Source organism: Cellulomonas sp. GbtcB1, from assembly GCF_019091725.1.
Classification (GTDB): domain Bacteria; phylum Actinomycetota; class Actinomycetes; order Actinomycetales; family Cellulomonadaceae; genus Cellulomonas.
Map to the genome: position 1 here is coordinate 1 of NZ_JAGXJG010000014.1, position 56292 is coordinate 56292.

Sequence of the window (56292 nt, forward strand, 5' to 3'; positions counted from 1 at the left end):
CTCCGATCCGACTTCGGGGTGGCCGGGGCGCGGCCGACGGCAGCGGAGGTGCCGGGCGCCGCTCCGGTCGACCCCGGGTTCGCCCGGCCCACGACGTGGCGACCCGCGCACGAGCGTCCCGCCGGCCCCGGTCCGGTGGCACCGGCGACGACGGAGCCGCCCGGGTCGGCCCCGGCGGTCGGCCTGCCGCCGCGCGGCCCGCGCGGTCCGGTGGGTCCGGTCGGCCCGGTCGGACCCGGTCGCCCCGGCGGCGCCGTCCCGCCCGGCGCGGGTGCGCCGTACCCGCCCGCGCCCGGCGCCCCGGTCCCGCCCGAGCGGCCCTTCGACGTCGCCCGGCTGTTCGTGCTCGCGGGCGCCGGCCTGGTCGCCGCGGCGGCGCTCGTGTTCGCGTTCTTCTTCCTCGCCGACGCCCCGGGCCCGCGCGTCGCCGTGATGCTCGTCGCCACGGCCGCCGCCGTCGCGGGCACGCTCGCGCTGCGACGGAGCGGGCTCGGGTCGTCGGCGGAGGCGGTCGGCGGGCTGGTCGCGGCGCTCGCGGTCGTCGACGCCTGGATGATCGCGCTGCTGGTCGACGGGCCGGTGCGGTGGCTCGCCCTGGCGTCCTTGCTGCTCGCCGTCGGCCTCGGGCTGCCCGCGGCGGGTCTCGCCGTCCGGGTGCGTGCGTGGACCGTCGCCGTGCTCGTGCTGCCCGCCGTGCCGCTGTGCGTCGGCGCCGCGGTGGCGAGCGCCTGGGGCTGGCACCTCGCGCTGCTCGCCGCCGCCCTGGTGACGCTGGTGCGCGCCGGGTACCGCCGGGCCGTCGCGGCGCGGTTCGGCACCGACGGCGCCGTCGTCGACGCGCTGCTCGCCCTCGGCGCGCTGCTGCTGGTCGGCGCCGCGCTGCTCGCCGCGGTCGCCCTGCCGGAGCCGGTGCCCGGGTGGGAGACCGGCGGGTTCGCACTGGCCCTGCTGCTGTCGGCCGTCGTCACCCGCCTGCAGGCCGCCGCCGAGCGGCCGGCGTGGGGCGCGGCCGCCGCGTGGGAGTGGGTCGCCGGGGGCCTCGCCGTGCTGTCCGCCGGCGTCGCCGTCGCGTCCGTCCTGCCCGCGCCGCTGGGCACGGTCCCGCTCGCCGCCGCCGCCGCGTGGGCGCTCCTGGTGCTGGTCCCGCGCCTGCTGCCCGGCGACCGCGCCGCCGACCGGTCGTACCGCGCGCAGGTGGCCGGCGGCTGGACGGCCCTCGTGCTGGCCACGGGGCCCGGGACCGCGGTGGGCGTGCTCGAGGCGCTGGGCCTGCTCGGCGCGGTGGGAGCGGACGGGGGCGGAGCGCCCGCGGGCAGCGCCGGCTGGGCGCTCGACCCCGGTGCGTTCGCGCCGACGTCGTTCGGGGTGGGGGCCGGGCCGGTGCTCGCCGCAGTGGTGCTCGCGGGGGCGCTGGCCGCGGTCGGACGGGTGCCGCTCGCGCCGGTCGCCGAGTCGGTGCCGGTCGCGGTGCCGGTCGCGCCGGGGTCGGCCTCGGGCGTCGCCGCGCCGGCGAGCCGGCCCCTGCCGCCCGCCCACCCCCTGCCGCCCGCCCACCCCCAGCGCCCGGCCGCCCCGGCCCGCGCCACGGTGCTGCGGCAGCACGCCGCGGTGGTCGTCGGCCGGGCGTGCCTGCCCGTCGGGGTCGTGCTCGCCGCCTGGGTCGCGGTCCCGCTGCTGCGGCCGTGGTCGGTCCCGCTGCTGCTCGCCGAGCTGGCGCTCGCGGCCGCGCTCGTCGAGGTGGCGCGGCGGGTGCCCGCGGCGACGCGGGTCGAGGCGGTGCCCGGCGCCCCGGTGCTCCCGGGGGCGGGGATCCGCCCTGCCGACCGGGACGCCGCGGGTGCACCGCTCGTGCGGCCCGCCCCGCGACCCCCGTGGCGGGGCACCCTCGCCACGGCCGCGTTCGTCCAGCTCGCCTTCCTCGCCCTGCTGACCTGGGTGTCCCGGCCGACCACGGCGGTCGGCGCGGTCGCCGTCGTCGTCCTGCTGCTCCGGGCGCGCGCCCTGCTGCCGCGGGACGTCCGCGCGGTCCTGGTGGGGATCGCGACGGCCTACGCCGGCGCGGTGCTCGCGGCCGTGCTCGCGTGGTCGGGCTGGGACGGGCCCGGCGTGCTCGGCGGGGTCGCGGTCGCGCTGCTCGTCGTCGCGGCGGTGCTCGCCGTGCTGCCGCGGGTGGCCGACAACACCTGGCTCGGGGTGCTGGTCGTCGCGCTGGTCCCCGCGGTGCTCGCGATCGCGGCCGTCGCCGTCGACCGCACCTGGTGGGGAGCCGGCGCGGCGGCCGCGCTGCTGCTGGTCGAGGTGCTGCTGCTCGACACGCGCACGCGACCGGTTCCGGCGTGGGCGCGCGTCACCGCCGCCGCCCTCGTGCTGCCGACGGTCTCGGTGGTCGTCATCTGCGCCGGCGCCGTGCTCCTGCCCGGCTCCGGGTCGCCCGTCCTGCTGCCCGTCGTCGCGGTGCTGGCCTCGGCGGCCGCGGTGGCCGCCCCCGCGATCGGTGACCGCCTGCGCCGGCGCGCACCCGGGACCCCCGGCGACCACGCGCGGCTCGCGGTCGAGCTCGCCGCCGCCGGCACGGGCGCGGTCGCGCTGCTGCTCGGCATCACCCGCACGGCCACCGGGGCGGACACCGTGCTCGTGCTCTGCGCGCTGCTCGGCGCGGGGGCGACGGCCGTGGCGCTGCGGCCGGAGCGGCGGCTCGCGTGGTGGCCGGCCGCGGTGCTGTGGTGCGGCGTCGTCTGGTCCGCCCTGGTCTGGTGGGGCGTCGGGCTCGTCGAGGCGTACACCGCACCGCCGGCGCTGGCCGCGGTCGTGGTCGGCACGCTGCTCGCCCGCCGGGGGGACCGCTGGCGGCCGCTCGTCGCCGCCGGGGTCGCGCTGCTCGTGGCGCCGACGCTGCTGCTCGCCGTCGCGGGCCGGGACGTCGGGGTGCGGGCGGCCGTGCTGCTCGGCGTCGCCGCGCTCGCGGTGCTGGCGGGCGTCCTCCGTCGGCGTCCGGGCGCCGCGGGCTCGCGCGCCTGGGCGGCGCTCACCGAGCCGCTGCTCGTCGGCGGCGCGGCGGCGGCGCTCGCGGGAGCGGTCCGGTCGGCGCACCTCGCGGCGAGCACGCCCGTCGGCGGCGGCGTCGCCAACGCGCGGCTGTTCGGCGCGGCCCTACTGTGGTCGCTCGTCGGCGCGGTGCTGCTCGGCGCGCTGGGGCGGCTGCTCGTCGAGCGCCTCCCGGCGGTGCGGCGCTGGGCGCTCGCCCCGGCGATCGCGGCGTTCACGGTCGGTGCGCTCGTCGCCGTGCGGCCGTCCTGGGCGCTGACCTGGACCGGCTGGGTCGTCGAGCTCGGCCTGCTGGCGCTCGCGGTCGCCGCGGTGCGGTCCGAGGCCTCGCGGGAGCGCGGGCCGCTCGCCACCGACGTCCCGCCCGGCTGGGTGCTCTGGCTGGCGGCGCTCGCGTGGGCGATCGGCGCGTGGAGCCCCCGCGAGCTGCGCGTCGAGGTGTTCGCGCTGCCGCTCGGCCTCGCGCTGACGGCGATGGGCTGGGTGGCGCTGCGCGCGGCGCTCGCGGCCCAGGGCCCGGGCGGGCGCGGGCCCCTCGGTGCGCCGGGGGCCCCCGCCGGCTGGGCCTCGGCGTCGTCGGCCGCCCCCGCCGGCCCGCGTCCTGCGTGGCCCGTCGGCCGGGCGACCTCCGTCGCGACCCTGGCCCCCGGGATCCTGGCGACCCTCGGGCCGTCGATGCTCGCGATCTGGACCGACCCGATGACCTGGCGCGCGATCCTCGTCGTCGTCCTGGCGCTCGGGTTCATGCTCGAGGGGGCACGGGAGATGCTGCGCGCGCCGCTCGTCCTCGGCGCGGGCGCGTTGCCGGTCGCGGTGCTCAGCGTGTTCGCCGCGCAGCTCGGCCGGACGATCTCCGCCGGGCCGTGGCTGCTGACCCTGCTGGCGGCGGGCGGGCTGCTGCTCGTGCTCGGCGTGTTCGCGGAGCGGCGCCGGACGGCGGTGGCGGAGGGCCGGTCGACGGCGGGCGGCGTGCTGCGCTGACGCGCGAGCGGCGCTGCCGCGCGTGCTGCGCTGACGCGCGAGCGGCGCTGACGCGCGTGCTGCGCTGACGCGCGAGCGGCGCTGAGGGGTTGCGTGCGGCTCCCGGGCAGCGCGCTGCTGAGACGAGCCACCCGCCCACGTCGTGCGCACGTGCGTCGAGTGGATAACGGACACGTCGAGTGCCTATCCAGCGGATAGGCACTCGACGTGTTTGATGCTCACTCGCGGAGGCGCGGAGGCGCGGAGGCGCGGAGGCGCGGAGGCGCGGAGGCCGCCGCGGGTGGCGTGCGCTCAGCGCCGGGCGTCGCCCCGCGGCGCGGTGTCGGCGTCCAGCGCCGCCGCCCCGTCGGCCCCGGCGTCGGCGTCGCCGAGGCGCGTCGTCGCGGCGCCGGCCTCGGGTCCGCCGCCCACGGCGCCCGCTCCCGCCCCGGGCGCGCCGTCGAGCGTCGCACCCGAACCCGCCTCGCCCTCGACCCCGGTGCCCGCCCCGGCGCCGTGCCCGCCGGCGCCCGAGGCCCCCGCGCGCAGCACCCGCAGCGACCCGAGCACGGCCACGACGGCCAGCACGGCCGCGCCCACGACGACGAGGTACCCGCCGTGCGAGCCCTGCCGGTCGATGAGCAGCCCCGCGATCCACGACCCGACCGACACCCCCACGCCGAGCGAGGTTCCGACCCAGGTCAGCCCCTCGGTCAGCCGCTCGCGGGGCACCAGGTCCTGCACGAGCCCGTTCCCGTTGATCAGCGTCGGCGCGATCGCGAACCCGGCGACGAACATGACGACCGCGAGCATCGCCATCGAGTCGACGAGGACGAACAGCGACGCCCCCAGGGCGAGCGCGACCATGCCGATCGCGAACCGGCGCCACAGCGGCGTCGTCCAGTGCCGGGCGCCGTAGAGCAGGCCCGAGATCATCGACCCGCAGGCGAACACCGCGAGGATCACCCCCGCGAGCCCGGGCCGGCCGGACTCCTCGGCGAACGCCACGGTGCTGACGTCGGTGCCGCCGAAGATCGCGCCCATCGCGACGAACACGACCGCCAGCACGATCATGCCGCCCGAGCGCATCACGGAACGGCGGCGCACGGGGGTTCCGTCGGGGGCGGTGACGACCTGGCGCGGGTGCGGCGGCGGCTGGGTCGCGCGCTGCCCGAGGAACCAGAACCCGCCCAGCACCATCCCGACGACCGGCACGATCAGGCCGGCCGACGGCGTGACGGCGGTGGCGAGGGTCGTCGCGAGGATCGGGCCGACGACGAACACCAGCTCGTCCAGCGCCGACTCCAGCGAGTACGCGGTGTGCAGGGCGCGCGGGTCGTCGACGACGTGGGACCAGCGGGCGCGGACCAGCGCGCCGAACGACCCGACGGTCGCGCCGACGACCACCGCGGTCGCGTACAGCGACCAGACCGGCGCGTCGGCGAGCGCGCACGCCACCAGCCCGACGAGCGCGGTGGCGGACACCGCGACCGCCGGCCGCATGACCCGCGCCTGCCCGTGCAGGTCGACGAGGCGCGCGAGCTGCGGCGAGCAGATCGCCTGCGCCAGCACGTACGCCGCGGACACGCTGCCGGCGAGGCCGTACGAGTCGTACAGCGCCTCGATCATCAGCACGATGCCGATGCCGACCATGGACATCGGGAGCCGGGCGATCACCCCGGCGGAGGAGAACGCCAGCGCCCCCGGACGGGAGAGCACGTCGCGGTAGGGCCCCAGCACGCGGTCAGTGTCGCACCCCGCACCGACACGTCGCTCGCGCATTCCGGCGCCCCGTGCGGATACTCGGGGCATGACGACGCGCGTGACGGACGTGACCGACCAGCAGCGGTTCGAGATCACCGACGCCGAGGGCACCGTCCTCGGCGTCGCGGAGTACCAGCGGCGCCCCGGCGTCGTCGTGTTCACGCACACCGAGGTCGACCCGCGGCAGGAGGGCCACGGCATCGGGTCGACGCTGGTCCGCGAGGCGCTCGACGCCGTGCGCGCCGCGGGCGACCGGATCGAGCCGCGGTGCCCGTTCGTGCGCGCCTACGTCGAGGAGCACCCCGAGTACCGCGACCTCGTGGTCGACCCGGTCGGCTGAGCCCGGGCCGGCGGCCCGACCCGGCGGCGCGGTCAGCCGTGCAGCAGCGCCCCCACCGGCGTCGCGTCGAGGTCCCGCAGCAGCGCCGCGACGTCCTCGACCACGTCGGCGGCCCCGGCGTCCCGGAGCTCGGCCTCCGAGGTGCCGCCGGACAGCACGCCGACGCACGGCACGCCCGCCCGCACCGCCGCCTCGACGTCCCACACCGAGTCGCCCACGAACACCGCGCGCTCGGCCGGCACCCCGGCCAGGTCGAGCGCGGCGTGCACCAGGTCGGGCTCGGGCTTCGCCTCGTCGACGTCCTCGGCGCCGGTGATCTGCACGAGGTCGTCGACGTCGAGCGTCGCCCGGAGCTTCTCGAGCTCCTCCGGCGCCGCGGACGTCGACAGCACGACGCGCACGCCGCGGTCGGCCAGCGAGCGGATCAGGTCGCGCGCGCCGTCGAACGGCCGCAGCAGGTCCTCGAGCTCGGCGTACCGCGCGGTGTGCCGCTCCTTCGCCTCGTCCCCGAGCCGGTCGGCGTCGTCGCCCAGCAGCTCGCCGATCAGCCGGCCGGACCCCATCCCGATCCGCCGGTGCACGCGCCAGGCGTCCACCGGGTGGCCGACCTCCCCGAAGGCACGGACCCAGGCGTGCACGTGCAGGAAGTTGGAGTCGACGAGCGTGCCGTCGATGTCGAGCAGGACGGCGGTGGGTGCGTCGGTGCCGGTCATGCCTCCGGTCTAGCGGCTGGTCGTCCGGCCCGCGACCGGGGAGCGCCCGCCGCGCGGCCGCCCGGGGCGCGGGCTAGCGTGCGGCGGTGCCCCGTCCGAGCCGCCCCGCCCCCGCCCCGCGCTCCTGGGTGCTGGTCCCGGCGGTCGCCGCGCCCGTCGCGATGATCGGCGGCTGGCTGCTCGCCGAGGCCCTGGCGCCCGGGTTCGACCCGGTGTCCCGCACGATCAGCGAGCTCGCCACCGCCGCGGTACCGCGCCCGGGCGTGATGACCGCGGGCCTCCTGGTCACGGGGCTCGCCCACGTCGCGACGACCGCGGGGCTGCGCGGTGTGCCGCGGTCGGGCCGCCTCGTGCTCGCGCTCGGCGGCGTGGGGACGGCCGCCGTCGGCCTGCTGCCGCTGGACCGCGTCCCGTCGGCGCACGGGGTCGCCGCGGCCGTGGCGTTCGGGGCGCTGGCGCTGTGGCCCGCGGTGTCCGCGCGCCGGTCCGGGCCGTGGCCGCTGCGGGCGGCGGTGGCCGTCCCGGCGACGGCCACGCTGCTGGCGCTGCTGGGCTGGTTCGTCGTCGAGCAGGCCCGTGGCGGGGGCGTCGTGGGCCTGGCCGAGCGCGCGGTGGCGGGCGCGGAGTCGCTGGCGCCCCTGGCCGTGGTGCTCGCGCTGCGGGTGTCGCGCCGCCGCGCCGGGTCGTTGCCGAGGCCCGGCGCGGCGGGCGGTCTCAGGGGTTGAGGTACGAGCCCGGGTCCTGGTCGGACGGGCTGGCGTCCGGCATGGACCGGGCGACCTCCTCGTCCGAGACCTCCTCGTCGCGGATCTCGTCCACGTCCGGCTCGGTCAGGGCGTCGGGGGAGTCCTCGGGGAACGGTGTGACGTCCTCGCTCATCACTGCTCCTTCGCTGCGGTGGAGCGCCCCACGCTAGGCGCGTCCCCGCCGGTCCGCGCGTCGAGGACGGCACCCCGCGCACGACGGCGCCGCACCCGGGTGGGTGCGGCGCCGTCGGGGCGGCGGGGCCGGTCAGCCGCCGAGCGCGTCCGACACGACGTCCTTCGCGGCCTCCTGCACCTGCGTCAGGTGCTCGGGGCCCACGAACGACTCGGCGTAGATCTTGTAGACGTTCTCGGTGCCGGACGGCCGCGCGGCGAACCACGCGTTCTCGGTCGTCACCTTGAGGCCGCCGATCGCCGCGTCGTTGCCCGGCGCGGAGGTGAGCTTGGCGGTGATGTCCTCGCCCGCGAGCGTCGTGGCGGTCACCTGCTCCGGCGACAGCTTCCCGAGCGTGGCCTTCTGCTCGAGGGTCGCCGGCGCGTCCACCCGGGCGTACCAGGACTCGCCGAACCGGCCGACGAGCTCGGCGTGGTGCTGCGACGGGGACTTGCCGGTCGTCGCGAGGATCTCCGAGGCGAGCAGCGCCAGGATGATCCCGTCCTTGTCCGTGGTCCACACCGTGCCGTCCTTGCGCAGGAACGACGCCCCGGCCGACTCTTCGCCGCCGAAGCCGACCGACCCGTCGAGCAGGCCGGGGACGAACCACTTGAAGCCGACCGGCACCTCCAGCAGCCGGCGGCCCAGGTCGGCCGCGACCCGGTCGATCAGCGACGACGACACCAGGGTCTTGCCGATGGCGGCGTCCGCCGGCCAGCCCCGGCGCGCGCCGGAGTACAGGTACCGGATCGCCACCGCGAGGTAGTGGTTCGGGTTCATCAGGCCGGCGTCGGGCGTGACGATGCCGTGCCGGTCGGAGTCCGCGTCGTTGCCCGTCGCGACGTCGAACGGCGAGTCGCCCTGCATGGCGTTCACCAGGGATGCCATCGCCGACGGCGACGAGCAGTCCATCCGGATCTTGCCGTCCCAGTCGAGGGTCATGAACGACCACTGCGGGTCGACCCGCGGGTTCACGACCGTGAGGTCCAGGCCGTACCGCTCCGAGATCGCACCCCAGTACTCGACGGACGCGCCGCCGAGCGGGTCCGCGCCGATCCGCACGCCGGCCGACCGGATCGCGTCCAGGTCGAGCACGTGGGTCAGGTCGTCGACGTACGCGCCGAGGAAGTCGTGCTTGCGGGTGGTGTCGGCGGCGAGCGCGGCGTCCACGCCCACGCGCGGCACCCGGTCGACACCGCTCGCGAGCAGCTCGTTGGCGCGGTCCGCGATCCACTTCGTGGCCTCGGAACCCGCCGGCCCGCCGTGCGGCGGGTTGTACTTGAACCCGCCGTCCCGGGGCGGGTTGTGCGACGGGGTGACGACGATGCCGTCCGCCAGGCCGGGGCCGGACGCGCGCACGCCCTCGGACGTCGCGGCGCCGTTGTGCAGCAGGATCGCGTGCGACACGGCGGGGGTCGGGGTCCAGGAGTCGCGGGCGTCGACGCGCACCTCGACGCCGGCCGCCGCCAGCACCTCCAGCGCCGTCCGCCACGCCGGCTCCGACAGGCCGTGGGTGTCGCGGCCGATGAACAGTGGGCCGTCGGTGCCCTGGCTGCGGCGGTACTCGACGATCGCGGCGGTGATCGCGACGATGTGAGCCTCGTTGAAGGCGCCGTCGAGGCTCGAGCCGCGGTGGCCGCTGGTGCCGAACACCACGCGCTGCGCGGGATCCTCCAGGTCGGGGCGGCGGTCGTGGTACGCGGCGAGCATCGCCTCGACGTCCACGAGGTCGGAGGGCTGGGCAGGGGTTCCGGCGCGCGGGTCCATGGCCCGATCCTGCCACCGACGACCCCCGCGCGGCTGGTCGAGCGCGCGACGCGTCGAGCCCGTCCGGGGAGCCGACCGGCCCGGTAGCCTGGTGCGCATGGCCTCTTCCTCCGTCGACTTCGTGCTGCGCCCCTTCGAGGGCCTCCCCGGCGAGCCCGACTGGGTCGCCCTGCGCGAGCTCGTCCCCGCCGCCACCGCGACCGCCCGCACCAACGCCGAGCACGGCGCGCGCGACATCACGGTCACGACCGTGCTGCCCGACGGCTGGGCCGCGCTGCACCGCGCCGACGGCGTCGTGCTGCTCGCCCTGCAGGTCGTGGGCGGCTCCGGCGACGCGAGCCGCGACCTCGCCGCCGCGCTGCTGGAGGCGCTCGACTCCGAGCCCGGCACCGCCGTGCAGAGCTCCGGCCTCGCGGGCCCCGGCCCGCGGCTGCAGGACGTGCTCGACACCACTGTCCCGTTCGAGGTGACGGTCGAGGAGAGCTTCGCCTACTGGGTCGCCGCCGACACCGAGATGACGCCCGACCTGAAGGCCGCCATCGAGGAGGCCGACGCGGGCGTCGTCGACACCAAGAAGCTCGCGGCCGTGGACGCCGCCTACTGGGTCCGCATGGGCGCCCGCGAGTACCTGCGCTGGGCGCAGCCGCACGACGAGCAGCAGGTCATCGACGGCCTCGCCCGCCTGCACGGCCGTCGCGAGTCCGGCTTCGACGGCGCCAAGTTCATCGGCTACTTCCGGTCCAACGGCCTGGTCGTCCCGGTGTGGGAGCTGGCCCGCGGCAGCGAGGCCGAGGACATCGAGCCGGCCGTGACCGCGTTCGCGCCGAAGTTCACCGCCGCGCTCACCGACACCGAGCCGCTCGACGCGAACGCCCGCCGCGCCCGCGCCGGCATCGTCGCCCGGCAGGTCACGCTCCGCTGAGCCACCCGCAGGCCGCCCCGACGCACCGCCCCGGTGCGCCGCGGGCGGCCTGCGGCGTCCCCGGGACCGGGCGCCGCGGCGGACCCGCTGGTGACGGCCCCGCGCCGCCCGTGTGACCGTCGTGTGCAGCGTCCGCGTGTCCGGGCCCCGACGGCGCGCGCGGCCCGGCCGGATCGATAGGCTGACCCGCGTGACGGGCGAGGCGGAGGACAGGACCGAGGAGCGATCGGTCGCCGACCGCCCTGCCCGGGCGGAGGAGCCGGCCCCGCGCAAGCCCCGGCGGTCCCAGCCGCAGCAGCCCGCGCCGCTCGAGACGCCCACGACGACCGCCCGCACCGGCCGGTCCCGCCAGCGCGTCGCGGTGGTCATCCCCGCCAAGGACGAGTCCCGCCGGATCGCCGCCACCGTCCGCTCGGCCCGGGCGATCCCGAACGTCGACCTGGTCCTCGTCGTCGACGACGGCTCGGAGGACAACACCCAGCACGTCGCCCGCGAGGCCGGCGCCGTCGTCGTCCGGCACTCGCACAACCGCGGCAAGGCCGCCGCGATGGAGACCGGCGCCGCCGTCGTCGCCATGCGCGACGCCCCGGACCGCCCGCCGCGCCTGCTCCTGTTCATCGACGGCGACCTCGGGGACACCGCCGTCAACACCGCCCCGCTCGTCCCGCCGGTGCTCGAGGGCACCGCCGACGTGTCGATCGCGCTGCTGCCGCCCCAGCCGGGCGCCGGCGGGCGCGGCATCGTCGTGGGCGCCGCCCGGCGCGCGATCCAGTCGCTGACCGGCTGGACCCCGACGCAGCCGCTGTCCGGCATGCGGTGCCTGACCCGCGAGGCCTTCGAGGCCGCGACGCCGCTCGCCCGCGGCTGGGGCGTCGAGACCGGCATGACGATCGACCTGCTGCGCAAGGGGTTCGTCGCCGTCGAGGTCCCGTGCGACCTGCGGCACCGCCCCTCGGGCAGCGACCTGCGCGGCCAGATGCACCGCGCCGCGCAGTACCGCGACGTGCAGCTCGCGGTGGCGGCGCGCCGGCTGCGCTCCATCGGCGCGGCCCCGCGCAAGAAGGGCTGACCCCCGGCTCGGGAGCGTGTCAGCCCTCGGGTGCCGGGGGTGCAGCGGCCTCGGCGTAGTGCGCCAGGACCGCCCGGTGGACCGCAGCCCCGTTGCGGAGGGTCGAGCCCTCGGCCTCGACGCGGCGGGTGATCTCCTCGCGGAACGCGTCCCACTCGGGATCGGGCAGCGACTCGGTGAACTCGTCCTCGACCGAGACCACGGCCTCGACCACCTCGTCGATGTGCTCCTGGGTCAGGCCACGGCGCTCCAGCGCGATCTGCACCCAGACGGACAGGAGAGCCGGGACCTCGCTGCCGACCTCGGGGTCGACCGACACCTCGACAGGGAACCAGTCGAGGAGGAAGTGCACCGCCGCGGTGGGGCTCCACGCGAGCGGACCGGCGAACAGGAGTCGTTCGCCGTATCCGATGAAGATCCTGGCGAACTGGCGGACTGTCGGTTCGTCGAGCCTGGACCAGGGGCACCGGCGGGCGACGAGCTCGTCGACCATCCACGCGCGCTCCGCCGCGGACAGCGACGGACGCGGTTCGACGAGCCGTGGAGCGCCCTGGACGAGCCAGCGCACGAACGCCCGCGCCTCGGTGTACTCGCCGTCGTCGCGCGCCGGCCAGAGCTCGTCGGTCTGGCGCAGCGCATCGGCCACCTCGGCGAGCACGGCGTCGATGTCGTCGCGAGCGGCGTCCTCGGGAGGGGGAGTGGACTCGCCGGGCACCTCGACGACGAGCTCCTCGACGACGAGGCCGTCCAGCACCACCGCCTTGACCACCACGCTGTGGGGAACGGGTTCGGCGTACGCGAGGACGTAGAGCCGTTCCGAGTCCCAGGCGTCCGACCAGCGGCGGGTGGACACCGGTCGAGGCGGACCGCCGCTGTCGGCTGAGGCGGCGGCGGGGAGCGCAGCCCGCGCCTCGTCGCCCCACGGTGGGACCGCGATCGCGGCGAGCGCAGCCAGCGCAGCGCGAGCACGGTCCGGTCGGGACCGCTGCGCGCGGGCGATCTCGCGCACGAGGTCCCCCTCGGCGTCCGTGGCGACGGTGTCCCGGGTCGACCAGGCCAGCCCGAGCCAGGAGCTCGCCACCAGCTTGACGATCAGCCGGTCCGTGCCGGTCAGGCGCGGCGCCTCGCGCAGCGCGACCGCGAGCGGTGTGACGGCGTGGGCGCCGCCGCGGGTCGAGGTGCGACCGCGGTCGGGCTTCCGGCGTTTCTTCGGGCTCATGCCGCCACGCAACCACGGGGACCGCCGCCTAGGCCACCCTCGGCCGGTCGTCCTGTGGACGACGCCGTCTAGGCTGGTCGCAGCCGACCCTGCACCGGCGCGGGGTCGCCGGTCTCGGGAGTGTGGACATGGCACACGGCGACATCACGCACATCGACATCCCGGTCGACGACGTCGACCGGGCGAAGGGCTTCTACGGCGCCCTGTTCGGGTGGCAGATCCAGGAGTACCCGGGCTACGAGGGCTACCCGATGTGGCAGGCCCCGAACAAGATCAGCGGCGGCGGGCTCGCGCCGAGGGACGAGAACTTCGACCGGCCGCGGTCCTACGTCGAGGTCGACTCGATCGACGACACGCTGCGCCAGGTGACCGAGCTCGGCGGGCGGGTCGTGCGCCCGAAGGCGGAGATCAGCGAGACGAGCTGGTGGGCGGTGTTCATCGACACCGAGGGCAACGAGATCGGGCTCTACGAGGGGACGACGGACACCGACGGGACGGAGTGACGTCCCGCGACGGGTGACCATGGGCCCACCTGCACGCCGACGCGCCCCCTACAGTCCCCCTCGTCGATCGGAGCGAGGGAGACGCGATGGCTGTCGTCCGCTACGCGCTCTACCGCGCGTACGAGGCGGACCGGGTCGAGGCCAGCAACGCCATGATGGCGCTGCTGGCGGGTGCCCAGCTCGCCTCACACCTGCTCAAGCTCACCGAAGGCTCGAGCCGTCTGCTGCCGGAGGTGTTCCCGAGCGTTGCGCACATCCGTCGGTTCAACCTGACGAGCGAGGCGGCGAACGAGATCCTCTCGTCCGCCGAGACACATCTCGGGGCGATGGGCGTCCCCTACGCCCTCGCCATCCACGAGGACTACCTCAAGAGCGCGCTCTCCCTTCTCGAGCGCGGAGGTGTCGTGCGCCGCGGGACCGCGGAGCGCAGCAGACTCGCGACGCAGCACCGCCTGATCGCCGAAGCGTCGGGGACGTCCTTCGACGTCACCAGCCTGGCGCAGCTCGAGACGCTGAGGCACATGCGGAACTGCCTGATCCACGCCGGGGGGAGGGCGTCCTCGGCTCTCGTCTCACAGGTCGCGACGTGGCCGGACGGGACTGAGGCCGCGTGGTCGAAGCTCTCGGCGAGCAGTCCCGCTCACCTTGCCGTCGGCGACCCCGTGGAGTTCGCGCACGGCGAGATGATCCTCGCTCTGGCTGTCACGAAAGTGCTGGATCGCGAGGTCAACGGGATGCTGCAGGGCTGCCTGCCGCGTGATCTGTGGTGCGACATCCTCGTCGAAGAGCTCAGGGACTCCAACCGGACGTCGCCGCGCGCTCCCGACGCGCTCCGGAAAGCGCGGGGCATCGCACGACACCACTACGGTCCGCTCGGCCTGACCGAGGCGGAACTGTGGTCGGCGCTGAACCGGGCCAGCTAGAACAGAGCGAGAGGGCCGCCCCGCTCGGGACGGCCCTCTCCAAGGAAAAGCGGGGCTCTACTGCTTGAGCTACGGCCTGATGAGCAGACCGCCGGGGCTTGCACCCGGATCTCCGCGCCTCTGTGGAACGTCTGGTTACGAGCCAGCAGGACCGAGTCCCGTTCCGTGTGGCCCACGATACCGAACGAGGGGGCGCGGTGCCAGGAGCGAGTGCCGTCGCGGGCCCCGGCTGTGTCTGGAGCATGATGAAGGGCCCGCCACCTGCGCTGACGCGGTGGCGGGCCCTTCGACCTGCGGAGGATGGGGGATTCGAACCCCCGAGGGCGTGAACCCAACACGCTTTCCAAGCGTGCGCCATAGGCCACTAGGCGAATCCTCCCGGCCGTAAGAGGGTACCCGAGCCGGAGCCGTGCTCGGTAACCGGGCCGGTCGCGCCACGCCGGCGCCGTCCCGGCGCGGCTGTCGGCCCCGTGTGGTGGGCTGTCCCGCGTGCGCCTGACCGGTCCCGCCCTGCCCGTGCGCCGCGTGCGCGCCGATGACCGCGAGCCCGTCGACGCGGGCGCGTGGTTCACCCGCGTGCCCGCCGTGGCGCAGGTGCTGCGCGACGGCTGGGACCTCGGCCCGGCGACGGTGCTGGTGGGGGAGAACGGCGCGGGGAAGTCGACGCTCGTCGAGGCGCTGGCCATGGCCTTCGGCACGGGCGCCGAGGGCGGGTCGACGGGTGCGCGGAGCGAGACGCGGCCGTCGGAGTCGGGGCTGTGGCGGCACCTGCTGCTGGAACGCGGGGCCGGCGGGTCGCGGCGCGGCTTCTTCCTGCAAGCAGAGACGATGCACGGCTTCTACACCTACCTCGAGGAGAACCCGCGGTTCGGCGGACCGCCCGAGCCCGTGTTCCACGAGATGTCCCACGGGGAGTCGTTCCTGGAGATCGCCGTGTCGCGGATGCGCGGGCGCGGGCTGTACCTGCTGGACGAGCCGGAGTCGGCGCTGTCGTTCACCGGCTGCCTGGCGCTGCTCGCGCACGTGCGCGGGCTGCTGGCGGACGGCGCGCAGGTGGTGCTCTCGACGCACTCGCCGCTGCTCGCGGCTCTCCCCGGGGCGCGCGTGCTCGAGGTCGGGGAGTGGGGGCTGCGGGAGACGGCGTGGGAGGACGCGGACCTCGTGCAGTCCTGGCGCGGGTTCCTGGCGGCGCCGGAGCGCTACCTGCGCCGCCTGGACGACTGACAGGCGTGCACCGCGCGGTCGTCCGGGGTCAGGCGCCGCCGTCGAGCGCCAGCAGGTGCTCGACCTGCGGCACCAGGACCCGCTGCAGCAGCACGAGGTTGACCGTCGGCTCGGCGACGACGGCCAGCGCGAACCGGTCACCCACCGGCGTGGCGACCACGGCCCCGTCGTCGGTCCGGACGGTGCAGGTCGCCAGGCCGGTGAGCGACGCCCCCGCGGCCGTGTGGTGCGCCATCTCGACGCAGGCGACGACGAGGGCGGCGAGCCGGTCGCGGTCCTCCTCGGGGCCGTCGTCGCTGAACGGCGTCCCGTCCCGCTGCACGAGGAGGACGCGACGGATCCCGTCGACGGCGTGCCGCAGCGTGGCGGCGACCTGCAGGCCGTTCTGGCGGATGATCATGCCGCGGCGTCCTCCTCGTGCGGTCGGTCGGTGGTGCTCAGAGGTCCAGGTCGCGCTCGAGGTTGAGCAGCTGCCGGCGGGCCATCGCGAGGTTCGCGCGGCTGCGGTCGAGCACGAGGTACAGGAACAGGCCCTGGCCGTGGGCGCTCTGCAGCAGGCGGATCAGGTGCAGCTGGCTGGTCAGCGTGATGAGGATGTCCTCGATGCCGTCGGACAGGCCGAGCGAGGCCAGCGTGCGGAACTTGGCGCGCACGACGTCGGTGTTGCCGGCCGCCGCCAGGTCGAGGTCGACGCCGCCGCCGGCGGAACCGAGGAGCATCCCGGAGTCGAAGTCGACGAGCGCGACGGCGGTCGCACCCTCGATGGACATGGCGGCGGTGAGGGTCTGGTCGACGGTGGCCACGCAGGTGCCTTTCGCAGGGGCGGACGGGGCCGCCGGGAGGTCGGGGAGCGCGGACGCGAGTCGTGGGACGTCTGGCCGCACTCAGCCGTATCGACAGGTCAGCGGGCTCCCTGCACCCCGGGCGCGGGTGATCCGGTGCCCCGATCGGGCGTCGACCGGGGGTCGGGCGGGTCGGGACGCGGCGGGAGCGGGGGCCGGTCTGCGTTAGGCTGGGGTCAGACCCCTCGTGCGGCGTCATCTCGCTGAACCCCCCCAGGGCCGGAAGGCAGCAAGGGCAGGTGAGCTCTGGCGGGTGTGCGGGGGGTCCTTGCATGCCCGGACTCGGCCCGGCGCGGCCGCGCGCGGCCCGCGGGTCGCCCGGAGGTCGTCCGTCCCGGGTCGGACCCGGCACCCGGCCTCCGCCCCCGGTCGCAGCCGACGCCCCGCGAGGACGCGACCGCGGTCCGACGCGACCGGCCCCGGCGCGGCGGGACGCTGGCGACATGAGCACGACGACGACCCCCGGCCCCCGGCTGTCCGCCCGCGGCCTCGTGAAGCAGTTCGGCACGACGACGGCGCTCGCCGGCGTCGACCTGGACGTCGCCCCCGGCGAGTCGGTCGCGGTGATGGGCCCGTCCGGATCGGGCAAGTCCACCCTGCTGCACTGCCTCGCCGGCATCCTCGTCCCCGACTCGGGCACGGTGGCGCTGTCGGGGCGCGGGCTGCACGACCTCGACGAGCGCGAGCGCTCGCTGGTGCGCCGGCGGCAGTACGGGTTCGTGTTCCAGTTCGGCCAGCTGCTCGCGGAGCTGCCGGCGGTCGAGAACGTGGCCCTGGCGCCGATGCTGCTCGGCACGCCCCGCCGGGAGGCCACGGAGCTGGCGGGCCGGTGGCTCGCGTCGCTGGGCCTCGCGGGGATGGAGGGCCGGCGCCCCGGGGAGCTGTCCGGCGGCCAGGCGCAGCGGGTGGCCGTCGCCCGCGCCCTGATCACCGGGCCCGAGGTGGTGTTCGCCGACGAGCCGACCGGTGCCCTCGACCAGGCGACGGGCCACGAGGTGATGCGGGTGCTGACGGAGACGACCCGGCTCGCGGGCGCGTCGCTGGTCGTGGTCACGCACGACGCGGGCGTGGCGGCGTGGTGCGGGCGGCGCGTCGAGGTGCGCGACGGCCGGGTGGTGGCGGACGAGCGCCGCGCCCCGCAGGGGAGCACCCGGTGAGCGCCGTCCTCGCCCTCGCGCCCCGGCTGCGCCGCGCCGGTGGCCGGGACAGCAGGCTGACGACGGCGCTCGCGGTGGCGGCGTTCGCCGTCATGACGGCCCTGACCCTGTCCGTGGTCGGCGGGCTGCTCGGCTTCGCGGGCCGCGCGGGCGACCCCGCCGACGCCTTCCAGCGCGAGTACGGCGACTCGTACGTCGTCTTCGCGTGGACGGCCGTCGTGCTGCTGGTCGTGCCGCTGCTCACGCTCGGCGGGTCGGCGGCCCGGCTGGGGGTGGCGCGGCGGGACGCGCGTCTGGCCACGCTGCGGCTGCTCGGCGTGACGCCCCGCGAGGTGGTCGCGCTGACCGTCGTCGAGACCGCCTGGCAGGGGCTGGCGGGCGCGGTGGCCGGGGCGGCGGGGTACGTCGCGCTGCTGCCGGTGTGGACGCGGGTGCCGTTCCAGGGGTCGACGTTCTCCGCGGGGGAGCTGTGGGTGGGCTGGGCCGTGCTCGCGGCCGCGTGCCTCGTGGTGCCGCTGCTGGCCGTCGTGAGCGGCGTCGTCTCGCTGCGCCGGGTCGTCGTGTCGCCGCTCGGGGTCGCCCGGCGCCAGACCCCGCCGGGGATGCGGGCCGTGCGCGCGGTGCTGGCGCTGGCCGCGATGGGTCTGTTCATGGTCGTGACCCTGGTGCTCGGGCAGCTCGGCGCCTTCGCGGTGGCGTTCGCCATCGGGTCGCTGGCGCTCGGGTTCGCCGCGCTCAACCTCGTCGGGCCGTTGGCGCTCGGGCTGGTCGGCCGGCTGCGGGTGCGCCGGGCCCGGACGCCTGCGCAGCTGCTCGCGGCGCGCCGGCTGGTCGACGACCCGCGGGCGTCCTGGCGGGTGGTGGGCGGGCTGGGGCTGGCGGGGTTCGTCGCCGGGGCGCTCGCGGTGGTGCCGCTGCTCGCGTCGGGGTCGGCGGGCGACGGCGCGTCCGCCGCCGAGGTCGCCGAGATGCGGACCTTCACCGGCGACCTCATGCGCGGGGCGCTGCTCACGTTGGCGATCACGTTCCTGGTGGCGGCGGCCTCGGCGGGGATCACCCAGGCGGCGACGGTGCTGGACCGGCGCCGGGAGTACGCGCTCCAGGTGCTCGCGGGCACGCCGGTGGCGCTGCTGGACTCGGTGCGGCGCCGGGAGGTGCTGGTGCCGATGCTGCTCGTGGCCGTGGGGTCGGCGGCGACGGCCGTGGTCATGCTGTCGCCGCTGTTCGGGGTCGCGGGCGTGACCGACCCGAGCGGGCTGCTGCTGCTCGTGACGTGCCTCACGGCCGGGTGCCTGCTGGTGCTCGCCGCGACGGAGACCAGTCGGCCGCTGCTGCGCTCCGTCCTGGCGGAGACGCAGGTCAGGCCGGACTGAGCCTGGTCCCGGGTGCCGCACCGGCGCCCGGGCGCCGTCGCCCGTGCAGGTGACGTCACCCGTCTCGACGCGCGCGTGCGAGGGTCCCCGGTGATCCTGGTACTCCACGTCGAGGAGGTTCGTCGATGGGTGACCATCTCGAGCAGGCGACCGCGCCTGCCCTCGGCGTCGCGCCCGGAGCCGGGCTGCGCCCCCGGGAGCAGGCGCTCCCCGCGGGGGCCGTGCTCGGCGACCGGTACACGCTCGGCGAGCGTCTCGGACGTGGCGGCATGGCCGAGGTCTACCTCGCGCACGACCGGGTGCTGGCCCGGGACGTGGCCGTGAAGGTGTTCCACCCGTCGGCCGGCGGCCCGGACGACGAGGAGCGGCACGGCGCCGAGATGCGGCTGCTCGCCCGCCTCGGCCACCCGGGCCTGGTGATGATGCTCGACGCCGGCACCACCGAGCTGCCCGGCGGCGAGGTGCAGGACTTCCTCGTCATGGAGCTCGTGCGCGGGCCGTCGCTGGCCGCCCGGCTCGCGGAGGGCCCGCTGTCGGCCGAGGACGCGGCGCTGGTCGGCGTGCACGTCGCCGAGGCGCTGGCGTACATCCACGACGAGGGCGTCGTGCACCGCGACGTGAAGCCCGGCAACATCCTGCTGCCCCCGGCCGGCCGGTCCGGTGCGGGCGGCTCGTGGACCAAGCTGACGGACTTCGGCATCGCCCGCGTGCGCGCCGACGAGACCGCGACCGCGACCCAGGAGCTCCTCGGGACGCCGTCCTACCTCAGCCCGGAGCAGGCGACCGGCGGTCGCCTCACGGCGGCGTCGGACGTGTACGCGCTCGGGCTGGTGCTGGTCGAGTGCCTCACCGCCGAGCGTGCGTTCCCCGGGGACGCGCTGACGTCCGCGGTGGCGCGGCTGCACCGGCCGGTGCCGCTGCCCGAGCGGTTCGGGCCGCGGTGGGCGGAGCTCATCGGCTCGATGACCGCGCTCGACCCGCTGGACCGGCTCACCGCGGCGGGCGCGGCCGAGGAGCTGCGGGCGCTGCTGCGTCCGGGCGCGCTCGGCGTCGGCCCGGTGGCGGGGGACATCGGCGCCGCGGCGGTGCCGCTGGGCACCGTCTCGCTGCCCGGCGCGGGCGGGCCGGCCGAGCCCGGGGCGCTCGAGGAGCACCCGAGCGGGCCGCTGCCCGACGGGCCCCTCGACGCGGGACTCGACGCCCGGCTCGACGCGGACCTCGACGCACCCACGCTCGGCGTCGACCCCCGGCTGCTCGTCGGGCTGCGGCCGGAGCCGGCAGCGGGCGGCCCGGTGGACCCGGCGGAGCGCGGCGCGGCGGACCCGGCCGGCCAGGCGGAGGCCGAGGACGCCGGCGCCACCGCGCGCCGGGGCCGACGCGGCGCGGTCGTCGGGACCGCGGTGCTCGGCGTGGCAGCCGCGCTGGTGGTCGCGGGAAGCGTCCTCGCCCCCGACGCGCCCGCCGCGGACCCGGCGGCGACGACCCAGGAGCCCGCCGGGGTGTCGCAGGGTCCGTCGGCACGGCCGGACGACGCCACGACGACACCGGCGGGCGAGGAGCAGGCGGCGGACGTCGGCGGCTCGGAGGCGGGCACCGTGACCGTCGCGACGGGCGCGGGTGCGGCGTCGACGACCGCGGGCGGCGCGGCGGGCGGCGCGGACGCGGGCGGCGCGGACGCGGGCGGCACGGCGGGACCCGGGGACGGCGTCGTGGTGACCGACGGCGTGCTGGCCGACCCGGTCACGACCGGCCCCGGCGCGACGGACCCGGGCGCGGGCGATCCCGGCCCCGCGGACCCCGGCTCCGCTGACGGCCCGGCCGCCGGCGAGGCCCCCGGGGTGACGGAGGGCGGGCCCGGCCCGGCGGCGAACGCGAACGAGCAGGCGCACCGGAACGCGGCCGAGCGGGCCGAGCGGGAGCGGGCCGCCGCGGGCGGCTGACCCGCCGCGGCGCGCGGACGGCGGCCGGTGCGGCACCGTCCGTCGCACGCTGAGACGCGTCCGCGCCCGTTGCGCCCGCGGGGCTACCGTGCCCGGGCGGGGCCCGGAGCCGCCGGGCCCACCGGCGAGGAGGCGACACGTGCGGCGACGGCTGCAGACCTGGTCCGAGCTCAGGCCCCTGCTGCGGATGCGTCCGCTCGAGCTGGACCCGGTGGCCCGCCGGCTGTCCCGGGCGTACACGGTGCGGGACCTGCGGACGATCGCCCGGGCCCGGACCCCGCGGTCGATCTTCGACTACGTGGACGGCGCCGCCGAGGCCGAGGTGTCGCTGCGCCGCGCCCGCCGCACGCTCCGGGACGTGGAGTTCCGGCCGTCGGTGCTCCGCGACGTCGGCGAGGTCGACCTGTCGACGACGGTCCTGGCCCGGCCCGCCGCGGCGCCGTTCCTGTACGCCCCGACCGGCTTCACGCGGATGATGCAGCACGAGGGCGAGCGGGCCGTGGCCCGGTCCGCGGCGCGCACCGGCATCCCCTACACGCTGTCGACGATGGGGACGACGTCGATCGAGGACCTCGCAGCGGCCGCGCCGGACGGGCGGAACTGGTTCGGCCTGTACGTGTGGAAGGACCGCGGCGCCTCGACCGAGCTGATGGCGCGCGCGAAGGCCGCCGGCTACGAGGCGCTGGTCATCACCGTCGACGTCCCGGTGGGCGGCGCGCGGCTGCGCGACAACCGGAACGGGTTCAGCATCCCGCCGGCGCTGTCGGTGAGGACCGTCGTCGACGGCGCGCTGCACCCCTCGTGGTGGCTGAACTTCCTCACCACCGAGCCGCTGCGGTTCGCGACGCTCGACTCCTGGCAGGGGACGATCGAGGAGCTCGCGGGGCACATGTTCGACCCGACGGTCGAGCTCGCCGACCTCGCGTGGGTGCGGGAGCAGTGGGACGGGCCGCTCGTGGTGAAGGGCGTGCAGACCGTCGCCGACGCCGAGCGCGTGGTCGGTGCGGGCGCCGACGCCGTCGTGCTGTCGAACCACGGCGGGCGGCAGCTCGACCGGGCGCCGGTGCCGCTGACCCTCGTCCCCGGCACGGTGCAGGCGGTCGGCGACCGGGCCGAGGTGTACGTCGACACCGGCTTCTCGAACGGCGCCGACGTGGTCGCCGCGGTGGCGCACGGTGCGCGCGCCGTCATGCTCGGCCGCGCCTACCTGTACGGCCTCATGGCCGGCGGCGAGCGCGGCGTCGACCGGGTCGGCGAGATCCTGACCACCGAGATCGCCCGGACCCTGCGCCTGCTCGGCGTGCGGTCCCTCGCCGAGCTCACCCCCGAGCACGTGAGGCTGCCGTGACCGAGACCCGCACGCCCGTCGACCCCGGCCCCGCCGGCCCGGGCCCGTCCGCCCCCGCCGCCGCGCCGGACGCCGCCGCGCTCGCGGCCGTCGTCGCCGACCTCCGCGCCGCGCTGCCCGCCGAGGCGCTGGTCACGGACCCCGACGCGCTGCGCGGCCGGTCCCAGGACGGCTCCGCGACCCCGCCCACGGGGGAGCCGGTCGCCCTGGTGCAGCCGTCGACCACCGCCGAGGTGTCCGCCGTGCTCCGCGCCGCGCACGCCCACGGGGTCCCCGTCGTGCCGCAGGGCGCGCTCAGCGGGCTCGCCGGTGGTGCCAACGCCGTCCCGGGCGCGATCCTGCTGTCGACGGCCCGGATGACCGAGATCCGCCGGATCGACCCGGTCGACCAGGTCGCCGTCGTCCAGCCGGGCGTGGTCACGAAGGACCTGGTCGACGCGGTCGCCGCCCGCGGCCTGTTCTACCCGCCGGACCCGGCGTCGTACGCGCAGAGCACCGTCGGCGGGAACATCGCGACCAACGCGGGCGGGATGCGCTGCGTGAAGTACGGGGTCACGCGGGACTTCGTGCGCTCGCTCGAGGTCGTGCTGGCCGACGGGGAGGTCGTCCGGACGTCGCCGGAGACCGTGAAGGCCGTGGCGGGGCTCGACCTCACGGGCCTGGTCGTCGGGTCGGAGGGGACGCTCGCGGTCGTCACCGAGGCGACGCTCGGCCTGCTGCCGGCGCCCGGCCCGGACCGCGGCGTGTGCGCGACCTTCGCCACCGTCGCCGACGCGCTGGAGGTGGCGAACGCGATCATCGCGAGCCCGCACCGCCCGTCGACGCTGGAGCTGCTGGACGGCGTGGTGCTGGCGTCGCTCGTCGCGTACGACCCGGAGGCGGGGCTGCCCGCGGGCGCCGAGGCGATGCTGCTGGCGATCACCGACGAGGCGGTCGGCGGCGTCGAGGACGTCGCGGCCTACGAGGCGATCGCCCGGGAGCACGGCGCCCTGACGGTGGACGTCGCGCACGACGAGCAGCGGCTGCACGCGCTGCTGCGCGCCCGGCGGGCGTTCAACCCGGCGATGCGGGCGGTCCGCGGCGGCAGCATCAACGAGGACGTCGCGGTGCCGCGCACCCGGCTGCCCGAGCTGCTGGAGCGGCTGGGCGACGTCTCCGCGCAGGTCGGGCTGCCCATCGGCACCGGCGGGCACGTCGGCGACGGCAACCTGCACCCGGTCATCGCGTTCGACCCGGCCGACCCGGCGCAGGTCGCCGCGGCCGCGGAGGCGCACGCGCGGATCCTCGGCCTGGCGGTCGAGCTCGGCGGCACGGTCACGGGCGAGCACGGCATCGGCACCGAGAAGCGGTCCGCCCTCCCGACCGAGCTGGGCGACCGGGTCCTGGCGATCCAGCGCGGCATCAAGCAGGTCCTGGACCCGCGGAACATCCTCAACCCGGGCAAGAAGCTCTAGAACCCGACGAGGTCGAGGGTTTCCCCGAGATCGCCGGGCGGAAACCCTCGACCTCGCCGGGAACCCTCGACCTCGCGGACCGGGGTGCGACGCGCGTCAGCGGCGCAGGACCTTGCGGGCCAGGAAGTTGCCCAGGAACTGGGCGAGCTGGACCATGATCACGATCACCGCGACGGCGGTCCACGTGACCACGTCGTTGAACCGCTGGTACCCGTAGACGATCGCGAAGTCGCCGAGGCCGCCGGCGCCGATCGCGCCCGCGACCGCCGTCATGTCGACGATGCCGACGAACAGGAACGTGAAGCCCAGGATGAGCGGGCCGAGCGTCTCGGGGACGATCACGGTCGCGATGATCCGCAGCGGCCCGGCGCCCATCGCCCGCGCCGCCTCGACGACGCCCGGGTCGAGCGCGACGAGGTTCTGCTCGACGATCCGGGAGGTCGCGAACGTCGCCATGATCGCGAGCGCCGGGATCGCGGCCTCGACGCCGTAGGACGCCCCGGTGAGCGCCTGGGTCAGCGGCCGGACCGCGGTGATGAAGATGATGAACGGGATCGGCCGGACGATGTTGACCAGCACGTTGAGCACGACGAACACCGGCCGGTTGGCCAGGATGTTGCCGGCCCGGGTCACGTAGAGCGCGATGCCGAGCACGAGGCCGGCGAGCCCGCCGATCGCCAAGGCGGCGATCGCCATCTGCAGGGTCTCGCCGAGCGCCTGCCAGAGCTCGGGCCACAGGGAGACGCCGTTGGAGTTCACGCGCCCACCTCCTCGTCGGTCGGGCCGGCGTGGTCGCCGTCGGGGGCGTGCTCGATGACCTCGGTGTGCGCACGCAGGTCGGCGAGGAACGCGTCGATCGCGGCGTCCGGACCCTCGAGCGCGAACGTGAGGGAGCCGAGCGGGCGGGAGTTCACCTCGGTGATGCCGCCGAACACCACGTGCCCGTCGATCCCGTGGGCGCGCAGGCGCTCGGTGACGATGATCCCGGCGGTCGCCTCGCTCTCCCGGATGGCGATCGTGACGATCCGGCCGGCGTGCCGCTCGCGCAGCCGGGCGACGACGTCCGGCCGCGGCCGGTCGTGCAGGGCGGCGCCGATGAACCGGCGGGTGATCGGCTGCGTGGGCTCCGCGAACACGCGGTAGACGTCGCCCTCCTCGACCACCTTGCCGTGCTCCATGACCGCGACCTTGTTGCACAGGTAGGAGACGACCGACATCTCGTGCGTGATGACGACGATCGTGACGCCGAGCTCGCGGTTGACCCGGCGGAGCAGGTCGAGCACGTCCTTGGTGGTCTCGGGGTCGAGGGCGCTGGTGGCCTCGTCCGCGAGCAGCAGGGCCGGCGACGTCGCGAGCGCGCGGGCGATGCCGACGCGCTGCTTCTGCCCGCCGGACAGCTGGTCGGGGTACTGCTTGGCCTTGTCGGACAGCCCGACGAACTCGAGCAGCTCGGCGACGCGGGCCTCGCGCTTCGCCTTCGGCCACTTCGCGACCCGCAGCGGGTACGCCACGTTCGCGGCGACCGTGCGCGACTTCAGCAGGTTGAACTGCTGGAAGATGAAGCCGATCCCGGCGCGGGCGGGGCGCAGGCCGCGCTCCTTGAGCCCCGTGAGCTCGGTGCCGTCGACCACCACCTGCCCGGACGTCGGGGCCTCGAGCGCGTTGATCAGCCGGACCAGCGTGCTCTTGCCGGCGCCGGAGTAGCCGATCACGCCGAACACGTCGCCGCGCTCGATGTCGAGCGTGACGCCGTCGACGGCGCGCACGGGACCTGAGGACCCGTCGAACACCTTCGTCACGTCACGCAGGGAGACCATCGCGGTCATCGGGTCACCGTCCTGGGTGGGGGTCGCCCGCGGGGTGCGGGTGGCGGGTGCCGGCGTCGCGCCGGCGGGCGGTCGTGCGCCGGGCGACCCGCGGGCCGCCCGGCGCACCGTGTGCGTCAGCCCGCGGCGCGGACCTGGTCCTCGAGCTCCGTGAGGCTGGCCTGCAGCTCCTCGGGGCTGAGGTCCTGCTCGACCGCGGTGCCCTGGTTCTCCTCCAGGAGCTGGCCGATGACCTCGTCGCGGTGGTAGATCTCGATCAGGTCCGCGTACACCGGGTTGTCGGCGTCCTCGGCCCGCGCGACCCAGATGTTCACGTACGGGCGGGCCGTGTCCGTGTCCTCGAGGTCGGAGTAGATCGCCGTGGTCGGGTCGATGCCCGCGTCGGCGGCGAAGTTGTTGTTGACGACCGCGGCGTCCAGGTCCTGCAGCTGGATCGCGGTCTGGTTGGCGTCGACGGGGACGACCTTCACACGGGACGCCGCCTGGTCGATCTCGGCGGGGGTCGACAGCGCGTTGCCGCCGTCCTTCAGCGAGATGAGCCCGGCCGACTGCAGCACGAGCAGCGCGCGCGCCTGGTTGGTCGGGTCGTTCGGGATGGCGACCTCGCCGCCGTCCGGGATCTCGTCCGGCGACGCGTAGCCCTTGGTCGTGTACAGGCCGAGCTGGTAGATGACGGTCGCGCCGATGGGCGCGAGGTCGTCGTCCGCGCTGACGTTGTAGTTCGCGAGGAACAGGAGGTGCTGGAACTGGTTGAGCTCCAGCTGGCCCTCGCTGAGCACGGTGTTCGGCTGCTGGTAGTCGGTGAAGTTCACCAGCTCGACGTCGATGCCCTCCTCGGCCGCCAGGTCGGTGAACGTGGTCCAGTAGGCCTTCGACTTGTCGGTCACGCCGACGCGCACGGTCACCGGGTTGTCCGGGTCCGCGGTCGTCGGGGCGGCCGCGGGCTCGCCGCCGGAGCAGGCGGCCAGGGCGCCCACGGCGAGGGCGGCGAGGGCGGCGGTCAGTCTGCGCTTCATGGTGGTGCTGCCTTCCGGTGGATCTGAGCGTGGGGCTCGGCTCGGGGCGAGCCCCGTGCGGGCCGGTGGCCGGGCCCGCGGGGCGGTGGCGTGCGGCCAGGCCGCGGCGCCGGAGTCTCGGCCGACCGGCGGGGGGCCCGGGCCGGACGGCGGGCCGTCGGGGATCGGGGCCGGGAGGAGGTGTCCGGTCGGGCCGGTCGGCTCGCTCAGGAGCGTCGGGCCGGGCGGGACGTCCGCCGCGGGAGGGCCGTGCTGCGAGGGTGCAGCGTCAGCACATTCGCTGGCGACAGCACATGAGCCCGCAGGACGCCCCGGCCGTGGCGCGCATCGGCTGCGCGCGGCGCTCGGAAGCGGCGTGGGTGCTCACGTGCTCGACTCCTGTCCCTGGGTGGGGGCGGACGCGGGCGACCCTAGCACCCGCCGGGAGCGCCGCGTCCGCGGGTCTCACGGCACCCGGGTGCCGCGCGATCACGGTGCCACCGGGGTCGCGGTCCCGCCACCGAGCGGGGTCGCGGCGCCCCGCACGCGGACGGCGCCGACCCCGTCGCGGGGGCCGGCGCCGTCGGTCGCCCGCGGTGCTCAGGCGTTCTCGCGGACCAGGTCCTCGAGGTCGGCCAGGTCGGACTGGAGCTCGTCGGCCGGCACGTCCTCGACCACGGCGGTGCCGCCGTTCTCCTCCACCAGCTGGTCGGTGACCTCGGGCGAGTGGTAGATGTCGATGAGCTGCTGGAACACCGGGTTGTCGGCGTCCTCCGCCCGGGCCACCCAGAGGTTGAGGTACGGCCGCGCGGTGTCGGTGTCCTCGAGGTCGGAGTAGATCGCGGTGGTCGGGTCGATGCCCGCGTCCGTCGCGAAGTTGTTGTTGATGATCGCGCCGTCCAGGCTCTGCAGCTGCACCGCCGTCTGGTTGGCGTCCACCGGGACGACCTTCACCTTCGACGCGGCCTCGTCGACCTCGGCGGGCGTCGAGAACGCGTTGCCGCCGTCGACCAGCGAGATCAGGCCGGCCGACTGCAGGACCAGCAGCGCGCGGGCCTGGTTCACCACGTCGTTCGGGATGGCGATCTCGGCGCCCTCCGGGACGTCCTCCGGGGAGGCGTAGCCCTTGGTCGTGTAGAGGCCGAGCTGGTAGATCGCCGTCGAGCCGATCGGCTGCAGGTCGTCGTCGGAGTTCACGTTGTAGTTCGCCAGGTACAGCAGGTGCTGGAACTGGTTGAGCTCCAGGTCGCCCGAGCTGAGGATCGGGTTGGGCTGCGTGTAGTCGGTGAAGTTCACCAGCTCGACGTCGATGCCCTCGTCCGCGGCCAGGTCGGTGAACGTCGTCCAGTACTCCTGGGCCTTGTCGGTGACGCCGACGCGGACCGTGACGCGGTTGTCCGCGTCGGCGGTCGCCGTGGCCCCGGCCGAGCTCTCGCCGCCGCCGGACGCGCAGGCGGCGAGCGACGCGGTGGCGGCGATCGCGGCGATCCAGGCGGTCAGTCTGCGCTTCATGGGGGTGTGCCTCTCGGGTGGGCCCGGCGGGGGACGTGCCGGGTCGGGGGTGCTGCGGGGGTCGGGGGGTGGTGCGGGGTGCGCGTCGCCGGGCCGTGGACCGGCGGCCTCGCGGGGGAGGGGCCGGGGGTGGCGCGGGGGCGACGGGGCGCGGGCGCCGGGACGGCGTGGGCCGGGCCGTGGCCCGGGTGGCGGCTCGGTCGGTCGCCGGTACCGCTCGCGGTCAGGCCGTGGCGGTACAGCGACAGGCGACGGCCCGCGCGGCGGCGCACATCGAGGGGCGGCAGGTGGTCGTGGCGTGCTGGCGCATCGGGCTGCCTCCTCCTCGGGCGTCGGGCGGGCCGACGTGGCCCGCGATGACGGCGAACCTAGCCGCGTGTCTCGCTGGATGGAACATCGCGTCCGACATGTGGGATCGGGTGACGCGTGCGTGACGTGTCAGGGGCCGTGTCGACCGCGGCGTGGCCGGGTCCCCGTGCGTCTCGACCGCTCGACGGGCTCCGTCCCCAGGTCCTTCCAGCGGGGTCCCGGGATGTCGGCCGTCCCCTCTAGAGTTCTGGGGTGACGACAGCCCTGTACCGCCGCTACCGGCCCGAGACCTTCGCGGAGGTCGTCGGCCAGGACCACGTCACCGCGCCGCTCCGGCAGGCGCTGCGCTCGGGGCAGACCAACCACGCCTACCTGTTCTCCGGCCCGCGAGGCTGCGGCAAGACGACGTCCGCGCGCATCCTCGCCCGCTGCCTCAACTGCGCGCAGGGCCCGACCGACACCCCCTGCGGCGTGTGCGAGTCCTGCGTCGAGCTGGCCCGCGGCGGCCCCGGCAGCCTCGACGTCGTGGAGATCGACGCGGCCAGCCACGGCGGCGTCGACGACGCTCGCGACCTGCGGGAGCGCGCCACGTTCGCCCCGGCGCGCGACCGGTACAAGGTGTTCATCCTCGACGAGGCGCACATGGTGTCGCCGCAGGGCTTCAACGCGCTGCTCAAGATCGTCGAGGAGCCGCCGGAGCACGTGAAGTTCATCTTCGCGACGACGGAGCCCGACAAGGTCATCGGCACCATCCGGTCCCGCACGCACCACTACCCGTTCCGGCTCGTGCCGCCGGACGTGATGGTCGGCTACCTGGACCAGCTGTGCACCACCGAGGGCGTGACCGTCGGCTCCGGGGTGCTGCCGCTCGTGGTGCGCGCCGGTGGCGGCTCGGTCCGCGACTCGCTCTCCGTGCTCGACCAGCTCATCGCCGGCTCCGGCCCGGACGGGCTGGTCTACGAGGACGCGGTCGCCCTGCTCGGCTACACCCACGCGTCGCTGCTCGACGACCTCGTGGCGGCGGTCGCCGCCCGGGACGGCGCGAGCGCGTTCCGCGTGGTCGAGCGCGTGATCTCGACCGGTCACGAGCCGCGGCGGTTCGTGGAGGACCTGCTCGAGCGGCTGCGGGACCTCATCGTGCTGGCCGCCTCCGGCGACGCCGCGGCGGCGGTGCTGCGCGACGTGCCCGGCGACCAGATGGCGCGGATGCAGCAGCAGGCCGCGCACCTCGGTGCGGCCGAGCTGTCCCGGTCGGCCGACCTCGTGAACGCCGCGCTGTCCGAGATGACGGGCGCCACCTCGCCCCGGCTGCACCTCGAGCTGCTCATGGCGCGCCTGCTCCTGCCCGCGCTCGACGACTCCGCCTCGGGCCTGGGGGCGCGGGTCGACCGGCTGGAGCGCGAGGGCGTGCGCGTCGCGTCGGGTCCCGGGGGTGCGCCGACGGCGTCCGCCGCGCCGCCCGCCGCTGCCGGGGCTCCCGCGTTCGCGCCCGCCGCTCCCGTCGAGCGGGTGGCCGTCGTGACGCCGCCGCCGGCTCCGCTGCCCGAGGCGACGACCGCCGCGTCGACGCCGCGGGGTGCCGCCGACGTCGACGGGGCACCGGTGACCCCGGACGCGGCCCACGGCGCCGGCTTGGTCGACGACGCCGCGGAGTCGACCCCGGCGGCTCCCGCTGCCGAGGCGGGTGCCGTCGACGGCCCGACCGGGGACGGCGACGCCCCGGCGGACGAGCGGCGTCCCGCCGTTCCCGTGCCGGCCGACGAGCGACGCCCGGCGGAGGGTCCGGCGCCGACCGACGAGCGGCGTCCGGCGGACGGTCCCGCGTCGGCCGACGTCTCCGACCGGCCCGCCCCGGCCGTCGCCCCCACGGCCGAGCGCGCGCCGGTCGCGCACGACGTCCCGACCGCCGAGCCGGTGGCCCCGCCGGAGCGCCCAGTCGGAGCCCCCGGGGGCGGCGACACCGAGATGCTCCGCCGCCGCTGGCCCGAGGTCCTCGACACCCTGGCCCGGCTCAAGAAGACCACCTGGGTGCTGATCAGCCAGAACGCGCAGGTCGTCGAGCTCGACGCCACGACCCTCAAGCTCGGCTTCGGCGCCCCCGGGCTCGCGTCGGCGTTCCGGTCCGGCCCGCACGCCGACCTGGTCCAGCAGGCCGTGCGCGAGACGCTCGGGTTCACGGTCAAGGTCGAGCCGGTGCTGTCCGGCGACGGCGGTCCGGCCGCGGGGCGGCCCGGTCCCGCGACTCCCTCGCCCGCGGGTCGGGGAGGCGGCGCGCCGTCGGCGGCGGAGGCCGCGGCGTCCTGGGACGCCGCTCGACCGGCGCCCGTCGCCGCTCCCGTGCCCAGCCCGGTGGAGGCGGCACGCGCGCCGCACGACACCGCTGCGCCGGGTCCGTCCGGCGTCGACACGCCCGCGGACGACGACCCCGACGCGGCGGATCCCTGGTCCTCCGCCACCGTGACGCCCGCGGCGGGAGGTCGGTCCGAGGCCGGGGCCGGGGCCGACGGCCCGTCCGGCGACGGCCCTGATGCCCGCGCGGGGCAGGCCGACCGCGCCGGTGCGTCCGTGGGCCAGACCGACCGGCCCGGTGCGGCTGGGGGCCAGACCGACCGGCCCGTTGCGGGGCAGGCCGACCAGCCCGGTGCGGCCGTGGGCCGGGCCGACCGTCCCGGTGCGGGCGCAGGGCAGGCCGACCTCCCCGTCGACCAGCAGGAGCAGCAGGCGCCGGGACCCGACGCCTCCGTGGCGCCCGGTGGCCCGCCGGCCGCCCCTACCGAGGTGGCGCGTGAGCAGGTGCCGGCCGTCGCGGTGTCCGACGACGGGTGGCCGGTGGTGGCCCCGCTCGGCGGCGCCCGCGCCTCGTCCGGCACCACCACCGCCCGCGTCGACACGCGACCCGAGGGCGGCGACGACCGCGGCACCCCCGCCGGACCGCGTGCGGACGGCGACGAGTGGCCGCGCCGTGACGGCGGCCCGGACGCCGGCCGCGACGCCGTCCAGGGTGCCCCATCTGCTGCTCGGGGGCGCGACGGTGCAGAGAGCCGGGCGGGAGCAGCGGACGAGGCCGGCGCCGACCCGAGGACGGCGGTGCCTGCTCGCGGAGGCGTCGAGGGCCCCGCCGGATCGGGCGGCGCCGCCGTCCGTGAGGAGCGCTCGACCGCGCGCGGAGCTGGGAACGGCCGCCCCGCACCCCGCCCCGCGGCCACCGATCCGAGCGCGCCGCCGCCGTGGGACCCGCACCCCGACGACCCGGGCGCTCCCGAGCCCCCGGACGACGACTGGGCGCGCGACGTCCCGCTTCCCCCCGACCCGGGCCCGGACCCGTACGCGGCGGGGTCCTCCGCGCGCCCGACTGGGGCCGTCTCGCCGTCGTCGGCGCCCACGAGCGGCGCGGACCGGGTCCGCGCCGCAGCCCGGGCCGCCGCAGCGGGCGGGGGCGCTGTCGCGACCGCACCCCGAGTGACCTGGGCCGACGACGAGCCGTCCATGGACGACCCCGACATCGGCTCCAGCAGCCTGTCCGGCATCCCGCTCCTCGCCCAGGCGCTGGGTGCGACGGTCATCGACGAGCCGGTCGACGAGGGCTACTGACCCTCGGCCGGCGAGCCGTTCGAGGGGAACGCCGAGTCGTCCACAGGTGCGGTGGCCGTGCTCCGTCCCCAGGGCGGGCGTCGGCCGCCGGGGTCGTGTCGGTGGGCGTCGGTAGTGTCGATCCATGGCATCTGACCTGCAGGAACACCCCGACGGCGACCCGATCGCCGACGCGGTGCTGCCGGTCTACGGGCCCGACGGGACCTGCCTGACGCACTTCGGCCCGGACTCCGTGGTGGCGGCCGGTGGGGCGCCGCGGACCAGCGAGCAGCGGCAGATCGAGGCGATCGCGACGTGCCCGCCCGGACCCGAGCTCGACGCCTGGCTGCGGGGCCTGGACCCGCGCGTGCTGCCCTCGGCGATCGTGGTCGAGGTGATCGCCGCGCAGACCCGGATCGAGTCCTACCAGCACGCCCGGACCCTGGGCCTGATCGCCGAGCTCGCCTCCCGGGAGGAGATGAGCCCGGAGTGGTCGCCGCTGGCCGGTGCGCCCCCGACGCAGGCGTGCGTGGCCGGCGACGAGCTCGCCATGCGCCTGGGCTGGTCGCGAGTCACGGCGACGAAGACCGTGCACCGGGCGCTGGTGCTGGACGGGATGCTCGGCGCGACCCGGGAAGCCCTGGAGGTCGGGCACCTCGACGCCGGCAAGGCCCAGGTCCTGACGGCCGAGCTGGCGGACCTGTCGTTCCAGGTCGCGCACGCGGTCGAAGACGCGGTGCTGCCCGACGCGCACCAGTGCTCGGTCGCCGAGCTCCGGCAGCGCGTGCAGCGGGAGATCCGGCTGGTCGACCCCGAGGGAGCCGCGAGTCGCCGGGAGCGCGCCCGGTGCACGAGGAAGGTGTCCCACCCGCGTCCGCAGCCGGACGGGATGGCTTCCATGTGGCTGGTCCTGGACGCGGCGGACGCGCTGCGGGTCGACGGGGTCCTCACTCACGCCGCCAAGACCGCCAAGGCCCTCGGCGACGACCGGACCCTGGACCAGCTGCGCGCCGACGGTCTGCGGGACCTGGTGGTGGGCGACGTCCCGGAGTCCGACGGACCGGCGTTCCAGGTCCACCTGTCGCCGGGTCTGCGGGTGCCGCCGGAGCCGCGGCGGTCGTGGAACAGGGCGGCCTTCACCGACCGGGACGGGGTGGTGCTCACCCGCCCGGTGGATTCGATCCCCGTCGCCACCCTGACCCCGCTCGACGGCACCGCGACGCACCCCGCGCCCACCCACGACCACCCGGCCTTGCCGCCCGGCACACCGCCCCACACGACGTCGCCGACCGCACCGCCCCAAGCCACTGCGGCGGGCGCACCACCCGAAGTTGCGCCGCCCGTCGCGCCGACCGAAGCCGCGTCGTCCGACGCGCCGACCGAAGCCGCGTCGCCCGACGCGCCGACCGGCATCGCTGCACCCGCCGTCGCGGTCACCGCCCTCGTGCGTGCGCCGAGCGCCGCCGCGACCGCACCCGCGCGTCGCGGCTGCACCCGCTGCTCGGGCCGCCCCGGCGCCGAGGTCCGGATCACCATCCCCGCGTCCACCTTGCTCGGCCTGGACGACCAGCCCGCGCACCTCGACGGCCACGGGCCCATCGACGCCGTCCAGGCAAGGGCGCTGGCGATCGGCGGGGTCTGGCAGCGCGTCGTCACCGACCCGGTCACCGACCGGGTCCTGGACGTCGGCCGCGAACGCTACCGACCACCCGCCGCGCTCGCCGACCACATCCGCACCCGAGATCGGACCTGCGCCGCACCCGGGTGCAGGGTCCCGGCCTGCGGCTGCGAGCTCGACCACACCCAGGAGTTCCACCCCCGACCGGGTGGCGACCCCGACGCGCCCCTGGGTCGCACCGACGCGGACAACCTCGGACCGGTCTGCCACCGGCACCACCGCCTCAAGACCGACGGCGGCTTCCGGCTGCGGCAGATCGAACCCGGCCTGTTCGAGTGGATAACCCCGACCGGGCACCGATACCTCACCCGTCCCGGCAGCGGGCAGACCCACGACGCCACCGCCGACCCCGACGACGCACCACCCCCGTTCTGACCCAGGGGGTTCGGACCTCCGGGTCGTGACCCGGCCTGCCCTGCCCGTCCGCCTGACCCGTCCGCCTGGCTCGCCCGCCTCGTGCGACCTGCCGCCCGCCCCGGTTCTCCGACCCGGATGCGCGGGCACCGCAGGTTGTCGGCGGCGGGACGTAGGCTGTGCGGCGTGTACGAGGGCGCGGTCCAGGACCTGATCGACGAGCTGGGGCGGCTGCCCGGCGTCGGTCCCAAGAGCGCGCAGCGGATCGCGTTCCACATCCTCGCGGCGGACCCCACGGACGTGCGCCGTCTGGTTGACGCGCTGACCGAGGTGAAGGCCAAGGTCCGGTTCTGCGTGCAGTGCGGCAACGTGGCGGAGGAGGACCTCTGCCGCATCTGCCGCGACCCGCGTCGGTCGCCGGCGGTGCTGTGCGTGGTCGAGGAGCCGAAGGACGTCGTCGCGATCGAGCGCACCCGCGAGTTCCGCGGCAGGTACCACGTGCTCGGCGGGGCCATCAACCCGATCGCGGGCGTGGGGCCGGATGACCTGCGCATCAAGGACCTCATGACCCGGCTGGCCGACGGCACCGTCACCGAGGTGATCCTGGCGACGGACCCGAACGTCGAGGGCGAGGCCACCGCCACCTACCTCGCGCGACTCCTCGTGCCGATGGGTCTGACGATCAGCCGGCTCGCGTCGGGCCTGCCCGTCGGCGGCGACCTGGAGTACGCGGACGAGGTGACGCTCGGCCGGGCGTTCGAGGGTCGGCGCCGCATCAGCGCCTGACGCCGGAGCCCGGGCCCGGGTCGTGCCCGGTGCTGGGCTGCCGACGAGCCCGCTCGGCGAGCGCCCCGCGCGCCGTCCGGTTCGTCCCACCGGTGCTCGCCGTCCCCGCGTGTCGAGCCCGCCGGCGGGCGTGTCGCGATCCGGAGGGGCAGCATGGCCCCCGTGACCGCACCCGAGGACGACCTGCGCGTGGCGACCGACTCGGCCCAGGTGGACGACCTGGCGCTCGACCCGGAGGCCGCCGACCTGCGCGCCGTCGCGGACTCCACGGCGCGGGAGTGCCGCGCATTCCTCACGACGGTCACGGAGGTGGCGTCGGGGAGCAACCCGGACGCCGCGATCCCGCTGCTGCTGCTCGCCGTCTCGGACGTGCTGGCGGTGGGTGCCCGGCTGGGGGCGATCGTCGACGTCGTGCCGACGGACCGGTTCGAGCCGGACGTCGGCCCGGACCCGGACGTCGAGCCGCTGCGCACCGCGCTGGCCGAGGTGCTCGACGGCGTGGACGACTATGCCGAGGTGGTGGACCCCGTCCTGGGCGGCGAGGTCACCACGTCCACGCTGTCGGGGGACCTGGTGGCGGTCGCGGGCGCGCTGCTGCAGGGGCTGCGGCACCACGAGCGCGGCCACGTCCTCGAGGCGCTGTGGTGGTGGCAGTTCTCCTACCTGTCGACCTGGGGCGAGCGCGCGGCGAGCGTGCTGCGCACGCTGCAGACCCTGCTGGCGCACCTGCGCCTCGACGTCGACGACGACGTGGCGGCCGAGGCGGAGTACGACGCGCTGCAGCCCTGACGCGCACGGCGGCGGCGCGGTGCTCGGGCGTCAGGCCACCGTCCACCGGCGGAGGTCGCCCCGGGCCCGGTAGCCGAGCTTCCGCAGCGCCCGGCTCATGTGGTTCTCGACGGTGCGGACGCTCAGGTGCAGCTTCTCGGCGATCTGCCGGTTGCTGAGCCCGTCCCTCCCCAGTGCCGCGACCTCGCGCTCCCGGTCGGACAGCGGCTCCGTGCTGACCGCGCGGTGGTCCGCGGCCGTGCCGTCGTCCAGGCCGAGCAGCTCGCGCGCCGCGGCGGTCAACGTGCTGGTGACGCGCGGATGCACGCGAGGGAGCGCCGCCGCGACGGCCGCCGCGTCCCGGTCGGCGAGCGCGAGCTGCAGGTCGAGGTACGGGTCCAGGAGCGGGAGCACGACGCCGCGACGGGTCGCGCGGACGGCCGCGGCGCGCTCGGCGGTGAGCGGCGGGGGAGCGAACGCCCACGTGACGAGCGCCGGCTGTCGGAGCCCCGCCTCCGCGTAGGACGAGCCTGCGCGCCAGGCGATCTCGGCGCCGGTCGTCCGGTCGCCCTCGGCCACGGCGACCGCGATCGCGCCGACCACGCGGAGCGACCGGATCAGGGGCCGGTACAGCCGCGGCGTCTTCTCCAGCTCGCGGAGGAGCGCGCGTGCCAGGTCGACGTTCCCCGCGCCCACCTGCAGCACGGCCCCGAGGGCCAGGCCGCGGCGGTAGTAGGTCGTCTCGATCGGGCCGGCGGGGCCGAGCCGCAGGGCGGTGCTGAGCACCCGCCAGGCGGCCTCGATCTCGCCGGTGAAGCAGAGGACCTCGGCGAGCACGGTGGCGTGCACCCGGATGCCGAAGGCGTCGTACGCGTCGTAGGCGGCGCTGAGCAGGAGACGCTCGTGCCGCTCGGCCTCGTCGAGCCGGCCGAGGAGGGTGAGGCACTCGCCCCGGAGGGCGATCCGGTAGTGCCGGACCTCGTCGGCGTCGGGGGCCGGCCCGCGGTCGGCGTCGTCGGCGCGGTCGAGGACGGCGAGGGCGAGGTCGGGTCGTCCGGCCTCCAGCAGGGCGGCGGCGGTCAGCGGGCCGGGGGCGCCGCGGAAGGCGGTCGCGGTGACGCGCGGAGGGTCGGCGGCGGCGACGTCCTCGGGTGACCGCCCGTCCCGGATCTCCGTGACCAGCCGCTGCTTGAGGTCCTCGAGGGCGTCGAGCCGGCCGGAGCCGTCGGTCTCGGAGCCCGGCGGAGGACCCCCGGTGCCGGCGTCGTCGCCGCGGCCCTCCGGGGCGTCGTCCCCGCGCCAGGACTCCCACCTGCTGCGGTAGTACCGGTACGTCAGCGCGTCGTCGTCGGTGTCCTCCGGGCCCCGGGTCGTGTCGCGGAACACGGCGGCGATCTGGTCGCGTGCGGGCCGCCGCATGAGCTGCGCCAGGTACGCGGTGGCGGTGCCCAGCCGAGGGTCGGCCGACCACGCAGCGTGCGCGGCCGCCTCGGCCGCGGCCGCGCGCTCGTGCACGACGCCGGTGACCTGCGTGCTCCACCGCAGGACGTCGGCGCTGCCGGCGGCGTCCCGGGCGAGAAGGGCGGTGAGGTCCGGGCGCGGGGGGTCGACGACGGCGACGACGTCACCGACCGCGGCGCGCGCCGTCGCCAGCAGCCGGCGGCGGTGCGGCGGTGCGACCCGGTCCCGGAGCGCCCGGGCCAGTGCCGGCGGTGCGACCACGAGCAGGGCGTCGGCCCCGCCCGCCTCGTTCTCGACCACCCGGCCCTGGTCCGCCAGGTCGTCCAGCAGGGCGGGTGCGACCAGCTGCGCCGCTGCCCCGGGCGCGACGGGACCGACGACGGCGAGGCGCTCGAGCGCGTCCACCCGGGCACCGTCCAGGGTGGCGAGGAACAGCGCCGCGACGGCGTCCGCGGGCACTTCCAGCAGCCGCCCGTCGTCGACGTGCCGGCCCGCCTCGCGGCGCAGCGCCCCGGTGGCGCGCGCCGCCGACAGCAGGGCGACCGCGGCGCCGGGGTTCCCGCCGGACTGCGCGAGGAGGGTGCTGGTGAGCGCGGCGTCCGCCTGCCCGCCGAGCACGGTCGCCACGAGTGCGCTGAGCGCCGCGAGGCCGAGCGGCGGGACCCGGACCTCGGCCGGCGCACGGGCGACGAGCAGCTCGCGCGGTCCGCCGGGCGCGGTGCGCAGCAGGTCGGCCGTGGTCGCGGCGACGAGCCGGCAGCCGGTCCGCACCAGGGCGCGCTGCACGACGCGCAGGGTGCCGGGGTCGAGCCGGTCCACGTCGTCGACGAGCAGGACGCTGCGCGGGGCCGTGAGCTCGTCCGCCAGCCAGGCGGTCAAGCCGGTCTCGTCCGGGACGCGCGGCGGCGCCGAGGGGTGGTCCAGCACCGCCGCGAACGGCGCCGGCCCGCTCGCGCGCAGCAGCACGCCGGGCAGCCGGCGGTCCGACAGGTCGGCGCGCAGGGCCTCGAGCGTCGCGGACTTCCCGATGCCCCGCTCGCCGCGGAGCGCCACGTCGCGTCCGGCCGCCAGCCAGCGCCGCACCGCGATCAGGGCCTCGTCCCGGCCGCCGCCGCTCATCGTGCTCCCACCCCGCTGCACCCCCCGCGGTGCGCGACGCGCCGAACCGGCGCCCGCCCGTGCCCGCCCGGGGCCAGCGTAGGCCCGCGGTTCGCGCGCCGAGGGGGCAGGGGGCACGTCGAGCGAGCACCCGGCGGGTGCTCGCTCGACGTGTCGGGTGCTTGCTCGCGGTGCGCGGTGGCGCGGTGCGCGGGCCGGGGCCCTCGGGGCGGGGTGCGGGGTACGCCGGGTGCGCGGGGTGCTGTGGCGCGGCGCGCCGCCCGCTTCCGCCGCGGGGTCAGGCGACGGTGGTGTCCAGCTGGACGTCGATGTTGCCGCGCGTGGCGTTCGAGTACGGGCACACCTGGTGCGCCTGCTCGACGAGCTTCTCCGCCGTGGCCTGGTCGACGCCGCCGATCTCGACGTGCAGCGCGGCGCTCAGGGTGTAGCCGCCGGTGCCGTTGGGCAGGATGCCGATGTCGGCGACGACGGCGGAGTCGCGGATCGGCGTCTTGGCGGCCGACGCGACGCCCTTGAGCGCGGAGTGGAAGCACGCGGCCCAGCCGGCGGCGAACAGCTGCTCGGGGTTGGTGCCGCCGCCGGGGCCGCCCATCGGGGCCGGGACGGCGAGCGTCAGGTCGAGGACGCCGTCGTCGCTGGTGACCTGGCCTCCCGCGCGGCCCTCGCCGGTCGAGGTGGCGGTGGCGGTGTAGAGCGCGCTCATGGGGACGACCTCCAGGTAGACGAACTAGTACGTCTATGTATGCCACAGATCGGTCGCGCGTGCCAGACTGGCTCACCGGCGAGCACTCCGGCCCGCCCGACCGCCGCGCCGACCCCGAGGAGGAGGACCCCGTGACGCCCCCCGCGACCGCCACCGCGCCCGCCGGCGCGCGCCCCGCCTCGCCGGTCGCCGCCCGCGTCCTCGACGCCGCCGCCCGGCTGTTCTACGCCGACGGCATCCGCGCGGTCAGCGCGGACCGGGTCATCGCGGCGGCCGAGGTCAGCAAGGTGACGTTCTACCGGCACTTCCCGACCAAGGACGCCCTGGTGGTGGCCTGGCTGAGCGCCGTCGCCGCGGCGGAGCGCGCCGCACTGGACGCGGTCCGCGCCGCGCACCCCGACGACGCCGGGGCCGTGCTCCGTGGGTACGCCGAGGGCTTGGGTGCGGAGTCGTGCCGGCCGGGGTTCCGCGGCTGCCCGTTCATCAACGCCGCGGCCGAGTACGCCGACCCCGACCACCCGGTCCGCGCGGTCGTCGCGGAGCACCGGCGGTGGATGGTCGCCGCCGCAGCCGACCTCCTCGCGGACCTCGGGCTGGACGACCCGGTCGGCGCCGCCGAGGAGCTGGTCGTGCTGCGGGACGGCGCGATGGTCGCCGGGTACGTCGGGGGCGCCGAGCGCGCGGCCTCCGTCGCGGCGACCCTCCGGCACGCGGGCGCGGCGGTGGTCGCCGCGCACCGGGCGCCCGGCACCACCCCTCGCACCGCCGCGTGACGGTCTCGGGCCTGGAGCTCACGGTCGGCACCGTGGTGCTCCTGGTGCTGGCCGGGTTCGCCGCCGGGTGGGTCGACGCCGTCGTGGGCGGCGGCGGCCTGGTGCAGCTCCCCGCCCTGCTGCTCGTGCCGGGGATCAGCCCGGTGCAGGCGCTCGCGACGAACAAGCTCGCGGGGATCATGGGCACCTCCGTCAGCGCGGCGACGTACTACCGGCGCGTCCAACCCGGGTTGGGGACCGCGGGGCCGATGGCGCTCGCGGCCCTGGTCGGGGCCGGCGGGGGAGCCGCGCTGGCCTCGCTGCTGCCCGAGGACGTGTTCGTCCCGGTGATCCTCGTCGCGCTGGTGGCGGTCGCGGTCTACACCGTCGCGCGGCCGCAGGTCGGCCGGGCCACCGCGCTGCGCTGGCAGGGGCGCACCCACCTGCTGGTGGCGCTCGGGCTGGGCGCCGGCATCGGGTTCTACGACGGGCTGCTCGGGCCGGGCACGGGGTCGTTCCTCGTGATCGCGCTGGTCGGGGTGCTGGGCTACGCGTTCCTCGAGGCGTCGGCGCAGGCGAAGATCGTCAACGCCGCGACCAATCTCGGCGCGCTGGTCGTGTTCGCGGCGCAGGGCGCGCCGCTGTGGCGGCTCGGCCTGATGGTCGGGGCCGCGAACGTCCTGGGCTCCTACCTGGGCGCGCGCACCGCCGTCGCGCGCGGCAGCGGGTTCGTGCGGGTGGTGTTCCTGGTGGTCGTCGCGGTGCTGATCGTGCGGCTCGGGGCCGAGCTGCTCTGACGGTCCCGCGATGCGGGCGGACCGCGGGTGCGTGCTGCGCCGCGGCCTAGACTTCCGCCGACCCCGGCGGTCGCCGCCCGGCGCCCGCGACCCCGCAGCAGGAAGCTCCCTCCCGTGGCCCTCATCGTGCAGAAGTACGGCGGTTCCTCGGTCGCCGACGCCGACAGCATCAAGCGCGTCGCGAAGCGGATCGCGGAGGCCAAGCGCGCGGGCGACGACGTGGTGGTCGTCGTCTCGGCGATGGGCGACACGACGGACGAACTGATCGACCTCGCGCAGCAGGTGACGCCGCTGCCGCCGCAGCGCGAGATGGACATCCTGCTCACCGCCGGCGAGCGCATCTCGATGTCGCTGCTGGCGATGGCGATCAGCAACCTCGGCGTCGAGGCGCAGTCGTTCACCGGCCAGCAGGCGGGCGTCATCACCGACTCCGTGCACGGGAAGGCGCGCATCATCGACGTGACGCCGAGCCGCATCCAGCAGGCCGTCGACGCGGGTGCGGTCGCGATCGTCGCCGGGTTCCAGGGCGTCACCCAGCACACCAACGACGTGACGACCCTCGGCCGCGGCGGCTCGGACACCACGGCCGTCGCGCTCGCCGCCGCCCTGCACGCCGACGTCTGCGAGATCTACACGGACGTCGACGGCGTGTTCACCGCCGACCCGCGCATCGTGCCGTCGGCCCGCAAGATCGACCGCATCACCTACGACGAGATGCTCGAGATGGCCGCGAGCGGCGCCAAGGTGCTCGTGCTGCGCTGCGTTGAGTACGCGCGGCGGTACGGGGTGCCCGTGCACGTGCGATCGTCGTTCTCGACCCACCCGGGCACGCTGGTGACGGACGCCCCGACCGAAGGAGGAGCCCCGATGGAGCAGCCGATCATCGCCGGCGTCGCGCACGACCGCAGCGAGGCGAAGATCACGATCGTCGACGTCCCGGACGTGCCCGGCAAGGCCGCGCGCATCTTCGAGGTCGTCGCCGGGTCGGGGGTCAACCTCGACATGATCGTGCAGAACGTCTCCGTGGCCTCGACCGGGCGGACGGACATCTCGTTCACGCTGCCCGCCACCGACGGGGCGGCCGCGACCGCGGCGCTGACCCAGCACCAGCCCGACATCGGCTTCACGTCGCTGCAGTACGACGACACGATCGGCAAGCTGTCGCTGATCGGCGCGGGCATGAAGTCGCACCCCGGGGTCTCCGCCCGGCTGTTCGCCGCGCTGTCGGACGCCGGCATCAACATCGAGATGATCTCGACCTCGGAGATCCGCATCTCCGTGGTGACCCGCGCCGACCAGCTCGACGACGCCGTGCGCGCGGTGCACACGGCGTTCGACCTGGACAGCGCCGACGAGCAGGCCGTGGTGTACGGAGGGACCGGACGATGAGCGAGAGCGTGAGCACGGGCGCGGGCCTGCGGGTCGGCGTCGTCGGCGCCACCGGCCAGGTGGGCGCCGTGATGCGCCGGCTGCTGGAGGAGCGCGACTTCCCGGTGGCCGAGATCCGGTACTTCGCCTCCGCGCGGTCGGCCGGGACGACGCTGCCGTGGCGCGGCACCGAGGTCGTCGTCGAGGACGCCGAGACCGCGGACCCGACCGGCCTCGACATCGCGCTGTTCTCCGCCGGCGGTGCGACGTCGAAGGCGCAGGCGCCGCGGTTCGCCGCCGCGGGCGTCACGGTGATCGACAACTCGTCCGCCTGGCGGATGGACCCCGACGTGCCGCTGGTCGTGTCCGAGGTGAACCCGGGCGCGCTCGACGAGGTGCGCAAGGGCATCGTCGCGAACCCGAACTGCACCACGATGGCCGCGATGCCCGTGCTGCGGGTGCTGCACGAGGAGGCCGGCCTGCGCCGGCTCGTCGTGTCGACCTACCAGGCGGTGTCGGGCTCCGGCCTGGCCGGCGCGCGCGAGCTCGACGACCAGGTGCGGGCCGGGGTCGAGCAGGACACGCTCGCGCTGGTGCACGACGGCGGTGCGGTGACGTTCCCGGAGCCGCAGAAGTACGTCGCCCCGATCGCGTTCAACGTCATCCCGCTGGCCGGCAACCTGGTGGACGACGGCAGCCTGGAGACGGACGAGGAGCAGAAGCTCCGCAACGAGTCCCGCAAGATCCTCGGCATCCCCGACCTGCTGGTGTCCGGCACCTGCGTCCGGGTGCCGGTGTACACGGGGCACTCGCTGTCGATCAACGCCGAGTTCGACCGCCCGATCACCCCGGAGCGCGCGTACGAGCTGCTCTCCGGCGCGCCGGGCGTCCAGGTGGCCGACGTCCCGACCCCGCAGCAGGCGGCGGGCGCCGACCCGTCGCTGGTCGGCCGCATCCGGCAGGACCCGGGCGCGCCCGACGGCCGGGGGCTGGCGCTGTTCATCTCGAACGACAACCTGCGCAAGGGCGCGGCGCTCAACGCCGTGCAGGTCGCCGAGCTGCTGGCCGCCCGCCTGGGCGCCGCGACCGCCTGACCCGCGCGCGCGAGGACCCGCCGCACCGGCTCACCACGAGCCGGGCGGCGGGTCCTCCGACGTCCCGGGCCCTCACGCGCCCGCCGGGACCACCACGACCTTGCCGTGCACGCGGCCGGCGTCGGCCTCCGCGTGCAGCGCGGGGAGCTCGGCCAGCGGGACGCGCCGCGCGATCTCGACGCGCAGCTCGCCGGCGTCGACCAGCGCGACGAGCCGCCGCAGCACGTCCGCGTCCGGGTGCACGTACACGGTCACGGCGCGCACGCCGCGCGCCGGGTCCTCCGGGGTCGCGACCCGCGGCGTGGTGGACACGACGACCCCGCCGTCGCGGACCCGGGTGGCCAGCGCCGCGAACCCCTCCTCGGTGACCGGGGCCAGGTTGAGCAGGACGTCCACGGGCTCGGTCACGGCGTCCAGCAGGGACGTCGCGGTGTGGTCGACGACCTCGTCCGCGCCCGCGGCCCGGACGGCCTCGGCGCTGCGCGGGCTGGCGGTCGCGATCACGTGGGCGCCCGCGCGGTGGGCCAGCTGGACGGCGTAGCCGCCGACCGGCCCGCCGGCGCCGTTGATCAGGACCCGCCGACCGGCCTCCAGGTCGGCGGCCTCGAACAGCGCCTGCCAGGCGGTGAGCCCGACCGACGGCAGTCCGGCCGCGTCGGCGAGCGGGATCCGGGTCGGGGCCGGCACCAGCGCCTCGGCGGGGGCGACGACGAACTCGGCCGCCGAGCCGTCGGCCGCCATCGGCAGGAAGCCGACGACCCGGTCGCCGGCCGCCAGGCCCGTCACGCCGGCGCCGACCGCGTCCACCGTGCCGGACACGTCGTAGCCCGGGGTGTGCGGCAGCGTGATCGGGATCGGCAGGAAGCCGCCTCGCATGCCCCCGTCCGCGGGGTTGTACGCCGAGCCGGCGACCCGGACCCGGACCTCGCCGGCGCCGGGGACCGGCAGCTCGACGTCCTCGTGGCGCAGGACGTCCGCCGCGCCGGTCTCGTGGAACCGCACTGCCTTCATGGTGACTCCTCAGTCGTTCCGTGGTGCTTCGGATTCGAAGCGCTATCGAGGACGGTACACAAGCTTCGAATCGGAAGCAAGTGCTTCGAAGACGAACTTCCTGCCATGTCTTGCCTCGGGTCGCGCTCCTGTGGTTCATTAGTGGAGTAACGAACCACTGAACCAGTCGCACGAGAGGAGGCCGACCGTGTTCGACGGCCGCGACCCCATCTACGTGCAGATCGCCGACCAGATCCGCCAGGACGTCCTGCGCGGCGACCTCCAGCCCGAGGAGCAGGTGATGAGCACGACGCAGTACGCCACCACCTTCCGCATCAACCCGGCCACGGCCGCGAAGGCGTTCGCCCAGCTCGTCGACGACGGGATCCTCTACAAGCGCCGCGGCGTCGGGATGTTCGTCGCCCCGGGCGCCCCGGACCGGTTGCGCGCCGAGGGCCGGGAGTCCTTCTTCGCCGAGACGGTCGACCCGGTGGCCGACCACGCCCGCGCGCTGGGCATCCCGCTCGAGGACGTCATCGCCCGCCTGCGGGCGCACGCCGCGCGCACCGCCGGCGACCGGCAGGACGGGGCGGCGTCGTGACCGCCCCGGCCGGGCTCCTCGGGCTCGAGGCGCGCGGGCTGACCGTGCGCTACGGCCGGAAGACCGCCCTCGACGCGGTCGACCTGTCCGTCCCGGCGGGCTCCATCACCGGCCTGCTGGGCCGCAACGGCTCCGGCAAGACGACGCTCGCGTCCGTGGCCGCGGCCTTCCGCCGCCCGACGTCCGGCGCGGTGCTGGTCGGCGGCGAGGACCCCTGGGAGAACGACGACCTCCTGCCGCGGGTGCTGCTGGTCCGGGAGTCGGGCGACGTGATCGACACCGAGACCCTGCGCTCGAACCTCCGGTTCACCGAGGACTGCCGGCCCGCGTTCTCCCGCGAGGTCGCGGAGCGGCTCATGGACCGGTTCGAGCTGGACCCGGGCGCGAAGCCGCAGAAGCTGTCCCGCGGCCAGAAGTCGGCGTTCGGCATCGTCCTCGGCGTCGCCGCCCGCGCGGACCTGACCCTGCTCGACGAGGTGCACCTCGGCCTCGACGCGCCCTCGCGGTACGCGTTCTACGACGCGCTGCTCGAGGACTACGTCGAGCACCCGCGGACGATCGTGCTGTCCAGCCACCTGATCGGCGAGGTCGAGCGGCTGCTCGAGCACGTCGTGGTCCTGGACCACGGGCGGGTCCTCCTGGCGCAGGACGCGGACGCCCTGCGGGTCACCGGCGTCTCGGTGACGGGGCCGGCCCGCGAGGTCGAGCGGTTCGTCGTCGGGCGGACGGTGCTCGGCCGCCAGCAGCTCGGCGGCACCGTGCAGGCCACGGTGCTCGCGACGCTCGCGGACGGCGAGGCCGCGAACGCGAAGGCCGCCGGCCTGGACCTGGGGCCGGTGCCGCTGCAGGACCTGTTCGTGCACCTGACCGCCGACGGCGCCGCGGACGCGGCGCGCGAGCTCGGGAGGGCCCGATGAGCACCACCACCCGCACCCTGTTCCCCGCCCGCCCGGCGACCCGGCAGGGCCCGGTGCTGCGCACGGCGACGTGCCTGCTCGCCTGGTTCGGCCAGGTGGCGCTCTGGTACTGGGCGATCGTGCTCGTCGTGGTCGTCGCGGTGCCCCTGGTCGTCGACGCGGTCGGCGACGTCGGGACCTCGACGATCTGGTTCGCCCGGCAGAGCGGGGTCTGGTTCCCGTTCTCGATCATGATCGGGATCGCCACCACGTACCCGCAGGTGCACGTCGCGAGCGGCATGACCCGGCGCAGCTACGTGCGCGGCGCGCTCGCCGCCGCGGTGCTGCTCGCGGTCGCGTTCGCCGTGCTCATGGCCGGCGGGCTGATGGCCGAGCGCGCCTGGTACGGCGCGATGGGGTGGGAGTGGTCGCTGCAGGACCAGGGCTGGTTCGACCCCGACGTGAGCTTCGGCAGCCTGCTCGTCGCGTACCTGGCGACGTTCGTCGTCGCCTACGTCAGCGGCCTGCTGGTCGGCACCGTGTACGCGACCGCCGGCGGGTGGTGGGGCACCCTCACGCTGCCGCTCACGGCCGGGCCGTCGGTGGCCATGACCATCCTGGTCGGCAACTCGAACGACTGGGTCCCGTTCTCCGACCTGTTCGGCAGCACCGGCGAGGCCACCCCGCTCGCGCTGGTCCTCACCGCCTCCGCGGTCATGACGGCGGCCCTCGCCGCCGCGTTCTGGCTGATCGCCACCCGCCGCTCGATCGCACCGCGCCGCGGCTGACCCGACGCGCCCGCGGTGGCGCGCCGCACACCCCCCGCACGACCCGACCCACCCGCACCACGCGAGGAGGAGATCCCGTCATGCCCGGAGCAGACCCCGTGATCCACGCGGAGCACCTGGAGAAGCGCTACGGCCGCACCGTCGCCGTCGCCGACGTCAGCCTGACCGTCCACCGCGGCGAGATCGTCGGCGTGCTGGGCCGCAACGGCGCCGGCAAGACCACCACCGTCGAGATGATCGGCGGCCTGCGCGAGCCCGACGGCGGCACGGTCCGCGTCCTCGGGCTCGACCCGGCCGGACCCGCCGCCGACCGCGCCGCCCTGCGCGAGCGGGTCGGGCTGCAGCTGCAGGAGTCCGCGCTGCCCCTGCGGATCACGGTCCGCGAGGCGGTCGAGGAGTACGCCTGCTTCTACGACGACCCCGCGGACCCCGACGAGCTGCTGCGCGACCTCGGGCTCGCCGACAAGGCCGGCACCCAGTTCCGGGCGCTGTCCGGCGGCCAGAAGCAGCGGCTGTCGATCGCGCTGGCGCTGGTGGGCAACCCGGAGCTCGCGATCCTCGACGAGCTCACCACCGGCCTCGACCCGCAGGCGCGCCGGGACACCTGGGACGTCGTCGAACGCGTGCGGCGGCGCGGCGTGACGATCGTGCTGGTCACGCACTTCATGGAGGAGGCCGAGCGGCTCTGCGACCGCGTGGTGCTGGTCGACGCCGGCAGGGTCGTCGCCGAGGGGACCCCCGCCGAGGTCGCCGCCCTGGTCGGGGCCGACCAGACGCTCGTCTTCCGGCCGTCCGCGCCGGTCGACGCGGCCGCGCTCGGCGCCCTCGGGTCGGTCGGCTCCGTCGACCTCGAGCCCGACGGGTCCGTGCGGGTCCGCGGCACCGGCAACGTGGTGCAGGACGTCATGGTCGCCCTGGCCGGCGCCGGCGTCCGGCCCGACGACCTGCGCGTGCAGCGCAGCACCCTGGAGGACGCGTTCGTCCGGCTGACCGGTGCTCCGGCCGACCCGGGAGCGCGCCCCGCCACCCCGTCCGCGACCGACCGCGTGGAGGCCTGACATGTCCGCGACCAGCCCCCGGGTGCTCGCCCGGGTCACCGCCGTCGAGGGGCGCCTCGCCCTGCGCGAGCCGTCCAACGTGTTCTTCGCCGTCCTGTTCCCCGCCGTGCTCCTCGCGGTGCTCGGCCTCGCGATGCCGTGGGGGTCGACCCCGTACAGCGAGGACGACCCGCTGCTGTCGCAGATCAACGGCATCACCGGCTACACGCCGATCGTCCTGACGCTGGCCGTCGGCACCGTGGCGCTGTCCGTCTACCCGATCACGATCGCCACCTACCGCGGTACCGGGGTGCTCCGCCGCCTGTCGACGACCCCGCTGCCGCCCTCGCGCCTCCTGGTCGCCCAGGTCCTCGTCAACGTGGCCGCGCTGCTCGTGGCGGCCGTGCTCGCGCTCGCGGTCGGGATGCTCGTCGTCGACGTGAGCGCGCCGGAGCGTCCGGGCGTCGTGCTCGCCGGGTTCCTGCTGGCCGCCACGTCCACGTTCGGCGTCGGCTCGCTCATCGCCGCGCGCGCGCCGACGGCGGGCGCGGCCACCGGCATCGGGATGACCGTCTACTTCGTGTCGCTGTTCTTCGCGGGCGTGTGGCTGCCGCTGCCGATCATGCCCGAGGTCGTCCAGGAGGTCGCCGCGTGGACGCCGCTGGGCGCGGGGTCGCAGGCGATGCTCGACGGGTGGGTCGGCGCCGGGGTGCCGGTGCGCGAGCTGCTCGTGATGGCGGGGTGGAGCGTCGTGCTCGTCCCGCTGTCGGCGCGGCTGTTCCGCTGGCGCTGAGCCGCCGCGGGCGCTCCCTGGGAGCGTGCTGGGGATCACGTCGAGAATTGGTGCAGATCTCAACCATCCTCTGAAGTGACCCCGGTCGGCGGCCGATCATCCGGGTATGCCCCCGGTCGCGCCTGGACGCCGCGCACACGGGCGGGCGCCGCACGAGGCGCCCGTCGTCGTGCGCCTGCTCGCGCACGTCCCGGCCTGGGCGCGCGCGGGCGGCAGCGCGGCCGCCGCCGGGCGGGTGCTGCTGCTGTTCGGCGGGGCGGTCGTGATCCTCGGCGCGTTGTGCCTCGGGGTCGACGGGCACGGGCTGCGGGTGCTGGCCGCGATGTCCGGCGCGATGCTCGCGCTGGTGGGCGTGAGCCTGCGGGTGCGGTGGCACCGGGACGGCTGGGGCACGCTCGCGTTCCCGCTCGCGCTGCTGCTCGCTCTCGGCGCCGTCGGCCTCACCACCACCGGCATCGCCAGCGCCTTCGTCGGCCTGATTCCGCTGTGCTTCGTCTACGCGGGACTGTTCCACCCCGGGCGCGCTGCGCTCGCGCTGCTGCCGGCCGCGTGCGGCGCGTACGTCGCGATGGCGTCGACCCTGGACGGCAAGGCCGTGGTGCGGCTCGTGATCTACGCCGTGACCTGGTGGGGCACGGCCCAGGTGATCGCGCTCGCCACCGCCTATCAGCGCGACGTGCGCCGGCGGCTCCGCACCGACGCGCGCACCGACCTCCTCACCTCGCTCGCCAACCGGCGCGACCTCGAGGAGCGGCTGACCCGGGCCGTCCCGGGCGACTGCGTCGTCATCGCCGACCTCGACCACTTCAAGCGCGTGAACGACAGCCGGGGCCACGCCGCGGGCGACGCCGTGCTCGAGCGGTTCGGGCACGTCCTCCACGAGCACCTGCGGCGCCGCGACTACGCGGCCCGGTACGGCGGCGAGGAGTTCGTGCTGATCCTGCCGCGCACCGAGCCGGTGCAGGCGCTGAACATGCTGCGGGCGCTGCGCGCAGAGTGGGCCGAGGAGGGCACCGGCGTGACGTTCTCCGCCGGCATCGCGCTGATCACGGACGGCGCGCCCGCGGGGTCGGCCCTGGCCGCCGCGGACATCGCGCTGTACCGGGCGAAGCAGGCGGGGCGGGACCGGTTCCGGATCGCGACCGAGGGCCTCGCGGCTGCGCGGCGCCCCGCGGCGGACCCGCAGGCGCCGGGTGCGCAGGGGCCGGGGGTGCGGGACCACTCGAGCGACCGGCCCGGCGGGCGGCGGGACCAGCACGCGGGCTGCTGAGGCCCGCCACTCGCCCGGCGTGCGCCCCTGCCCGACGTCCGTGGCGTTCGGCGCACCGGGTCCGGCGCGCACCCGAGGAACGACGAAGGCCCGGACCGTGCGGTCCGGGCCTTCGTCTTCTCACCGGTCGGGGTGGCGGGATTCGAACCCACGACCTCCTCGTCCCGAACGAGGCGCGCTACCAAGCTGCGCCACACCCCGGTGAAGCCCGCCCAGCATAGCCGACGCGAGCCGGTGGTCGTGCATCGAGGGCGGCCCAGGAGGTCGAAGTGTGAGGAGCGTCGCGTCTCAGGCCGCGACGAGCGTCAGCAGCGTGGCCTCGGGCCGGCACGCGAACCGCACCGGGGCGTACGGCGACGTCCCCAGGCCGGCGCACACGTGCAGCCAGGTGGAGTCCGCGCCGCCGCGGGCGTCGGGCCGCGGGCCCGGCCAGCCGTGCAGGCCCTTGGCCCGGTCCCGGGGGAGGTCGCAGTTCGTGACGAGCGCGCCGTAGCCGGGCACCGCGAGCTGGCCGCCGTGGGTGTGCCCGGCGAGCACGAGGTCCGCGCCGTCGGCGTGCATCGCGTCCAGGACGCGGCGGTAGGGCGCGTGCGTGACACCGAGGTGCAGGTCGACGTCGCCGTGCGGGGCACGGGCCACGCCCGCGTCGTCGACCACCGGGGCGGGACGGACGTCGTCGGGCCCACCCGCGGCGGGGAACCGGTCGCGGTCCAGGTGCGCGTCGTCGGTGCCGACGAGCGAGATCCGCCGGCCGCCTGCCTTGACCTCGTCGCGGCGGTTGGTCAGGTCCACCCAGCCGGCGGACCGGAACCGGTTGCCGAGCTCGCGCCAGGGCAGCTCCACCGGCGGGCGGGGCGGCGTCGTGCGGGCGTCGGGGAGCAGGTACCGGGCCGGGTTCTTGGGCGACGGCGCGAAGAAGTCGTTCGACCCCCACACGAACGCGCCCGGGGTGCCCAGGTGCGGCTCCAGCGCGTGCAGCAGCGCGGGCATCGCCTCGACGTGCGCCCAGTTGTCGCCGGTGTCCACCACCAGGTCGGGCCGGAGCGACGCGAGGTCGCGCACCCAGTCGACCTTGCGGTGCTGGCCGGGGGTCAGGTGCAGGTCGGACAGGTGCAGGACGCGCAGCGGGTCCTGGCCGTGCGGGAGCACCGGGACGGTGACCTCGCGCAGGGCGTACCAGCGGGACTCGACGAGCGTGCCCCACGCGACCGCGGCGGCGCCGGCGAGCGCGGCGCCGCCCAGGGCGCGGGCGACGGGGTGGGTCATCCGTTCCCGCCGCCGCCGTTGCCGCCACCGCCGCCACCGCCGCCGTTGTTCCCGCCGTTGTTGCCGCCCCCGCCGTCGCCGGCCGGTGCGCCCGGGCCGCTGGACAGCGTCAGGGTGATCGAGCTGCCCGCCGGTGCGCTGCCGGACGGGCTCTGGCTGACGACCGACCCCGGGGTGATGTCCGACGCCGTGGTGCCGCCGACGGTCGCGGAGAACCCGGCGTTCTGCAGGGTGGCGATCGCGGTGTTCTGGTCCTGGCCCACGACCGAGGGGATCGGGATGGCCTGGCCGTACCGGAGGTCGCTGCTCGGAGCCGTGAACCCCGGATTGGGCTGGCCGTCGTTCAGCGCCTCGTCCATGAAGTTCTTCCAGGTCACGCCGGCGAAGGTCGCGCCGTAGGTGTACCGGGCGTACCTGCCGTTGATGGTGATGTACTGCATCGGCTCGTTCCGGTCCGGGTAGCCGACCCACACGATCGACGCCAGGCGCGGGGTGTACCCCGCGAACCAGGTGTGCTCGTTGCGGGTCGTGGTGCCGGTCTTGCCGGAGGCCGTGTAGAACGACGGCCGCCCGATGGACTTGCCGGTGCCGTTCCAGACGTTGCTCATCGCCTCGTTCATGCCGGCGGCGACGTTCGGGTCGATGGCCTGGTGGCAGCCGGCGTCGGGGATCGGGATGTCCTCGCCGTCGGCGTTCTTCACGTTGGTGATCGCGATGGGCGTGCAGTAGATGCCGCCGGAGGCGAACGCCGCGTAGGCGCCGGCGAGCGCGAGCGGGCTGGTCACGCCGGAGCCGAGCACGTTGGACGGCTTCGCCTCGATGGCCTGGCCCTCGGCGCCCGCGTTCGAGCTCGTGACCCCGAGCTGCTTGGCGCCCTCCATGATGTTGCAGAGGTCCAGCTGCATCGCCATCGACAGGTACGCGAGGTTCACCGACTGCTGGGTCGCCTGCATGACGGTCATCTGCCCGGACCCGCCCTCGGCGTTGCCGACCGGCCAGCTCTGGCTCGGGTAGCGGGACCCGCACGCGGTGAACTGGTTGGTGTTGAGAGTCCGCTGCGTGCCGTTGACCCTCTCGTTGAGGTTGTGGCCGGTCTTGAGCCACTCGAGCAGCGTGAACGGCTTGAACGTCGAGCCGGGCATGAACCCGCCGGACCCGCCGTAGGAGTACGAGGTGTTGTAGTTGACCGAGGAGTCGCGACCCGCGGCCTCGGCGGTGTTGTTGAAGTTCCGGTTCTGGGCCATCGCCTTGATCTGGCCGGTCCCCGGCTCGACGACGGACATCGCGGACCCGACCCCGGTCGGGTCGTCGACCGGGACGGTCGCCTTGACCTGGTTGTCGGCGATCGTCTGGAGCCGCGGGTCGAGCGTCGTGGTGATCGTGAGGCCGCCGCGGTACAGCGTCTCCTCGCGCTCCTCGGCCGTCTCGCCGAACGCGGGGTCGTTCCGGATGACGTGCGTGACGTAGTCGCAGAAGTAGCCGGAGCCCTGCACCACGTCGCCCGCCGCCATGCAGCCGCTCTGGGCCTCGCTCACGTGCAGGGTGTCGGCGATCGGCGCCGCGATGCCGGCGTCGTACTCCTCCTGCGTGATGTAGCCCTGCTCGTTCATCAGCCGGAGCACGATGTTCCGACGCTGCTGCGACTCCTCGGGGTTGCGCACCGGGTCGAACGCCGTCGGGCTCTGCGTGATGCCGGCGATGGTCGCGGCCTCGAGGTAGGTGAGGTCGACCGCGTGCTTGCTGAAGTAGCGCAGCGCGGCGGACTCCACGCCGTACGTCGCGACCCCGAACTGCGCGATGTTGAGGTAGTTCTCGAGGATCTGGTCCTTCGTCATCGTCTTCTCGAGCGCGATGGCGAGCTTGGCCTCGCGCAGCTTGCGCGCGTAGCCCTCCGTGCCGTCGGCCTCCCGGGCCGCCTCGGCGGCGGCGAGGTCGCCGTCGCGGACCGCGGTCTCGATGAGCACGTTCTTCACGTACTGCTGGGTCAGCGTGGAGGCGCCCTGCGTGGAGTCGCTGACCTGGTTCTTCACCAGCGCGCGTGCCATGCCGGCGGGGTCGATGCCGCCGTGCTGGTAGAACCGCTTGTCCTCGGTCGCGACGACGGCGTTCTGCATCTGCACGGACACCTGGTCCAGCGGCACGACGATCCGGTTCTCCGAGAAGAACTCGGCCAGCACGGTCGTGCCGTCGTTGGCCAGCATCACCGACTTCTCGGACAACGGCCGGGTCTCGAGCTCGGACGGGAGGTCCTCGAACGCCTCGACGCTCAGGTCGGTCGCGGTGTTCGCGACGGCGACGGTCGGCAGCACGAGCCCGGCGGTCAGCAGACCGCCGACGCCCGCGGTCAGCACGAAGGCGAGCAGCAGCGCCAGCGCCTGCACGACGGTGACCTGCCGCCCGCGCGGCGAGGGGGAGGGAGCCATGCCCGCCAGGGTACGGGAGCACCCCGTGCAGCCGCCGGTCGTCCACAGGGCCCGGGGCGACCTGCACCGTACCTGCACACGCACGACGCCGCTGGCCGACCGGGTCGAACAACCCGAACGGAGGATGCGACGGGACGAACCGACCCGATACGGTCGGGCGCAGCAGGGGGGACTGCCGCTCCGGGGCGTCGCGTGCGACGGTCCGCGGGTGGTGCTGTCCCGTTCGCAGGGGACAGTAGGGATGGCTCGATGACGATCGCGGGGCCCGACGGGCACTGGACGGCGAACGCGAAGTGCGGCGCCGGGGGAGTGGCGCCCGACGCGCTGTTCGTGGAGGGCGCCGCGCAGCGCGACGCCCGGGCCGTGTGCGCGGGGTGCTCCGTCAGGCTGCTGTGCCTGGCCGACGCCCTCGACTCGCGCGCCGACTTCGGCGTGTGGGGCGGGATGACCGAGCGGGAGCGGCGCGCGCTGCGGCGCCGGCGGCCCGAGGTGGAGTCCTGGTACGACGAGCTGCTCGGCACCGAGCCGGTGGAGCAGGCGGCCGGGGCCTGACCAGCGCCCGCGGGGCACGGCTAGGGTGGCGCCATGGCCACCACCACGTGGGAGTACGCGACCGTCCCCCTCATCGTCCACGCGACCAAGGCGATCCTCGACCAGTGGGGTCAGGACGGCTGGGAGCTCGTCCAGGTCCTGCAGTCCGAGACCGGGCTCGTCGCCTACCTCAAGCGCCCGACGGGCGAGAAGTGACCGGCGCCGTCGTCGCGCGGCTGGCGGAGCTCGGCATCGAGCTGCCCCAGGTCGCCGCGCCCGTCGCCGCCTACGTCCCCGCGGTGCAGACCGGCGCGTACGTGTACACGTCGGGCCAGCTGCCGTTCGTGGCGGGCGAGCTCCCCGTCACCGGCAAGGTGGGCACCGGCCCCGGCCAGGTGTCGCCGGAGACCGCGCACGACCTGGCCCGCACGGCGGCGCTCAACGCCGTCGCGGCCGTCGCCTCGCTGGTCGGCGACCTGGACCGGGTGGTCCGGGTCGTCAAGGTCGTCGGCTTCGTGTCGAGCGACCCCGCGTTCACCGGCCAGCCCGGCGTGATCAACGGCGCCAGCACGCTGCTGCACGAGGTGTTCGGCGAGGCCGGCGTGCACGCCCGCTCCGCGGTCGGCGTCGCCGTGCTGCCCCTCGACTCGCCGGTCGAGGTCGAGATCGTCGTGGAGCTCGCGCCCGAGGCCTGAGCTCCACCGCCGACGCGAGACGGCCCGGCCGCGCCCCCGCGAGGGGCTGCGGCCGGGCCGTCGTCGTCGGTGCGTGCGGGTGCGCCGCCTCAGCGGGCGCGGCGCTCCAGCCGGTCGACGTCGAGGAGCACGATCGCGCGGCCCTCGCGCCGGACCCAGCCGCGGGCGGCGAAGTCGGCGAGCGCCTTGTTCACGGTCTCGCGGCTCGCGCCGACGAGCTGCGCCAGCTCCTCCTGCGTGAGGTCGTGCGCGACCCGGACGCCCTCGTCGGTCTGCTGGCCGAACCGGTGCGACAGGTCGAGCAGCGCCTTGGCGACGCGGCCGGGGACGTCGGAGAACACCAGGTCGGCCAGGGCGTCGTTGGTGCGGCGCAGCCGGCGGCCGAGCGCGCCGAGCAGGTGCTTGGCGACGGTGGGGTTCTGCTCGAGCCACGGGATGAGGTCGTGGTGGCCGAGCTCGAGCACCACGGCGTCGGCGAGGCCGGTGGCCGTGGCGGTGCGGGGGCCCGGGTCGAACAGCGAGAGCTCGCCGAACATCTCGCCGGGGCCGAGCACGGCGAGGAGGTTCTCCCGGCCGTCGGAGGACCGGCGGCCGAGCTTGATCTTGCCGGAGCGGATCACGTAGAGCCGGTCGCCCGGCTCGCCCTCGTGGAACAGCACCTCGCCGCGGGCGACGTGCACGGGCGCCATCGACGCGAGCAGCGTCCGGGACGCCTCGGGGTCCATGTTCTGGAACAGGGGCGCCGTGAGCACGACGTCGTCCTCCACGGGAGGGACCTCACCTTCTTGCCGGGATGTGACGTCCCTCAGTGTGCCTCATCACGCGCCCGCAGGACGGCGCAGCGCGTCGACGCCTCCCTCGGTGACGTCGCGCGCGAGCCGGTCGATGTACCGGTCGGTCAGGCGGCTCAGCGCGTCCTCGAGACGCATCTCGTAGCGGGCGAGGCGCAGGTCCAGGTCACGGAGCCGCGGCAGCTCGTGCACCTCGGCGATCGGCAGCGCGCCCCGGACGGCGGCCGCGAGCTCGGCCGCGGGCGGCACGTCGACGGCGGCGTCCCCCAGGACGCTGCGGACGTCCGGGCAGGCGCCCGGCGCCTCGGGCGGTGCGGCGGCGGCCACGGCGAGCTCGAGCCGGTCGCGGACCAGACGCCGCCAGCGGACGACGTGCTGGTGCTCGAGTCGCAGCGCACCGCGCTGCCGGCGCAGCTCGACGAGCTGGTCAGCCGTGCCGGCCAGGGTCATGCGGTCCGCCCACTCTCTCGGACGACCCGTACGGCCACAGGTCGCGTCCCCCCGTCTTTCGACGCCCGGGGTGCCCGACTTGAGAAGTTGGTCATGTGATCAAGTCCCGGTCACTCGCCCAGAGCAACCGTTGTCCCCCGGGGGACCTACGCTGGCCGCATGAGTCCCGCCCGGCGCCCCGCGGCGGCGGCCGCTCCGGGGTCCGTGGCGGACCGGCCGCCGGTCGCCCTGGTCCGTCGCGCGCGCCGGGTCAACCGCGCCCTGGCGGTGCGCTGGCCCGACGCCCGGTGCGAGCTCGACTTCCGGTCGCCGCTGGAGCTCCTGGTCGCGACGGTGCTGTCCGCGCAGACCACCGACGTGCGGGTCAACCAGGTCACGCCGGCGCTGTTCGCGCGCTACCCCGACGCCGCCGCCTACGCGGGCGCGGACCCCGCCGAGCTGGAGGAGCTGATCCGGCCGACCGGGTTCTTCCGGGCCAAGGCGCGCTCGCTGCAGGGCCTCGGGCGCGCGCTGGTGGAGCGGTTCGACGGCGAGGTGCCGCCCCGGCTCGAGGACCTGGTGACGCTGCCGGGCGTCGGCCGCAAGACGGCGAACGTGGTCCTGGGCGACGCGTTCGGCGTGCCCGGCATCACCGTCGACACCCACGTGGGCCGGCTCGCCCGCCGGCTCGGCTGGACGGCCGAGGAGGACCCGGTCAAGGTCGAGCAGGACATCGCGGCGCTGATCCCGCGGCCGGAGTGGACGCTGCTGAGCCACCGGCTGATCTTCCACGGCCGCCGCACCTGCCACGCCCGCAAGCCGGACTGCGCCACCTGCCCGATCACGGGAGACTGCCCGTCGGCCCTGATCCGCGTCGCGGCGCCCCCCGTCCCGTCGAGCGGGCAGTAGACGTCCCTTCCCGGCGGTGCGAGGGGACATCGTCTGCCCGCTCGGCGGAACCGGGCCGCGAGGGCGGGGCTCAGGGCAGCTCGCGGAGCCAGTCGCGGAGCAGGGCGGTGACGCGGTCGGGCTCCTCCTCGGGCAGGTAGTGGCCCGCGCCGGAGAGCATCTCGAACCGGTAGTGCGGCCCGAGCCGGCGGGCCACGGACCCGTCGGCCATCGCCCGGGACACCGTGTAGCAGCCGTCCGACCCGCCGTGCACCTGCAGCGTCGGCACCGGCGCCGCGTCCCGCAGCGCGACCGCGTGCC

Annotated in this window: 50 protein-coding genes, 2 tRNA genes and 1 other RNA gene (1 of these 53 only partly in view); 32 read left to right on the plus strand and 21 right to left on the minus strand. The window is 76.0% G+C overall.

Features of this window, described 5'->3' with window-relative positions; all coding sequences use genetic code 11:
- Positions 1 to 48 precede the first annotated feature (48 nt).
- Positions 49 to 4026: an SCO7613 C-terminal domain-containing membrane protein gene (locus KVT14_RS07150; RefSeq protein ID WP_217615028.1), complete on the plus strand. Its 3978-nt coding sequence runs from the start codon at positions 49 to 51 to the stop codon at positions 4024 to 4026.
- Between the two features lie 291 nt (positions 4027 to 4317).
- Here KVT14_RS07150 and KVT14_RS07155 read toward each other — a convergent pair whose 3' ends face one another.
- Positions 4318 to 5745 carry an MFS transporter gene (locus KVT14_RS07155; protein WP_217615029.1) on the minus strand — a complete coding sequence of 476 codons (1428 nt, stop codon included), beginning with the start codon at positions 5743 to 5745 and terminating at the stop codon, positions 4318 to 4320.
- A gap of 70 nt (positions 5746 to 5815) precedes the next feature.
- Here KVT14_RS07155 and KVT14_RS07160 point away from each other — a divergent pair, with 70 nt between their 5' ends.
- Positions 5816 to 6109: a GNAT family N-acetyltransferase gene (locus KVT14_RS07160; RefSeq protein WP_147794932.1), complete on the plus strand. Its 294-nt coding sequence runs from the start codon at positions 5816 to 5818 to the stop codon at positions 6107 to 6109.
- 32 nt (positions 6110 to 6141) lie between these two features.
- On the opposite strand, the gene KVT14_RS07165 is transcribed toward KVT14_RS07160, so the two are convergent.
- On the minus strand, positions 6142 to 6822 hold the full coding sequence (locus tag KVT14_RS07165) for an HAD family hydrolase (protein ID WP_217615030.1): 681 nt from the start codon (positions 6820 to 6822) through the stop codon (positions 6142 to 6144).
- 86 nt (positions 6823 to 6908) lie between these two features.
- Here KVT14_RS07165 and KVT14_RS07170 point away from each other — a divergent pair, with 86 nt between their 5' ends.
- Complete coding sequence (locus KVT14_RS07170) at positions 6909 to 7547, plus strand: DUF998 domain-containing protein (RefSeq protein ID WP_217615031.1); 639 nt, start codon at positions 6909 to 6911, stop codon at positions 7545 to 7547.
- Here the strand turns inward: KVT14_RS07170 and KVT14_RS07175 are convergent.
- Positions 7537 to 7701, minus strand: coding sequence for a hypothetical protein (locus KVT14_RS07175; RefSeq protein ID WP_168216929.1), 165 nt, complete (start codon positions 7699 to 7701; stop codon positions 7537 to 7539). The two genes, KVT14_RS07170 and KVT14_RS07175, sit on opposite strands and share 11 nt — an antisense overlap.
- A gap of 132 nt (positions 7702 to 7833) precedes the next feature.
- Positions 7834 to 9507, minus strand: a complete 1674-nt coding sequence (gene pgm / locus KVT14_RS07180) for a phosphoglucomutase (alpha-D-glucose-1,6-bisphosphate-dependent) (protein ID WP_217615032.1) — start codon at positions 9505 to 9507, stop codon at positions 7834 to 7836.
- 97 nt (positions 9508 to 9604) lie between these two features.
- On the opposite strand from pgm, the gene KVT14_RS07185 reads away from it, so the two are divergent.
- A complete protein-coding gene (locus tag KVT14_RS07185; RefSeq protein WP_217615033.1) occupies positions 9605 to 10429 on the plus strand; it encodes a DUF5926 family protein in 825 nt (274 codons plus the stop codon).
- 361 nt (positions 10430 to 10790) lie between these two features.
- Positions 10791 to 11498: a glycosyltransferase gene (locus tag KVT14_RS07190; protein WP_147797011.1), complete on the plus strand. Its 708-nt coding sequence runs from the start codon at positions 10791 to 10793 to the stop codon at positions 11496 to 11498.
- 19 nt (positions 11499 to 11517) lie between these two features.
- Here the strand turns inward: KVT14_RS07190 and KVT14_RS07195 are convergent, their stop codons facing one another.
- Positions 11518 to 12717 (minus strand): hypothetical protein, encoded by a 1200-nt coding sequence (locus KVT14_RS07195; protein ID WP_217615034.1) that lies wholly within the window; start codon positions 12715 to 12717, stop codon positions 11518 to 11520.
- 128 nt (positions 12718 to 12845) lie between these two features.
- Here KVT14_RS07195 and KVT14_RS07200 point away from each other — a divergent pair, with 128 nt between their 5' ends.
- Both KVT14_RS07200 and KVT14_RS07205 read left to right on the plus strand, forming a co-directional pair.
- Positions 12846 to 13220: a VOC family protein gene (locus tag KVT14_RS07200; protein WP_147794926.1), complete on the plus strand. Its 375-nt coding sequence runs from the start codon at positions 12846 to 12848 to the stop codon at positions 13218 to 13220.
- Between the two features lie 86 nt (positions 13221 to 13306).
- Positions 13307 to 14143 (plus strand): hypothetical protein, encoded by an 837-nt coding sequence (locus KVT14_RS07205; RefSeq protein ID WP_217615035.1) that lies wholly within the window; start codon positions 13307 to 13309, stop codon positions 14141 to 14143.
- Between the two features lie 294 nt (positions 14144 to 14437).
- Here the strand turns inward: KVT14_RS07205 and KVT14_RS07210 are convergent.
- A tRNA-Ser gene (locus KVT14_RS07210) sits at positions 14438 to 14522 on the minus strand.
- Positions 14523 to 14632: 110 nt separating this feature from the next.
- Here KVT14_RS07210 and KVT14_RS07215 point away from each other — a divergent pair.
- Entirely contained in the window at positions 14633 to 15367 is a 735-nt protein-coding gene (locus KVT14_RS07215) for an AAA family ATPase (protein WP_217615036.1), read from the plus strand.
- A gap of 28 nt (positions 15368 to 15395) precedes the next feature.
- On the opposite strand, the gene KVT14_RS07220 is transcribed toward KVT14_RS07215, so the two are convergent.
- Positions 15396 to 15767 carry a roadblock/LC7 domain-containing protein gene (locus tag KVT14_RS07220; RefSeq protein WP_217615037.1) on the minus strand — a complete coding sequence of 124 codons (372 nt, stop codon included), beginning with the start codon at positions 15765 to 15767 and terminating at the stop codon, positions 15396 to 15398.
- A gap of 37 nt (positions 15768 to 15804) precedes the next feature.
- On the minus strand, positions 15805 to 16170 hold the full coding sequence (locus KVT14_RS07225; protein ID WP_217615038.1) for a hypothetical protein: 366 nt from the start codon (positions 16168 to 16170) through the stop codon (positions 15805 to 15807).
- A gap of 215 nt (positions 16171 to 16385) precedes the next feature.
- On the opposite strand from KVT14_RS07225, the gene ffs reads away from it, so the two are divergent.
- The 6 genes from ffs to KVT14_RS07255 all read left to right on the plus strand — a co-directional run bounded on the left by ffs (position 16386) and on the right by KVT14_RS07255 (position 23481).
- An RNA gene (gene ffs, locus KVT14_RS07230) (signal recognition particle sRNA small type) lies at positions 16386 to 16482 on the plus strand.
- 170 nt (positions 16483 to 16652) lie between these two features.
- Positions 16653 to 17366, plus strand: a complete 714-nt coding sequence (locus KVT14_RS07235; protein WP_217615039.1) for an ABC transporter ATP-binding protein — start codon at positions 16653 to 16655, stop codon at positions 17364 to 17366.
- Complete coding sequence (locus KVT14_RS07240; RefSeq protein ID WP_217615040.1) at positions 17363 to 18739, plus strand: FtsX-like permease family protein; 1377 nt, start codon at positions 17363 to 17365, stop codon at positions 18737 to 18739. The genes KVT14_RS07235 and KVT14_RS07240 overlap by 4 nt, the downstream gene beginning before the upstream one ends.
- A gap of 125 nt (positions 18740 to 18864) precedes the next feature.
- A complete protein-coding gene (locus KVT14_RS07245) occupies positions 18865 to 20679 on the plus strand; it encodes a serine/threonine-protein kinase (RefSeq protein WP_217615041.1) in 1815 nt (604 codons plus the stop codon).
- Between the two features lie 139 nt (positions 20680 to 20818).
- Positions 20819 to 22027 carry an alpha-hydroxy acid oxidase gene (locus tag KVT14_RS07250; protein ID WP_308160939.1) on the plus strand — a complete coding sequence of 403 codons (1209 nt, stop codon included), beginning with the start codon at positions 20819 to 20821 and terminating at the stop codon, positions 22025 to 22027.
- On the plus strand, positions 22024 to 23481 hold the full coding sequence (locus KVT14_RS07255; protein WP_217615042.1) for an FAD-binding oxidoreductase: 1458 nt from the start codon (positions 22024 to 22026) through the stop codon (positions 23479 to 23481). The genes KVT14_RS07250 and KVT14_RS07255 overlap by 4 nt, the downstream gene beginning before the upstream one ends.
- A gap of 96 nt (positions 23482 to 23577) precedes the next feature.
- Here the strand turns inward: KVT14_RS07255 and KVT14_RS07260 are convergent, their stop codons facing one another.
- The 4 genes from KVT14_RS07260 to KVT14_RS07275 form a co-directional block, all read right to left on the minus strand.
- Positions 23578 to 24240 carry a methionine ABC transporter permease gene (locus KVT14_RS07260; RefSeq protein ID WP_308160940.1) on the minus strand — a complete coding sequence of 221 codons (663 nt, stop codon included), beginning with the start codon at positions 24238 to 24240 and terminating at the stop codon, positions 23578 to 23580.
- Entirely contained in the window at positions 24237 to 25307 is a 1071-nt protein-coding gene (locus KVT14_RS07265) for a methionine ABC transporter ATP-binding protein (RefSeq protein ID WP_217615043.1), read from the minus strand. Before KVT14_RS07265 ends, KVT14_RS07260 begins: the two co-directional genes overlap by 4 nt.
- 116 nt (positions 25308 to 25423) lie before the next feature.
- Positions 25424 to 26323 carry a MetQ/NlpA family ABC transporter substrate-binding protein gene (locus tag KVT14_RS07270; protein WP_217615044.1) on the minus strand — a complete coding sequence of 300 codons (900 nt, stop codon included), beginning with the start codon at positions 26321 to 26323 and terminating at the stop codon, positions 25424 to 25426.
- Positions 26324 to 26902: 579 nt separating this feature from the next.
- Positions 26903 to 27814: a MetQ/NlpA family ABC transporter substrate-binding protein gene (locus tag KVT14_RS07275; RefSeq protein WP_217615045.1), complete on the minus strand. Its 912-nt coding sequence runs from the start codon at positions 27812 to 27814 to the stop codon at positions 26903 to 26905.
- Positions 27815 to 28375: 561 nt separating this feature from the next.
- Here KVT14_RS07275 and KVT14_RS07280 point away from each other — a divergent pair.
- The 4 genes from KVT14_RS07280 (at position 28376) to KVT14_RS07295 (ending at position 35300) form a co-directional block, all read left to right on the plus strand.
- Positions 28376 to 31714, plus strand: a complete 3339-nt coding sequence (locus KVT14_RS07280; RefSeq protein WP_308160941.1) for a DNA polymerase III subunit gamma and tau — start codon at positions 28376 to 28378, stop codon at positions 31712 to 31714.
- Between the two features lie 124 nt (positions 31715 to 31838).
- Positions 31839 to 33746, plus strand: coding sequence for an HNH endonuclease signature motif containing protein (locus KVT14_RS07285; RefSeq protein WP_217615046.1), 1908 nt, complete (start codon positions 31839 to 31841; stop codon positions 33744 to 33746).
- A gap of 165 nt (positions 33747 to 33911) precedes the next feature.
- Positions 33912 to 34511, plus strand: a complete 600-nt coding sequence (gene recR, locus KVT14_RS07290; protein WP_147794914.1) for a recombination mediator RecR — start codon at positions 33912 to 33914, stop codon at positions 34509 to 34511.
- Positions 34512 to 34730: 219 nt separating this feature from the next.
- Positions 34731 to 35300, plus strand: coding sequence for a DUF5063 domain-containing protein (locus KVT14_RS07295; RefSeq protein WP_246855361.1), 570 nt, complete (start codon positions 34731 to 34733; stop codon positions 35298 to 35300).
- 30 nt (positions 35301 to 35330) lie between these two features.
- Here the strand turns inward: KVT14_RS07295 and KVT14_RS07300 are convergent, their stop codons facing one another.
- Both KVT14_RS07300 and KVT14_RS07305 read right to left on the minus strand, forming a co-directional pair.
- Positions 35331 to 37859: a LuxR C-terminal-related transcriptional regulator gene (locus KVT14_RS07300; RefSeq protein WP_217615047.1), complete on the minus strand. Its 2529-nt coding sequence runs from the start codon at positions 37857 to 37859 to the stop codon at positions 35331 to 35333.
- Between the two features lie 277 nt (positions 37860 to 38136).
- A complete protein-coding gene (locus KVT14_RS07305; RefSeq protein ID WP_217615048.1) occupies positions 38137 to 38562 on the minus strand; it encodes an organic hydroperoxide resistance protein in 426 nt (141 codons plus the stop codon).
- Between the two features lie 59 nt (positions 38563 to 38621).
- Here KVT14_RS07305 and KVT14_RS07310 point away from each other — a divergent pair, with 59 nt between their 5' ends.
- The 4 genes from KVT14_RS07310 (at position 38622) to KVT14_RS07325 (ending at position 42573) form a co-directional block, all read left to right on the plus strand.
- The gene (locus KVT14_RS07310; protein ID WP_308160942.1) at positions 38622 to 39335 is read left to right on the plus strand and encodes a helix-turn-helix domain-containing protein; all 714 of its coding nucleotides are present in this window, start codon (positions 38622 to 38624) and stop codon (positions 39333 to 39335) included.
- A complete protein-coding gene (locus KVT14_RS07315) occupies positions 39332 to 40111 on the plus strand; it encodes a TSUP family transporter (protein ID WP_217615050.1) in 780 nt (259 codons plus the stop codon). The genes KVT14_RS07310 and KVT14_RS07315 overlap by 4 nt, the downstream gene beginning before the upstream one ends.
- Positions 40112 to 40225: 114 nt before the next feature.
- Positions 40226 to 41500: an aspartate kinase gene (locus tag KVT14_RS07320; RefSeq protein ID WP_217615051.1), complete on the plus strand. Its 1275-nt coding sequence runs from the start codon at positions 40226 to 40228 to the stop codon at positions 41498 to 41500.
- Positions 41497 to 42573, plus strand: a complete 1077-nt coding sequence (locus KVT14_RS07325) for an aspartate-semialdehyde dehydrogenase (RefSeq protein ID WP_217615052.1) — start codon at positions 41497 to 41499, stop codon at positions 42571 to 42573. Before KVT14_RS07320 ends, KVT14_RS07325 begins: the two co-directional genes overlap by 4 nt.
- Before the next feature lie 72 nt (positions 42574 to 42645).
- Here the strand turns inward: KVT14_RS07325 and KVT14_RS07330 are convergent, their stop codons facing one another.
- Entirely contained in the window at positions 42646 to 43584 is a 939-nt protein-coding gene (locus KVT14_RS07330) for an NADP-dependent oxidoreductase (RefSeq protein ID WP_217615053.1), read from the minus strand.
- A 187-nt stretch (positions 43585 to 43771) separates the two neighbouring features.
- Between KVT14_RS07330 and KVT14_RS07335 the strand changes: the two genes are divergently transcribed.
- The 6 genes from KVT14_RS07335 to KVT14_RS07360 all read left to right on the plus strand — a co-directional run bounded on the left by KVT14_RS07335 (position 43772) and on the right by KVT14_RS07360 (position 48948).
- Entirely contained in the window at positions 43772 to 44164 is a 393-nt protein-coding gene (locus tag KVT14_RS07335; RefSeq protein ID WP_217615054.1) for a GntR family transcriptional regulator, read from the plus strand.
- Entirely contained in the window at positions 44161 to 45081 is a 921-nt protein-coding gene (locus tag KVT14_RS07340; RefSeq protein WP_217615055.1) for an ABC transporter ATP-binding protein, read from the plus strand. The genes KVT14_RS07335 and KVT14_RS07340 overlap by 4 nt, the downstream gene beginning before the upstream one ends.
- A complete protein-coding gene (locus KVT14_RS07345) occupies positions 45078 to 45848 on the plus strand; it encodes a hypothetical protein (RefSeq protein WP_217615056.1) in 771 nt (256 codons plus the stop codon). Before KVT14_RS07340 ends, KVT14_RS07345 begins: the two co-directional genes overlap by 4 nt.
- Before the next feature lie 80 nt (positions 45849 to 45928).
- Entirely contained in the window at positions 45929 to 46906 is a 978-nt protein-coding gene (locus KVT14_RS07350) for an ABC transporter ATP-binding protein (protein WP_217615057.1), read from the plus strand.
- A 1-nt stretch (position 46907) separates the two neighbouring features.
- Positions 46908 to 47678: an ABC transporter permease gene (locus KVT14_RS07355; RefSeq protein WP_217615058.1), complete on the plus strand. Its 771-nt coding sequence runs from the start codon at positions 46908 to 46910 to the stop codon at positions 47676 to 47678.
- Between the two features lie 106 nt (positions 47679 to 47784).
- Positions 47785 to 48948, plus strand: a complete 1164-nt coding sequence (locus tag KVT14_RS07360; RefSeq protein WP_217615059.1) for a diguanylate cyclase — start codon at positions 47785 to 47787, stop codon at positions 48946 to 48948.
- Positions 48949 to 49075: 127 nt separating this feature from the next.
- Here KVT14_RS07360 and KVT14_RS07365 read toward each other — a convergent pair.
- The 3 genes from KVT14_RS07365 to KVT14_RS07375 form a co-directional block, all read right to left on the minus strand.
- Positions 49076 to 49149: transfer RNA gene (locus KVT14_RS07365), tRNA-Pro, on the minus strand.
- A gap of 87 nt (positions 49150 to 49236) precedes the next feature.
- A complete protein-coding gene (locus tag KVT14_RS07370) occupies positions 49237 to 50214 on the minus strand; it encodes a metallophosphoesterase (protein WP_217615060.1) in 978 nt (325 codons plus the stop codon).
- The gene (locus KVT14_RS07375) at positions 50211 to 52637 is read right to left on the minus strand and encodes a transglycosylase domain-containing protein (RefSeq protein WP_217615061.1); all 2427 of its coding nucleotides are present in this window, start codon (positions 52635 to 52637) and stop codon (positions 50211 to 50213) included. The genes KVT14_RS07370 and KVT14_RS07375 overlap by 4 nt, the downstream gene beginning before the upstream one ends.
- Positions 52638 to 52886: 249 nt before the next feature.
- On the opposite strand from KVT14_RS07375, the gene KVT14_RS07380 reads away from it, so the two are divergent.
- Genes KVT14_RS07380 through KVT14_RS07390 form a run of 3 tightly spaced genes read left to right on the plus strand, consistent with a single transcriptional unit; the run spans position 52887 to position 53863 of the window.
- Positions 52887 to 53189, plus strand: a complete 303-nt coding sequence (locus KVT14_RS07380; RefSeq protein WP_217615062.1) for a WhiB family transcriptional regulator — start codon at positions 52887 to 52889, stop codon at positions 53187 to 53189.
- Between the two features lie 33 nt (positions 53190 to 53222).
- Entirely contained in the window at positions 53223 to 53384 is a 162-nt protein-coding gene (locus KVT14_RS07385) for a DUF4177 domain-containing protein (RefSeq protein WP_146837291.1), read from the plus strand.
- Entirely contained in the window at positions 53381 to 53863 is a 483-nt protein-coding gene (locus tag KVT14_RS07390; protein WP_217615063.1) for a RidA family protein, read from the plus strand. Before KVT14_RS07385 ends, KVT14_RS07390 begins: the two co-directional genes overlap by 4 nt.
- 89 nt (positions 53864 to 53952) lie before the next feature.
- Here KVT14_RS07390 and KVT14_RS07395 read toward each other — a convergent pair whose 3' ends face one another.
- Together KVT14_RS07395 and KVT14_RS07400 are read right to left on the minus strand one after the other, a co-directional pair.
- Complete coding sequence (locus tag KVT14_RS07395; protein ID WP_203669331.1) at positions 53953 to 54588, minus strand: Crp/Fnr family transcriptional regulator; 636 nt, start codon at positions 54586 to 54588, stop codon at positions 53953 to 53955.
- Between the two features lie 93 nt (positions 54589 to 54681).
- The gene (locus KVT14_RS07400; protein WP_168216927.1) at positions 54682 to 55104 is read right to left on the minus strand and encodes a hypothetical protein; all 423 of its coding nucleotides are present in this window, start codon (positions 55102 to 55104) and stop codon (positions 54682 to 54684) included.
- Positions 55105 to 55263: 159 nt separating this feature from the next.
- Here KVT14_RS07400 and nth point away from each other — a divergent pair, with 159 nt between their 5' ends.
- On the plus strand, positions 55264 to 55992 hold the full coding sequence (nth, locus tag KVT14_RS07405) for an endonuclease III (RefSeq protein ID WP_217615064.1): 729 nt from the start codon (positions 55264 to 55266) through the stop codon (positions 55990 to 55992).
- A 70-nt stretch (positions 55993 to 56062) separates the two neighbouring features.
- On the opposite strand, the gene KVT14_RS07410 is transcribed toward nth, so the two are convergent.
- On the minus strand, positions 56063 to 56292 hold the 3' portion of the coding sequence (locus tag KVT14_RS07410; protein ID WP_217615065.1) for an alpha/beta fold hydrolase. The gene runs 694 nt beyond the window's last position; the window shows 230 of its 924 coding nt (coding positions 695-924); its start codon lies off the right edge, out of view — the gene reads right to left on this strand; it ends in the stop codon at positions 56063 to 56065.

Bases quoted from the DNA above. Each gene is read 5' to 3' on its own strand.
- KVT14_RS07270 (WP_217615044.1), bottom strand. From the start codon at position 26,323: ATGAAGCGCAGACTGACCGCCGCCCTCGCCGCCCTCGCCGTGGGCGCC.
- KVT14_RS07370 (WP_217615060.1), bottom strand. From the start codon at position 50,214: ATGACCCACCCCGTCGCCCGCGCCCTGGGCGGCGCCGCGCTCGCCGGC.
- KVT14_RS07235 (WP_217615039.1), top strand. From the start codon at position 16,653: ATGAGCACGACGACGACCCCCGGCCCCCGGCTGTCCGCCCGCGGCCTC.
- KVT14_RS07160 (WP_147794932.1), top strand. From the start codon at position 5,816: ATGACGACGCGCGTGACGGACGTGACCGACCAGCAGCGGTTCGAGATC.
- KVT14_RS07220 (WP_217615037.1), bottom strand. From the start codon at position 15,767: ATGATCATCCGCCAGAACGGCCTGCAGGTCGCCGCCACGCTGCGGCAC.
- KVT14_RS07385 (WP_146837291.1), top strand. From the start codon at position 53,223: ATGGCCACCACCACGTGGGAGTACGCGACCGTCCCCCTCATCGTCCAC.
- pgm (WP_217615032.1), bottom strand. From the start codon at position 9,507: ATGGACCCGCGCGCCGGAACCCCTGCCCAGCCCTCCGACCTCGTGGAC.
- nth (WP_217615064.1), top strand. From the start codon at position 55,264: ATGAGTCCCGCCCGGCGCCCCGCGGCGGCGGCCGCTCCGGGGTCCGTG.
- KVT14_RS07285 (WP_217615046.1), top strand. From the start codon at position 31,839: ATGGCATCTGACCTGCAGGAACACCCCGACGGCGACCCGATCGCCGAC.
- KVT14_RS07330 (WP_217615053.1), bottom strand. From the start codon at position 43,584: ATGAAGGCAGTGCGGTTCCACGAGACCGGCGCGGCGGACGTCCTGCGC.
- KVT14_RS07165 (WP_217615030.1), bottom strand. From the start codon at position 6,822: ATGACCGGCACCGACGCACCCACCGCCGTCCTGCTCGACATCGACGGC.
- KVT14_RS07275 (WP_217615045.1), bottom strand. From the start codon at position 27,814: ATGAAGCGCAGACTGACCGCCTGGATCGCCGCGATCGCCGCCACCGCG.
- KVT14_RS07400 (WP_168216927.1), bottom strand. From the start codon at position 55,104: ATGACCCTGGCCGGCACGGCTGACCAGCTCGTCGAGCTGCGCCGGCAG.
- KVT14_RS07375 (WP_217615061.1), bottom strand. From the start codon at position 52,637: ATGGCTCCCTCCCCCTCGCCGCGCGGGCGGCAGGTCACCGTCGTGCAG.
- KVT14_RS07395 (WP_203669331.1), bottom strand. From the start codon at position 54,588: ATGGACCCCGAGGCGTCCCGGACGCTGCTCGCGTCGATGGCGCCCGTG.
- KVT14_RS07325 (WP_217615052.1), top strand. From the start codon at position 41,497: ATGAGCGAGAGCGTGAGCACGGGCGCGGGCCTGCGGGTCGGCGTCGTC.
- KVT14_RS07380 (WP_217615062.1), top strand. From the start codon at position 52,887: ATGACGATCGCGGGGCCCGACGGGCACTGGACGGCGAACGCGAAGTGC.
- KVT14_RS07200 (WP_147794926.1), top strand. From the start codon at position 12,846: ATGGCACACGGCGACATCACGCACATCGACATCCCGGTCGACGACGTC.
- KVT14_RS07350 (WP_217615057.1), top strand. From the start codon at position 45,929: ATGCCCGGAGCAGACCCCGTGATCCACGCGGAGCACCTGGAGAAGCGC.
- KVT14_RS07175 (WP_168216929.1), bottom strand. From the start codon at position 7,701: ATGAGCGAGGACGTCACACCGTTCCCCGAGGACTCCCCCGACGCCCTG.
- KVT14_RS07355 (WP_217615058.1), top strand. From the start codon at position 46,908: ATGTCCGCGACCAGCCCCCGGGTGCTCGCCCGGGTCACCGCCGTCGAG.
- KVT14_RS07205 (WP_217615035.1), top strand. From the start codon at position 13,307: ATGGCTGTCGTCCGCTACGCGCTCTACCGCGCGTACGAGGCGGACCGG.
- KVT14_RS07360 (WP_217615059.1), top strand. From the start codon at position 47,785: ATGCCCCCGGTCGCGCCTGGACGCCGCGCACACGGGCGGGCGCCGCAC.
- KVT14_RS07195 (WP_217615034.1), bottom strand. From the start codon at position 12,717: ATGAGCCCGAAGAAACGCCGGAAGCCCGACCGCGGTCGCACCTCGACC.
- KVT14_RS07185 (WP_217615033.1), top strand. From the start codon at position 9,605: ATGGCCTCTTCCTCCGTCGACTTCGTGCTGCGCCCCTTCGAGGGCCTC.
- KVT14_RS07345 (WP_217615056.1), top strand. From the start codon at position 45,078: ATGAGCACCACCACCCGCACCCTGTTCCCCGCCCGCCCGGCGACCCGG.
- KVT14_RS07245 (WP_217615041.1), top strand. From the start codon at position 18,865: ATGGGTGACCATCTCGAGCAGGCGACCGCGCCTGCCCTCGGCGTCGCG.
- KVT14_RS07305 (WP_217615048.1), bottom strand. From the start codon at position 38,562: ATGAGCGCGCTCTACACCGCCACCGCCACCTCGACCGGCGAGGGCCGC.
- KVT14_RS07265 (WP_217615043.1), bottom strand. From the start codon at position 25,307: ATGACCGCGATGGTCTCCCTGCGTGACGTGACGAAGGTGTTCGACGGG.
- KVT14_RS07300 (WP_217615047.1), bottom strand. From the start codon at position 37,859: ATGAGCGGCGGCGGCCGGGACGAGGCCCTGATCGCGGTGCGGCGCTGG.